The 50,001-nt window shown below is 45.1% G+C and carries 45 protein-coding genes and 3 pseudogenes; 31 read left to right on the top strand and 17 right to left on the bottom strand.

Annotation, left to right across the window (positions count from 1 at the left end; all coding sequences use genetic code 11):
* Positions 1–167 precede the first annotated feature (167 nt).
* Positions 168–917 carry a class I SAM-dependent methyltransferase gene (locus QUA43_RS03440; RefSeq protein WP_333371025.1) on the top strand — a complete coding sequence of 250 codons (750 nt, stop codon included), beginning with the start codon at positions 168–170 and terminating at the stop codon, positions 915–917.
* 159 nt (positions 918–1,076) lie between these two features.
* Positions 1,077–2,435, top strand: coding sequence for an FAD-binding oxidoreductase (locus QUA43_RS03435; RefSeq protein WP_333371023.1), 1,359 nt, complete (start codon positions 1,077–1,079; stop codon positions 2,433–2,435).
* 132 nt (positions 2,436–2,567) lie between these two features.
* On the opposite strand, the gene QUA43_RS03430 is transcribed toward QUA43_RS03435, so the two are convergent.
* Together QUA43_RS03430 and QUA43_RS03425 are read right to left on the bottom strand one after the other, a co-directional pair.
* On the bottom strand, positions 2,568–2,951 hold the full coding sequence (locus QUA43_RS03430) for a hypothetical protein (protein ID WP_333371022.1): 384 nt from the start codon (positions 2,949–2,951) through the stop codon (positions 2,568–2,570).
* A 357-nt stretch (positions 2,952–3,308) separates the two neighbouring features.
* Positions 3,309–4,199, bottom strand: a complete 891-nt coding sequence (locus QUA43_RS03425; protein ID WP_333371020.1) for an ABC transporter permease — start codon at positions 4,197–4,199, stop codon at positions 3,309–3,311.
* A gap of 117 nt (positions 4,200–4,316) precedes the next feature.
* On the opposite strand from QUA43_RS03425, the gene QUA43_RS03420 reads away from it, so the two are divergent.
* From QUA43_RS03420 to QUA43_RS03400, 5 genes are all read left to right on the top strand, one after another.
* Positions 4,317–4,574, top strand: a complete 258-nt coding sequence (locus tag QUA43_RS03420; RefSeq protein ID WP_333371018.1) for a hypothetical protein — start codon at positions 4,317–4,319, stop codon at positions 4,572–4,574.
* A 94-nt stretch (positions 4,575–4,668) separates the two neighbouring features.
* On the top strand, positions 4,669–4,875 hold the full coding sequence (locus QUA43_RS03415; RefSeq protein ID WP_333251862.1) for a type II toxin-antitoxin system HicB family antitoxin: 207 nt from the start codon (positions 4,669–4,671) through the stop codon (positions 4,873–4,875).
* Complete coding sequence (locus QUA43_RS03410) at positions 4,868–5,125, top strand: type II toxin-antitoxin system HicA family toxin (RefSeq protein ID WP_333025490.1); 258 nt, start codon at positions 4,868–4,870, stop codon at positions 5,123–5,125. Before QUA43_RS03415 ends, QUA43_RS03410 begins: the two co-directional genes overlap by 8 nt.
* 42 nt (positions 5,126–5,167) lie before the next feature.
* Positions 5,168–5,554, top strand: a complete 387-nt coding sequence (locus tag QUA43_RS03405; RefSeq protein WP_333371016.1) for a hypothetical protein — start codon at positions 5,168–5,170, stop codon at positions 5,552–5,554.
* Complete coding sequence (locus tag QUA43_RS03400) at positions 5,551–5,973, top strand: putative toxin-antitoxin system toxin component, PIN family (RefSeq protein ID WP_333371014.1); 423 nt, start codon at positions 5,551–5,553, stop codon at positions 5,971–5,973. Before QUA43_RS03405 ends, QUA43_RS03400 begins: the two co-directional genes overlap by 4 nt.
* Before the next feature lie 81 nt (positions 5,974–6,054).
* On the opposite strand, the gene QUA43_RS03395 is transcribed toward QUA43_RS03400, so the two are convergent.
* Together QUA43_RS03395 and QUA43_RS03390 are read right to left on the bottom strand one after the other, a co-directional pair.
* Positions 6,055–6,582, bottom strand: coding sequence for a hypothetical protein (locus tag QUA43_RS03395; protein WP_333371012.1), 528 nt, complete (start codon positions 6,580–6,582; stop codon positions 6,055–6,057).
* A gap of 33 nt (positions 6,583–6,615) precedes the next feature.
* Complete coding sequence (locus QUA43_RS03390) at positions 6,616–7,116, bottom strand: hypothetical protein (protein ID WP_333274767.1); 501 nt, start codon at positions 7,114–7,116, stop codon at positions 6,616–6,618.
* Positions 7,117–7,535: 419 nt separating this feature from the next.
* On the opposite strand from QUA43_RS03390, the gene QUA43_RS03385 reads away from it, so the two are divergent.
* Positions 7,536–8,948: an NB-ARC domain-containing protein gene (locus QUA43_RS03385; protein ID WP_333371010.1), complete on the top strand. Its 1,413-nt coding sequence runs from the start codon at positions 7,536–7,538 to the stop codon at positions 8,946–8,948.
* A 15-nt stretch (positions 8,949–8,963) separates the two neighbouring features.
* Here the strand turns inward: QUA43_RS03385 and QUA43_RS03380 are convergent, their stop codons facing one another.
* From QUA43_RS03380 to QUA43_RS03360, 5 genes are all read right to left on the bottom strand, one after another.
* Positions 8,964–9,314 (bottom strand): DUF5615 family PIN-like protein, encoded by a 351-nt coding sequence (locus QUA43_RS03380; RefSeq protein ID WP_333025501.1) that lies wholly within the window; start codon positions 9,312–9,314, stop codon positions 8,964–8,966.
* A gap of 9 nt (positions 9,315–9,323) precedes the next feature.
* Positions 9,324–9,653 carry a DUF433 domain-containing protein gene (locus QUA43_RS03375; protein WP_333371007.1) on the bottom strand — a complete coding sequence of 110 codons (330 nt, stop codon included), beginning with the start codon at positions 9,651–9,653 and terminating at the stop codon, positions 9,324–9,326.
* A gap of 233 nt (positions 9,654–9,886) precedes the next feature.
* A complete protein-coding gene (locus QUA43_RS03370) occupies positions 9,887–10,909 on the bottom strand; it encodes an ATP-binding cassette domain-containing protein (protein WP_333371041.1) in 1,023 nt (340 codons plus the stop codon).
* 605 nt (positions 10,910–11,514) lie between these two features.
* Positions 11,515–11,703 carry a hypothetical protein gene (locus QUA43_RS03365; RefSeq protein ID WP_015175516.1) on the bottom strand — a complete coding sequence of 63 codons (189 nt, stop codon included), beginning with the start codon at positions 11,701–11,703 and terminating at the stop codon, positions 11,515–11,517.
* Positions 11,704–12,016: 313 nt separating this feature from the next.
* Positions 12,017–12,940, bottom strand: a complete 924-nt coding sequence (locus tag QUA43_RS03360; protein WP_333371005.1) for a histone deacetylase — start codon at positions 12,938–12,940, stop codon at positions 12,017–12,019.
* Between the two features lie 396 nt (positions 12,941–13,336).
* On the opposite strand from QUA43_RS03360, the gene gyrA reads away from it, so the two are divergent.
* The gene (gene gyrA / locus QUA43_RS03355; protein ID WP_333371003.1) at positions 13,337–16,048 is read left to right on the top strand and encodes a DNA gyrase subunit A; all 2,712 of its coding nucleotides are present in this window, start codon (positions 13,337–13,339) and stop codon (positions 16,046–16,048) included.
* A 58-nt stretch (positions 16,049–16,106) separates the two neighbouring features.
* On the opposite strand, the gene QUA43_RS03350 is transcribed toward gyrA, so the two are convergent.
* Both QUA43_RS03350 and QUA43_RS03345 read right to left on the bottom strand, forming a co-directional pair.
* Positions 16,107–16,439 (bottom strand): type II toxin-antitoxin system PemK/MazF family toxin, encoded by a 333-nt coding sequence (locus QUA43_RS03350; RefSeq protein WP_333371001.1) that lies wholly within the window; start codon positions 16,437–16,439, stop codon positions 16,107–16,109.
* Positions 16,424–16,618, bottom strand: coding sequence for a hypothetical protein (locus tag QUA43_RS03345; RefSeq protein ID WP_333370999.1), 195 nt, complete (start codon positions 16,616–16,618; stop codon positions 16,424–16,426). Before QUA43_RS03345 ends, QUA43_RS03350 begins: the two co-directional genes overlap by 16 nt.
* A gap of 146 nt (positions 16,619–16,764) precedes the next feature.
* Between QUA43_RS03345 and QUA43_RS03340 the strand changes: the two genes are divergently transcribed.
* Together QUA43_RS03340 and QUA43_RS03335 are read left to right on the top strand one after the other, a co-directional pair.
* Complete coding sequence (locus QUA43_RS03340; RefSeq protein WP_333370997.1) at positions 16,765–17,421, top strand: Uma2 family endonuclease; 657 nt, start codon at positions 16,765–16,767, stop codon at positions 17,419–17,421.
* Positions 17,422–17,677: 256 nt separating this feature from the next.
* Positions 17,678–18,970, top strand: a complete 1,293-nt coding sequence (locus QUA43_RS03335) for a ribonuclease D (protein WP_333370995.1) — start codon at positions 17,678–17,680, stop codon at positions 18,968–18,970.
* 40 nt (positions 18,971–19,010) lie between these two features.
* On the opposite strand, the gene QUA43_RS03330 is transcribed toward QUA43_RS03335, so the two are convergent.
* From QUA43_RS03330 to QUA43_RS03320, 3 genes are all read right to left on the bottom strand, one after another.
* The gene (locus QUA43_RS03330; protein ID WP_333370993.1) at positions 19,011–19,148 is read right to left on the bottom strand and encodes a hypothetical protein; all 138 of its coding nucleotides are present in this window, start codon (positions 19,146–19,148) and stop codon (positions 19,011–19,013) included.
* A gap of 150 nt (positions 19,149–19,298) precedes the next feature.
* Entirely contained in the window at positions 19,299–19,859 is a 561-nt protein-coding gene (locus QUA43_RS03325; RefSeq protein WP_333370991.1) for a hypothetical protein, read from the bottom strand.
* Positions 19,860–20,169: 310 nt separating this feature from the next.
* Positions 20,170–22,701 carry a VWA domain-containing protein gene (locus QUA43_RS03320; protein WP_333370989.1) on the bottom strand — a complete coding sequence of 844 codons (2,532 nt, stop codon included), beginning with the start codon at positions 22,699–22,701 and terminating at the stop codon, positions 20,170–20,172.
* 212 nt (positions 22,702–22,913) lie between these two features.
* Between QUA43_RS03320 and QUA43_RS03315 the strand changes: the two genes are divergently transcribed.
* Together QUA43_RS03315 and QUA43_RS03310 are read left to right on the top strand one after the other, a co-directional pair.
* Complete coding sequence (locus QUA43_RS03315) at positions 22,914–23,900, top strand: AEC family transporter (RefSeq protein ID WP_333370987.1); 987 nt, start codon at positions 22,914–22,916, stop codon at positions 23,898–23,900.
* Positions 23,901–24,306: 406 nt separating this feature from the next.
* Complete coding sequence (locus QUA43_RS03310) at positions 24,307–25,980, top strand: calcium-binding protein (RefSeq protein ID WP_333370985.1); 1,674 nt, start codon at positions 24,307–24,309, stop codon at positions 25,978–25,980.
* A gap of 67 nt (positions 25,981–26,047) precedes the next feature.
* Here QUA43_RS03310 and QUA43_RS03305 read toward each other — a convergent pair whose 3' ends face one another.
* Entirely contained in the window at positions 26,048–26,410 is a 363-nt protein-coding gene (locus tag QUA43_RS03305; RefSeq protein ID WP_333081616.1) for a hypothetical protein, read from the bottom strand.
* Positions 26,411–26,814: 404 nt separating this feature from the next.
* Between QUA43_RS03305 and QUA43_RS03300 the strand changes: the two genes are divergently transcribed.
* Together QUA43_RS03300 and QUA43_RS03295 are read left to right on the top strand one after the other, a co-directional pair.
* On the top strand, positions 26,815–27,657 hold the full coding sequence (locus QUA43_RS03300) for a photosystem II manganese-stabilizing polypeptide (protein ID WP_333370983.1): 843 nt from the start codon (positions 26,815–26,817) through the stop codon (positions 27,655–27,657).
* A 462-nt stretch (positions 27,658–28,119) separates the two neighbouring features.
* Positions 28,120–28,893: an RNA polymerase sigma factor SigF gene (locus QUA43_RS03295; RefSeq protein WP_333370981.1), complete on the top strand. Its 774-nt coding sequence runs from the start codon at positions 28,120–28,122 to the stop codon at positions 28,891–28,893.
* Positions 28,894–29,055: 162 nt separating this feature from the next.
* Here the strand turns inward: QUA43_RS03295 and QUA43_RS03290 are convergent, their stop codons facing one another.
* A complete protein-coding gene (locus tag QUA43_RS03290) occupies positions 29,056–30,222 on the bottom strand; it encodes a pyridoxal phosphate-dependent aminotransferase (protein WP_333370979.1) in 1,167 nt (388 codons plus the stop codon).
* 237 nt (positions 30,223–30,459) lie between these two features.
* On the opposite strand from QUA43_RS03290, the gene QUA43_RS03285 reads away from it, so the two are divergent.
* From QUA43_RS03285 to nrdJ (QUA43_RS03240), 11 genes and pseudogenes are all read left to right on the top strand, one after another.
* Positions 30,460–30,972, top strand: coding sequence for an adenine phosphoribosyltransferase (locus QUA43_RS03285; protein ID WP_333370978.1), 513 nt, complete (start codon positions 30,460–30,462; stop codon positions 30,970–30,972).
* Positions 30,973–31,211: 239 nt separating this feature from the next.
* Positions 31,212–32,252: an ABC transporter permease gene (locus QUA43_RS03280; protein ID WP_333370976.1), complete on the top strand. Its 1,041-nt coding sequence runs from the start codon at positions 31,212–31,214 to the stop codon at positions 32,250–32,252.
* Between the two features lie 75 nt (positions 32,253–32,327).
* A pseudogene (locus QUA43_RS30780) lies at positions 32,328–33,680 on the top strand (leucine-rich repeat domain-containing protein); the annotation flags it as partial.
* A gap of 498 nt (positions 33,681–34,178) precedes the next feature.
* A pseudogene (locus tag QUA43_RS30775) lies at positions 34,179–34,751 on the top strand (DUF6745 domain-containing protein); the annotation flags it as partial.
* 72 nt (positions 34,752–34,823) lie between these two features.
* Positions 34,824–34,946 carry a hypothetical protein gene (locus QUA43_RS03270; RefSeq protein WP_333370972.1) on the top strand — a complete coding sequence of 41 codons (123 nt, stop codon included), beginning with the start codon at positions 34,824–34,826 and terminating at the stop codon, positions 34,944–34,946.
* 441 nt (positions 34,947–35,387) lie between these two features.
* Positions 35,388–36,341, top strand: a complete 954-nt coding sequence (locus QUA43_RS03265; RefSeq protein WP_333370970.1) for an ABC transporter ATP-binding protein — start codon at positions 35,388–35,390, stop codon at positions 36,339–36,341.
* 198 nt (positions 36,342–36,539) lie between these two features.
* Positions 36,540–38,201: a hypothetical protein gene (locus tag QUA43_RS03260; protein ID WP_333370968.1), complete on the top strand. Its 1,662-nt coding sequence runs from the start codon at positions 36,540–36,542 to the stop codon at positions 38,199–38,201.
* A gap of 573 nt (positions 38,202–38,774) precedes the next feature.
* Positions 38,775–40,937, top strand: coding sequence for a DUF4394 domain-containing protein (locus tag QUA43_RS03255; RefSeq protein WP_333370966.1), 2,163 nt, complete (start codon positions 38,775–38,777; stop codon positions 40,935–40,937).
* A gap of 157 nt (positions 40,938–41,094) precedes the next feature.
* Positions 41,095–41,382, top strand: a complete 288-nt coding sequence (locus QUA43_RS03250; protein WP_333370964.1) for a hypothetical protein — start codon at positions 41,095–41,097, stop codon at positions 41,380–41,382.
* A gap of 208 nt (positions 41,383–41,590) precedes the next feature.
* Positions 41,591–42,835, top strand: a complete 1,245-nt coding sequence (gene nrdJ, locus QUA43_RS03245) for a ribonucleoside-triphosphate reductase, adenosylcobalamin-dependent (RefSeq protein ID WP_333370963.1) — start codon at positions 41,591–41,593, stop codon at positions 42,833–42,835.
* 244 nt (positions 42,836–43,079) lie between these two features.
* Positions 43,080–44,153 carry a ribonucleoside-triphosphate reductase, adenosylcobalamin-dependent gene (gene nrdJ, locus QUA43_RS03240; RefSeq protein WP_333370961.1) on the top strand — a complete coding sequence of 358 codons (1,074 nt, stop codon included), beginning with the start codon at positions 43,080–43,082 and terminating at the stop codon, positions 44,151–44,153.
* A gap of 482 nt (positions 44,154–44,635) precedes the next feature.
* Here nrdJ (QUA43_RS03240) and QUA43_RS03235 read toward each other — a convergent pair whose 3' ends face one another.
* Entirely contained in the window at positions 44,636–46,114 is a 1,479-nt protein-coding gene (locus tag QUA43_RS03235) for a bifunctional orotidine-5'-phosphate decarboxylase/orotate phosphoribosyltransferase (protein WP_333370959.1), read from the bottom strand.
* 255 nt (positions 46,115–46,369) lie between these two features.
* Here QUA43_RS03235 and QUA43_RS30770 point away from each other — a divergent pair, with 255 nt between their 5' ends.
* The 5 genes and pseudogenes from QUA43_RS30770 (at position 46,370) to QUA43_RS03220 (ending at position 49,818) form a co-directional block, all read left to right on the top strand.
* Positions 46,370–46,492, top strand: coding sequence for a pentapeptide repeat-containing protein (locus QUA43_RS30770; protein WP_445301944.1), 123 nt, complete (start codon positions 46,370–46,372; stop codon positions 46,490–46,492).
* A 15-nt stretch (positions 46,493–46,507) separates the two neighbouring features.
* Positions 46,508–46,618, top strand: a pseudogene (locus QUA43_RS30765) (hypothetical protein); the annotation flags it as partial.
* Between the two features lie 47 nt (positions 46,619–46,665).
* Positions 46,666–47,376 (top strand): DUF547 domain-containing protein, encoded by a 711-nt coding sequence (locus QUA43_RS03230; protein ID WP_333370957.1) that lies wholly within the window; start codon positions 46,666–46,668, stop codon positions 47,374–47,376.
* Positions 47,377–47,571: 195 nt separating this feature from the next.
* Positions 47,572–49,071, top strand: coding sequence for a hypothetical protein (locus QUA43_RS03225; RefSeq protein WP_333370955.1), 1,500 nt, complete (start codon positions 47,572–47,574; stop codon positions 49,069–49,071).
* Positions 49,072–49,467: 396 nt separating this feature from the next.
* Entirely contained in the window at positions 49,468–49,818 is a 351-nt protein-coding gene (locus QUA43_RS03220; protein ID WP_333094186.1) for a hypothetical protein, read from the top strand.
* Positions 49,819–50,001: the final 183 nt, after the last annotated feature.

The raw sequence follows: 50,001 nt of genomic DNA, 5'->3' as shown, positions 1-50,001 counted from the left end.
CTGTGCAATCGTTTGGGAGTTTTGTGTTTCCGAATCTATCTTCCTTTCCTTCTGCTTGAATATCTGCGGAATGTGGGGAGTAAGGACACCGCAGTACCCTCTCCTACTTCATGCAATTTTTACTTTATCTCGGTTAGGATAGCAATTGTAGTCTATGGTTGGCGATCGTGAATTCTGACTCTACTGCCTCACCTGCGCGCAACGAAATTTATCCCGGAGAAGTTTTCGTCAATATTGCCAATTTTGATACCGGCATTCGGCGACTTTTACCTAAATATGACGAAATGCTAGATGTAGTAGCAGGCTGCATTGCTAACACAAACCACCGCATTTTAGAACTCGGCTGCGGTACGGGGGAACTCACTTTAAAAGTTCTCAAACGCTACCCGTCTGCCGAAATAGTGGCTGTCGATTACTCGCCACGAATGCTTGATTTTGCCCGCGCCAAAATAGAGTCTGCAGGATACACAACTCGGTGGACTGGCATAGAAATGGATTTTGGAGAATGGGCGAACAATCCAAATTTCTCAGGCTTGGGCGATAAATTCAATGCTTGCATTTCATCTCTGGCAATTCATCATCTTGAGGACGAGATGAAGTTGAAATTGTTTCAACGCATTCGCGAAAGTTTAAATTCTGGTGGCTGTTTTTGGAATGCCGATCCTCTTTTAGCAGAATCAGCAGCAATGAAAGATATTTATCAAGCGGCGCGAGAAGATTGGGCGCTAAATCAGGGGGAAACCTTAGCACAAATTCGCGCAAATGTGGGAACGAGTGTCTCTTACGGGTATTCTAATCCCGATCGCCTAGCTACACTTTCGGCACAGTTGGAAATGCTGGTAAAAGCTAGATTTGACACTGTTGCAGTGCCTTGGAAATACTACGGTATGGCAGTGTTTGGGGGATTTGTTAATTGAATTAATTGAAAAAAGCAGTCCTGGAGGCAATTGTCGCGATTCAATCGATTTGTAAGGTGCGTCAGGCACAGGATGTGCGCGCAATAATTAGGGTTGGCGTCTGACGCACCCTACTGGCTTTTATAAAATATATAATACTGTCAGGAGTTAGGAAACAAAATGACTGCAACTGCGATTCAAAGTATTGACTGGGAGGCTTTTTCTTCGGAACTATCGGGAATTGAAATAATTAGCGATCGCGCGCAAGTTGTCAAGCTATCTCAAGACTATTATCACTTCAGTCCAGTTTTGCAACCTCTCTTAAGTGATAAAACAGGAGATTTAGTAGTTCGTCCCGCCAGCGAAGCCGAAGTTTTGCGGATTGCTGCAGCCTGCGTCAAATCCAAAATTCCGCTAACTGTTAGAGGTGCAGGAACGGGCAATTACGGGCAGTGCATTCCCCTCAAGGGCGGCGTCATTTTAGATACCACCAAAATGAACAATATCCGCTGGATAAAACCGGGTTTAGCTTGCGTAGAACCAGGGGTGAAAATGTCGGTTTTCGACAAACAAGCGCGAGAAACTGGTTGGGAATTGCGGATGGTTCCCTCAACCTATCGCACCGCAACGATTGGGGGATTTATCGGCGGCGGTAGCGGGGGAATTGGTTCGATAACTTACGGCCAATTGCGCGATCGGGGAAATCTTCATGCCGTTCGAGTAGTTACAATGGAAGACGAGCCCCGCGTCATCGAATTGCGCGGCGATGAAGTGCAAAAAGTCAATCACGCTTACGGCACAAATGGGATTATTACTGAGTTAGAAATTCCCCTCGCCCCTGCTTATCCTTGGGCGGAAATCATCGTCGCTTTTGACGATTTTATGACCTCGGCAAACTTCGGTCAAGCTTTGGGCGATGCTGACGGAATTATCAAAAAACTAATTTGTGTTTGTGCTTGGCCGATTCCTGCTTATTTTGCTGCTTTCCGCGATGCAATTCCTGAAGGTAAGCACTGTGCTTTGTTAATGGTAGCTGAATCTTGTCTGGAACCGCTGCAAGATTTGGTGCGCGAATATGGTGGCACAATTTGCTATCAAAAAAACGCGCAAGCAGCGAGCAAAGGTGCAGCAATTGCTGAATTTACTTGGAATCATACAACTCTCCACGCTCGCAGCGTTGACCCGTCTGTGACTTATTTGCAGACGCTTTTTCCCCCAGATAAAGGTTTGAAATTGATTGAGGAACTGTACAATTATTATGGGGATGAGGTGATAATGCACTTGGAGTTTTTGCGGATGAATGGCAGGGCGATCGCCGCGGCTTTGCAAATAGTTCGCTACACTACGGAATCACGGCTAAATGAAATTATTCGCTATCACGAAGAGCAAGGCGCACTGATTGCTAATCCTCACACTTATATATTGGAAGATGGAGGGATGAAAAGTATTAATGTGGAACAGTTGCAGTTTAAAGAGTTGGTCGATCCTTACGGTTTGCTTAATCCGGGTAAAATGCGGGGGTGGTTGGAACGGGATTGAGGGCGAAATGATGTGATAACTCACGCAATTCGCAAATTGAAAAAAGGTTTGTAGTTGCGCTTTAGCGCCGGCCGGCGCCCAAGCGCAACTACGAACCTAAAAAAGTCCTTACTGCGAACAAAAATTGTAAATTTAAGGGACAGGGGCGGTAATTTCTGTAGGTGCGATCGCCCCCGGTGTAGGTACTGCTTGCTTTTCCAGTAGTAGGCGCTGTTTGTTCCGAAATTCTGCGGCCGCATCGTTCAAATTTTGGCGCTGTTCGCTATTAAATTCTTCCATGCTGCGGCCACCTCCCAATTTGGATCGGTGAATTAAATCAAATATTCCGCTGCCACTGCTGCGGCCGGAAAATGGGTCGGTATTGTCTTGAGTTTGAAAGTCTTGCAGCGGTTGGGCATTATTTAAACCGCTAGCTTGAGCGAAGCTTGCTTGAGGGGAGAAAAGAGCACAGGAGGCGATCGCGCTTGCAGCAATCCCAATCATCAATTTGCCGGATTTGGAAGTTTTGGTGTTCATAATTTATTAGTTGAACTTTCAAAAAAACAATTCTATCTAAACAATATTCTGACTTGCGAGTAAATATTATATTACTTCACTGGGGCTAAGGAGACGGCATTGCCCTTCCTCGTTTCCACAACCAGCCTGGAAGCATTGAAAAATCTCGCTTTGATCCGAGACCAGATCCCCCTAAATCCCCCTTAAGAAGGGGGACTTTGACCGCTTCTTGTCCCCCCCTTTTTAAGGGGGGTTAGGGGGGATCTGAGCTTAATCGCCAAACAGCAGTCTCTGAGTAGGTTTGAAGTTAAGTTGACACGATCCAGGGCTTTTGGAGTGTCCTAGAATTGACGGTGCAGGTTAAACGATCGCCCTTCCTCACGCAAAACGGCGTCTCAGCAGGGGTTGAATGCTCAGCAGCGCTACGACATCAAACGCCAGCAATACTAACAGCGCTCCTCCAAAGGTAACATTACCCCAAGGAGCGTGCATCACGACACTGGCTAGCGACCAATCGCTGTGCAGGTACAGGTAGCGGATGGGTTCGATCGCATAACTCAGAGGATTGAGAGTCACCACAACTTGCAACCACTCTGGCATAAATGACAGCGGCGCGAGGGCTGTGCTGGCAAATAACAGCGGCAAGTTAGTAACAAAAATTACCGCAATTAATTCTACGTGACCGGGAAGGGCGAAGGCTAAACCCAGACTCAAGCCGGTGACGCCCAAAACTAATAGTAGGACAATTAGGGCGATCGCCCCTAGTCCGGCAATTCCCGGCAATCCCGCGCCCAAAAACGCGCCAGCGGTTACAATTGCGCCGGTTTGGATGAAGCTGAGGGTGACGATAAAAATAGCGGAAGCGAGGACGATCGAAAATCTGGAAGCCAGCGGTGCGACTAACAAGCGGTTGAGAAAGCCGAATTCGCGATCGAACATAATCGGCAAACCAGCATTCAGCGCCCCGGCAAATGCAGTAAAAACGATAACGCCAGCGCCGAGAAATTGTCCGTAATTCTGGCTTTCGCCGAACAAGCCGGCGGGTGCATTTTCAAACAGAGCTCCGAACAAAACCAACCACATCAGCGGCTGAATAATTCCTGCAACTAGCGTCGAGGGGCGGCGCTGCAATTGAATAAACAGGCGCTTGGTTAAGGCGAGTGTTTCTTGGATGAAGTCGCCCAGCAGGGAACTGGAAGTGTCAGCGGATGCCGTGGAGAGTGGCCGCTGCTGGTTGAGGTTGTTGGGGGATGTAACAGTACCGCTCATAATTGCTTGCGCTGATTTTGATTAAATCTAACTCTCTTTACAGTAGCAAGTCTGGAGGTATTGGTGGTGTTGGGCGGGCGATCGCTTTTTGTGTGGAGTTTTGGTAAACTGAATATCATGTTATCGCACACACCAGACCTCGCCGAACAAATTAATGATTGGGAATTTATCGAATTGTGGGTAGATCCGATTGTTTTCCCCCCTCGAATTTTGATGTTAGTAAGTGGGAAAAATGGAGGTGTTTGTATTTATGACCCATCAGCAAACTATAAGTCTCTGTTTTTAAGTTCCAGCTATGATGACGCTCATTCATGGCTTTTGGAAGATGAGTATGAGCGCTGCGATGGTCGGCTTTTAGCGGAGGAAATTGTTTGAGTCTTTTAGAGGAAATATTGTGGTAAAATTAAGTATAAGCTCTCATTAACGCTACTGAATATGCTACATTGAGTATGAAGAATTTGGCAAAAAAATGTCTTGTACTTTCACGGCAATTGTTTATTGGGAAGAGGATGTTTATGTAGCCGAGTGTCCTGAAGTGGGAACGGCTAGCCAAGGAGAAACGATAGAAGAGGCGATCGCCAATCTCAAAGAAGCAACGGAACTTTATTTAGAAGAATTCCCTCTGCCTAAAACTTCCCCCCGTCTGCTAACTACATTTGAGGTATTGAGTGCCTAAACTACCGCGAGTTAGTAGTGCAGAAGCCATCCGGGCTTTGGAACGCTTAGGCTTTATTCAAGTACGGCAGCGAGGCAGCCATGCTATTTTGAAGAAACAACTACCGATCGATGATGAGTCTAATCCTCAAGGAGCGATCGAGGTTGGCTGTGTAGTACCAGTGCAGCGCAAAAACTTGGCAGTGGGAACTCTCAAAAGTATTCTAAATCAGGCAGGGATTTCTGTTGAAGATTTTTTGAGAAATCTTTAAATATATTGAAAGAGCGATTCCTGCGGATAGTTCGGATCAACAATGGAGGATAAAGCTATGTCATCAAGGGCGATCGCAACTTTGGTCAAAATCATGGAATCTTTGCCGGAAAGTCTGCAAGATAGAGTTGTTGAACACCTGCGAGAATACATTCTGAAATCCAATATTACTGTTCCTGTCAACCCCGACGGTAAGTTAGAAATTCCCGCTGAGATTGAGGCTCAACTGAAGCCTGGGGATCGATATGCAGTTACAGTGACAGGAGATAGTATTGTTTTTGAGAAGGTAGCAGGTTTTGACTGGGAGGAATGGGAACGGCGAATAGAAGCAGCGAGTCCCGATCCTGATGAGTTAACAATGGAAGAAATTTGCGAAGTTGTGCGGGAAGTGCGTCGGGAGAAACGTTCTGAAATAGAGTCGCACAAATGAAAATTGTAGTGGATACTAATATCTTTGTGTCAGGCTGGCTGTGGGGAGGTATCCCAGCTCGTTTATTCAGATTAGCTCGAACTCGTAAACTCATAATTTGTGCTTCTGAACCAATACTAGCAGAATTAGAGAATACTTTAAACAAACAAAAACTCCAGGCGAGATTACAGTCTTTGAGTTTTACCGTTAATGGTTTAATCAGCGGAACACGAGAGTTAGTGGAGATTTATCCGATTTCCACTATCAAGGTGCCTGAGTTACGAGATGCTAATGACAATATGATTTTAGGAACTGCGATCGCTGCTGATGCTGATGTAATTGTTACGGGCGATCTGGATTTGTTAGTTTTGCAACAATATGAGGGGATTCCTATTGTTACAGCTAGGGAACTTTTGGAGCGTTATTTTCCAGAAAATTAGGAGGCGATCGCACGCTTACTCAAGGAAGGGCGATCGCAGACTTACAACTTAGCATTCCCAGGTTACGCAGTCAGAAGGCAGTTATGGTTTAGCAGCTTTAACCACATCCTCAACCATTTTAATCGCCTCTTTGATTGCAATTTTACCGCTTTCTACGGCCCTAATTAAATCCTGAGCGTCTTTCGGGCTAATTAAATTGAGCCTGACGGGTTCTTTCAAGGAAACAATAAATTTATTTTTATCGCTGTCTTCCAGCTTAGAGGCTGTTTCTTTGGCTTTAATATCTTTTAGCTGTCCTTCTAAGTTTTTAAGTATTTCTGCTTTTTTTCCATCGTCAAAATTGCCATCAAATATTCGTTTTACCCCTACAAGAGCAGCAGCACCTAAAAGTGCACCGCCAACAACTAATCCTACGGGAGGTGCAACGGTTATTAACCCAAATAGAACTGGTACACCACCGAAAGCTGCCACCGCCGCACCAGCACCGGCAGCCCCCACCACACCAATGCCAATATCTGCTAAAATCCCTAATTTATCGTGTGGGTTTTTTTCCAGTTGCTCAATTGCCTTCAGAATTTGCTCTTTGGTTGGCGTTTTATTGGCCGACATATTAAACCTCAATCTTTTTGCTAATTTGGGCAGTTAAGCAGTGATGACGTTGCGGAAAATTGTATTGAAAACGTCTATCAGTAATTGAAAAAAATCTTTGGCAATCTCAATAATCTCTTGAACAATTCCAATAATTCCATCAGACACCTCTTTGCCTCGATCGAGTCGGTGGCCGGCTATTGCACCAATTGGGATACCCAGCGCTGTTGCCAAAGGTTCTAATAACGGGCCGACAAATGGTATCGAACTTGCCAAAATTCTTACAGCGACACCAACAGCAACCCCTATCGCTAAATGGGGATGCGCTTTGACAAATTCTATGATTTTAATGAGGAGAATTTTGCCGATAAGTAAAACTTTGTTAGCAGCTTTTTTCGTGTATGTGGCGAGTTCATGCAGCCGGATCGAGACTTCATGCGGCAAGCCGATATCATTTAACCACACATACAAGTCGCTGCTACTCATTGCATCAGCATCGACTTGCCAGAGAGCCATTTTTAAATTAGCTTGCGGTAGGGATAATGCACTAGACATGATTTCTTTCCTATGGTAACTTAGAAAATATTTACGAACATTTTACGAGGCGAAAAGCCCCTAGACATTGCTCACAGATCCAGCAACATTGCGAGCAACTTCTTTAACCGCTGGAGTAGCGGATGCAGCCACATTTTGAGCAACTTTTTTTAACCGTTAGGGATGGACGGTGCTATCTGGCATAGTTGCGCCAGTCAGATTTACATTGTTAAAATCTTTTAGGTTGCCTAAGATTGTTTTAAAGCCCGTGATTAAATTTTAATTTAATTTTTATGTATTGGAAAGTAGGAGAATGTCACAATTTGCCAGGAGTTAATAAAATTAGCTAGCCGTTAAAAGTCATATTTTGTCCTTCTTAGCCATAAAACGTCAGAAAAAGTCTGATACAATAGATAAAACCTCCTACATTTACCCAATAAATGGATGTTCAAGAACTCTTAAGGTTGGCCGATGGCTTGGTGTTCGCTAAGACCGGCAAACGATTGGACGATCTGCAACAGGCAGTAGTACGGGGAACGTGGCAAGGTAAAAGATACTCCGAAATTTCTAAAGAGGTTCATTGTACTGAACGCCATGTCAGAAATATTGCCTCAAAGTTATGGCAAACTCTTTCAGAAATATTAGATGAAGATGTAATGAAATCAAATTTGCGCTCCACGATGGAGAGGTATGAATTTTCTCAAGTTTCAAATTTTGGTGATTTTAATTTTGTACAAAACAAAGGTAACATCAACGTTTGCACAGAAACCTCACGCCCTCCAAAAGCTCCACAACACTCACCCCCTACACAAACCTCAACTGAAGACAACACCCAAGAGAAACTGCGACTCGATTTAAGAGATGCACCAGATATCAAAACCTTCTACAACTACCCCAACTCACCCCTCACCGCCCTCGAAAATGCGATCGCACACCAAAACTGCCGCCTCCTCACCATCACAGGCATGGCAGGCACCGGCAAAAGTGCGATCGCCCGTAACCTCATCCCCCAAATTCAAACTCAATTCGATCGCATCATCTGGCTCAGTCTCCGCACCTCCCCACCCCTCGAAACAACCCTCAAAAACCTGATTCAATTTCTATCCGATCGCACAGAAATTAACTTTTCCGCCAACATCGATGCTCAGTTGTCAATCCTAATCGAATATTTGCGCGAAAATCGCTGTCTAATCATCCTCGATGACGTGCAGCAAATTCTCAGCAGCGGGCAACTTGCAGGAAATTACAAACCCGGATATGAAAACTACGGAACTCTATTTAAACTCATCGGCGAAATTCCCCACAACAGTTGCTTAATTCTCAATAGCTGGGAACCACCCTCAGACATCCTCACATTCACCGACGATAATTCAGCAGTACGTTTATTGCACTTAACCGGTTTAGGTGAAGCAGCAACAGAAATTCTTAGACAAAAGGGTTTGTTGGATGAAGAAACCTGGCCAGAATTGATTAACCTTTATCAAGGCAATCCCCTGTGGTTAAAATTAGTCGCTCCAACCATTAAGAACTTATTTGGCGGTAGAGTCTCTCAATATTTAAGCTATCAACCAGTATTTTTAAGCGATGAATTGACACCGATATTGCAGCAGCACTATCAGCGGTTGTCGGAAATAGAAAAACAGGCGATTTCGCAACTTAGTAATGAAATCGAGCCTGTTTCATTTACCGAATGGATGGCAAAGTGTCAAGGGTCACAAGGCGAATTATGTAAAGCAATTCAATCTTTAGCCCGACGGGGAATGATCGAAAAATTGGGCGGTGAAGCTGAAATCGTTTTCACGATTCCACCTGTGTTAAAACAGTATGTTAAAATGGTTGCAGAAGAGTCTTAAATATCTAGCTAATTGTTACAATGGTAGATACAACACAACTCCTTTCCACTCCGATTGTTCGCTACAGTTAACCAGTACCAGAAGTTCATCAATAGCCTGTCTAACTGGCATTCGATCGTTAATTATAAATAAACCTGACATTTGTTCCTTATCCCTCAACTGTTCGTAAGCCAAATCTGGCATAGTTGCCCGGTCATGGCTTAACACAATGCGATCGTTCTGGGCCGCCCAGTTGAGAATTGTTGGATCGTCAGCTTCTCGCAAACCAACATCCTGAACGCGAAGCAAGTCAAGGTCTGGCTGACGCAGGAAAAGCCCTCGAACAATATCGCCATTAAAATTTTCATCGCTCAACAGCCGCAGCATAGTTAATCCTCAAGATTGTTTTTGGGCTAACAAGCGCGATCGCACAACGCTGAGATCCGGTTGAATACCTAACAAACGCTGACGGACGGAATCTGCTAATTGCTCGCGATAATTGAGATAAGTTTCCACTGCTTCTTGGTGTCGGAGATAATAGCCGATCGCACTATAGACATCCGACAACGACAGAGTTGAATAACGCTGCACAATAGATTCCGGCGACGCACCATCCTGAAAAGCTCGAATCACCAATTCCAGCAAAACTCTTGAGTTTCCCACCCGAATAGCACCTGTTGCATCTTCTCGGAAAGGAGGCGCTTCAACTTCCAAAACAAGATTCATCTATTAATATCCTCCCAAATTACGATCGTATTTTAGATTCTATAGGACTTACGCATGGGGGTTGAGAAACCGGGTTTTTTTACGAAAATACATCGTTGCAGCCCGCAGATTCGGTAAAAAACCCGGTTTCTTTAGTCGCGCGGAGTTATCCCAAAGAGCATCCCCCCAACTTTCCTCAATTAATCCGTGTATCCGTGTCAAAATCCGTGTCGTGCATTCCCTCTTCCCTCAAACTACGATCGCATCGCCTGTTTTTGCTCCGCCTTCAAATCGCGGTTGCTAGCAGCAGCCAACTCCGCATCCAACAGCGTCTTACCAGTCGCAGCCAAATACACATCATCCAAACTCGGCCGAGATTGAGCAATCCCAAAAGTAGGCAATCCCGCATTTTTTAAAGCTTGCTGAATAGTCACCAGCGCATCGCTTTGCGGTGTTACTACTAAATTGAGAGAATTTCCTTGAGCCGCGTTGACAATTACTTCCTGCACAAAAGGCAAAGATTGCATTAAAGTTTTAGCTTTTTCAGCTTCTTCGATCGGCGAAAACTCCCGAATCCGCAAAGTCACCCGATCGCCCCCAACCCGATTTTTCAACTCCTCCGGCGTGCCCTGTGCAATCACCGTACCCTTGTCAATAATCGCCACGCGATCGGCCAAAGCATCAACTTCTTCGAGATAGTGACTCGTAATCAAAACCGTCGTACCTTCCTCCCGCAAGCGCCGCAGGAAATCCCACACCACCACCCGACTTTCAATATCGAGCCCGACAGTCGGTTCGTCTAACACCAAAACATCCGGCTGGTGAAGCAACCCAGCAGCCAAATCCAAGCGCTTGCGGATACCGCCGGAATAAGTACCCGTCTTTTTATTTTCCCACTCCTCCAAACCGAGGAGTTTCACCATTTCGTCAATCCGCCCTTTAATCCTAGGGCGCGGCAAATGGTAAAGCGCTGCTTGCAGTTGCAGGAGTTCCCGCCCCGTCAGCACCTTATCCAGAGCAACTTCTTGGGCGACATAGCCTAGTCTTTGTCTGGCAATTCTCGGCTGACTGACAGCAGAAATGCCAGACACTTCAATGCGTCCGCTATCGGGCGCACTCAAAGTACAAAGTACCCGCAGGGTTGTGGTTTTGCCTGCACCGTTGGGGCCTAGCAAACCAAATATTTCCCCCGGTTCTACCTTGAAGGAAACATCTTTAACGGCTTCTACAGTGCCGTAGCGTTTCTGAAGATTTTCAATTAAAACGGCGGGAGCCATATATTTTGGGGATGAACTGGTTGTTAATATTTTGACACTTCTGAGCTCAAATTGCCGGAATGGTCGATCGACCAATGCGACTGGCTGTGTTGGTAACGATCGCACACTCCTCCTCAACCGGAAACTGCTTATAGTTTTGATTCTTAATGCCCGTTTAAAAAATATTAACTTTATAGCGGTTTTCAACCCTGATATTCATCAGTTTTCCCACTCTCTAATCTCCCATCTCAAATCCAAAAAATTATGAGTTTTGAGTTAATTATAACTTCTCAGTTAGTAACTCAAAACTCACAATTGTTCAACAAGTAGAGATGCACCCGAAACCTGTTATTTTATAATTATCTCTACCTATAGGCTGATGTGTAGCGAGATTTTGATAATTAACACTCTGGTCAAACACATCACACTTTCGAGCCAACTCTTAAGCACAAAAAACTTCCCGAAGTGGCAAGTTCTACTTTTAACCCGTTCCCCAAAAAATGTAACTGTAGGCCCGTGATCTCAACGCCGATAGTTATCAGTAATTACCAATTCTTTAATCGAAAATCGAAAATCGAAAATCGAAAATGGTATTAACTCCTCTAAAAGAAGTGGCTGCCACCTCTTTAATCGACAATTTTTACCCAACCGCGGCGAACGTTGTACAGCAGTCGGTTGATGATGGCATACTCATCTTCATTCAGTGTTCTTTCTAAAAGTGCAGATCTGAGCTGTCTCCGGTCGTGGCGAGTCACGACGCTGGAGAACATGACCTGACCAAATAACTCTTCGAGTGTCATTTGGGATACTGACATGATAAACCTCCTAGTTGATTGAGACAGATAAAATTTTAACAGGCTTGTTGTATTTGTATTATGCACTCTGGGAGCGACTTCAAAGGCGATCGAAAACATTGACACAGTGTGATTTTTTGGTTAAACATCTGTGACTAAGACTTTGATGCCCAGTGAGTTGGATCTCTTAAATTTGTGATGCTTGTCACGGAAGTCAGGAGGAAGAACTCAGAAGGAAGAGGGAAAAAGACCATCAGGTGCGATCGCCCTCAACAACTCTCCATCTCGTCCTCATGGCTTCTCAACCTCATTTTCCCCTATGCCAATTTTCCAGCTAATTGAGGCATCGGTCAATAGTCGCCACAACCGACTCGGCCAACTCTTTCAGCGCGTAACCCCCCTCCAATCCAAAGGAGATGCGACGGGTGATTTGCAGGCAGTATCCGGTGAAAGTACCGAAATCTGACGGCGCCAGAGTCATGCTCGCCAGTGGATCGGACGCAGTAGCGTCATAACCAGCGCTGACAATCAACAAATCCGGTTCAAATTTGGACAAAAAAGGCACGACAAGAGATTCAAAGGCGCTCAGGTATTCAGCTATGCCGCCGCCCGGATACAGGGGAATGTTCAGCACGTTGTCGTAGATGCCTCGCTCCTCGGCATCTCCAGTTCCCGGATAGCACGGAGATTGGTGCAGGGAACAGTAGGCAATTTGCCGGCAGTTTTCCACCAAAGATTGAGTGCCATTGCCGTGGTGCACGTCCCAGTCGAGGACAGCGACGCGGTTGATTCCCGGCTGTTCCAAGGCGTAGTGAGCGGCGATCGCAGCATTGGAAAACAAGCAAAAACCCATCGCGCGGGCGTTTTCGGCGTGGTGTCCCGGCGGCCTTGCCAGCACAAAAGCCGGTTCCCCCGCAACCACCACTCGATCGACCCCATCGAGCCAAGCACTCGCTGCTAGCAGCGCTACGTCGTAACTTTCAGCAGAAATCGGCGTATCACCGTCGAGGTAGCCGCCTCCCCGATGAGCCAAATGTTCGACTTCTTTGATGTATCTTTGCGAGTGAACTTTTTTGATAGCCGAGAACAGTGCTTGTTCGCGCTGCGCCACTGGGGTGGGCAGTTGCCACTCAATTTGATCCGCCCAGGGAGCAGCTTTCAGAGCGTTGACGATCGCCGTTAAACGTTCTGGTCGCTCTGGGTGAAGCATTCCAGTCTTGTGCAGCAAGAAATCTTCGGAGTAGATGACGGGTAGCATCGGCTGATTTTAGATTTTAGATTTTAGATTTTAGATTTTTAGTTTGCTTTAAGAAGGCCTTCGGTTTTGTGAAATTAAAATTGCGATCGGGCAACCATTTTATTTTTTTAGATAACCCTCAAAACAACTCACCAAAGCATGAAAGCCTTCCCCCTAAAAAACCCTTTCTAGCTTTTGCCAATTGATGACTAAATCACCAACTGCCAACTTGCGAATTTCCCTTGTTTCGTCCCTTAATTTTTCTGGCAACTTTCCCATAAATTCAAAGGCAAATTGTGATATAATTTCAAGAGTAATTTGCAATATTTGGCAGCTCTACTGAATCCAAACCGATTTTATCGCATTTTTGAGATTTATAGCGGTCAAATTTAAATTTTTAACGGAGTTTTTCAACCTATGAGCACCTCTGAGTCGCGGATAATCCCGACGGATCTGGGTAATGAGATGTCCCGATCGTACTTGGAATACGCCATGAGCGTAATTGTCGGTCGGGCGCTACCAGATGCCAGGGACGGTCTCAAGCCCGTTCACCGACGCATTCTCTACGCCATGAACGAATTGGGCTTGACTCCCGATCGACCTTTCCGCAAATGCGCCCGCGTCGTGGGGGAGGTGCTGGGCAAGTATCACCCGCACGGAGATACAGCGGTTTATGACGCCCTGGTGCGGATGGCTCAGGATTTTTCCATGCGGGAACGCCTGATCAACGGCCACGGCAACTTCGGCTCCGTTGACAACGACCCGCCCGCTGCCATGCGGTACACAGAATGTCGCCTCACAGCTTTGACTAGCGACTCCATGCTGCGCGACATCGACTCGGAAACAGTTGATTTCGGCGACAACTTCGACGGTTCCCAGCAAGAACCCCTCGTACTCCCGGCACGCATCCCCCAAATTTTGCTCAACGGTTCCTCCGGGATTGCTGTAGGGATGGCCACCAACATTCCGCCGCACAATTTAGGCGAAATAATTGACGGTTTATTAGCACTAATTCACAATCCAGGAATTACTGACCTGGAATTGATGCAGTACATCCCCGGCCCGGACTTTCCCACCGGAGGGCAAATTCTGGGTAGAGGCGGCATTCGCGATGCTTACACCACCGGTCGCGGTTCGATTACAATGCGCGGAGTCGCCGGCATTGAAACCATCGAACATCCCGGCCGCCCCGACAAAGAAGCAATTATTATCACCGAATTGCCTTACCAAACAAACAAGGCAGCCCTAATTGAGAAAATTGCCGAACTTGTCAACGACAAAAGATTAGATGGAATTTCCGACATTCGCGACGAAAGCGATAGAGACGGAATGCGGATCGTGATCGAACTCAAGCGCGACGCCTATCCCCGCGTCGTCCTCAACAACCTCTATAAACAAACACCCCTCCAAGCCAACTTTGGAGCCAATATGTTAGCGCTAGTAAACGGGGAACCCCAACTACTTACGCTCTCGCAATTCCTCAATGTCTTCCTAGACTTCCGCATTGAGACAATTACTCGCCGGACTCAATATGAGCTCCGCAAAGCAGAAGAACGCGACCACCTTCTGCAAGGCTTATTAATTGCCCTAGACAACTTAGATGCAATTATTCACCTAATTCGCGCCGCTGCCGACTCCGCCGCAGCGAAACAAGAATTGATGGATAATTACGGTCTTTCTGAACAGCAATCCGACGCAATTCTGCAAATGCAGCTCCGGCGTTTGACAGCATTAGAAGCGCAAAAAATTCAGCAAGAACACGAAGAACTGCGAGCGAAAATCGCAGATTTGGAAGATATCTTAGCGCGCCGGGAACGCATCTTAGAAATCGCCGAAGTTGAAGCAGTCGAAATCCAAACCAAAATCGCCACTCCTAGACGCAGCGTCATCGAACACGCCGAAGGAGAAATCGATGAAAGAGATTTAATTGCCAACGAACAAGCAATTATTCTGATTACAGAGCAAGGCTACATCAAGCGGATGCCTGTCAGCACTTTCGAGGCCCAAAGTCGCGCTACTCGCGGCAAAGCAGGCGCGAAAATGAAAGAAGACGATGGAGTAGAACATTTCCTTTCCTGCTGCGATCACGATAGCGTTTTGTTCTTCAGCGACAGGGGCGTAGTTTACTCTGTCAAAGCTTATCAAATTCCCGTCTGTTCCCGGACTGCCCGCGGCACTCCCGTGGTGCAACTGCTGCCGATTCCTATAGAAGAAAAAATCACTTCTATGGTGTCAGTGACAGAATTCACCAGCGAAGAATACTTGGTCATGCTGACTCGCGGTGGCTACATTAAGAAAACCGCACTTTCCGCTTTTGGCAACATCCGCACTAACGGATTAATCGCGATTTCTCTAGAAGAAGGCGACCAACTGCGCTGGGTACGGAGAGCAAAAGTTGGTGACAGCATCATCATCGGTACGCGCCAAGGCATGGCAATTCATTTCCGCACTAATCACGAACAGTTGCGCCCAGTCGGCCGCGCGACGCGGGGTGTAAAATCAATGAAATTGCGATCGGGCGATGAGTTGATCAGCATGGACATTTTGCCGAGTTCAATTGTTGCCGAAATTGCTGAATTGGAAACTGAAGAGTCGGAATTTGAGGGAGCTAATATTGCTCTATTAGAAACGGGCGAATCGGAATTTGAAGGGGCAGAAATTGCTGAATTGGAAACGGAAGATGCGGAATTGGAAGATGAAGAATTAGAACTGCAAGCCGAGGAAATTGAAGGCGAAGAGGCTGAAGAAATTTCGACAATTAGCAGCGAAGTTCCTTCGGTGTTGGTAATCACCACCAACGGCTATGGCAAGCGGGTTCCCGTTTCTCAATTCCGCCTACAAAGACGCGCTGGCAAAGGATTGACGGCTACTAAATTCAAGTCGAAAAAGGGTAAGGATCAGGTAGCTGCCCTGCGAATAGTCAACGAAGATGACGAATTGATGATCATTACCAACCGAGGTATTATTATCCGTCAGGCTGTGAGTGCAATTTCTACTCAATCGCGCACAGCAACGGGTGTGCGGGTGCAGCGGTTAGATGAGGATGATTCGATCGTAGCTGTGGCTTTAGTGCCGCCTGCTGGTGAAGAATCGGCGGAAGAATCGGAATCTGAGGAAGTGGCAGAATAGTCATAGGTTAATAGTTTGTAAGGTGCGCCCTGCGTACCTTACTGCTGAATGTACAGAATTACCGCTGAAGTATCTCGACTATCTTAGCGATCGCCTCATTCAACTTCTCAAGTTTAACCTGACCCGCTTTATAGAGTATGATGCCTCGGTCTGTTGTAAACAAGCGATTAGGTCTAATGTTGCTGTTTTGGTTGAGTCCCCCCTCACTAAAGTCGCTACTTTGAAGGGCAATAGCATAAAGATCGCTAATAATCTGGCTAGTAATCTGACAAAGAATTAGATCCTTTCCCTCTAAAGTGGCTAGAATTAAAGCTGGTCTGCGCTTGGCTTGCGTTAAATCTGAAAATGGGAAGGGAACCACAACCACATCACCTTTTACAAATGCTGCCATGCTTCATCCTCCTCCGCTCTCAACCAGTCTTTTTGCAGGGAATATTCACTTAGGAGGCTATTTTCTAGCTGGTCTTTTTGATATTTGTTTTTGAGAAATAGCAGAAAATCCCAAACCTCTTCTAATATGAATTCTGGAATATTTTCCATTTCTTGGAGTAATAATTCTTTAGCACTCATTGTATTTACCTCTTATAAAAATAAGACAGGAATCTATTGAAAATAATCTTCCCTCCTCTACAATCATACATAGTGACAAGTGAAAAATCAACCATCTCTCGTCAAAAGTCTTCAGTCAAAACTCAAATAAATTTTCCGGTGAGGTAATGATGAGTCAACTCCAAACCAAACTACTAACTGATACCTGGGTTACAGCGACTTGGGAGGAATATATAGAAATTATTAAACAGCCGGAGTACGATCGAGCAAAATGCTACTACTACAATGGACAGTTGAGGATTGAAATGGCAGCAGTCGGGGCTGATCATGCTGATGACAACGGAATTATCGTCATCTTAATCAATTTATTTGGCATTGCTAAAGGTATAAAAATGAGACTGCTGGTCAACTGTAGCTACGCCAAAACAGGTGTCAGAGGCGCTCAACCTGATGCTTCTTACTACATCGGAGACCGGGTACAAACGGCACCTCGCGGCAGTTCGGTAGTGAATTTAGATAGCCTAGTTTCCCCAGATTTAGCAATTGAAATTGCCGACAGTTCTCTCGTTGACGATTTGGGGACAAAAAGAATGATTTATGAAGAATTAGGAGTGTCTGAATACTGGGTAGTAGACGTACAAAAAGCGCAAGTTATTGCTTTCAAAATAATTGCTAACCGGGGAAGCGAACGGCTGACGGAATCTCAAGTTTTGCCGGGGCTAAAAGTTGCTTTATTAGAGGAAGGTTTGCGCCGCAGTCGCCAGACGGACAATACAGAAGTAGGCAACTGGTTTTTAGAGGAAGTTCGTGAGAATTGTCAATAGTGCGATCGACTGCATTCTTTTTTTAACTGAAGGCTAGAAACCCGGTTGCGCTTGTGACCAGGAAAATTGGAGGCAGAGCCTCCTGATATGCGTCCCCAGGCAGAGCCTGGGTACGAGTAAAACATTTAATACTAATTGTGAAAAAATATCTGTAGGGACACGGCATTGCCGTGTCCTTAATGCGATCGTTGACAATCGAGCCGATAATTGCTATAGCATAATATAATCAAAAAGTTAATAGCCAAAGTCTCTAAAAATGCCTTATTTAACAGCCACAAACGACATCAAAGCACTCATCGCTAAATTTTCCCAAGCTAAAATCCTGTGGGTTGACACAGAAATAGCAGACTATAAATCCAACCCCAGATTATCTCTGATTCAGGTGTTAGCTGACTCCACAGATTTGACGGGAGATGCCACTTTTCTACTAGATGTCTTGGATAAACCAGAATTGGCAAAAGATTTCATCAACCAAATCATGGTCAATCCCGATATTGAAAAAGTCTTGCACAACTCCAGCTATGACATCCGATTTCTAGGCAATGACGACGCTCAAAATGTCACTTGCACATTAAAAATGGCGAGAAAGATTCCAGATTACATTCTGCCCTTACCTAATCGACAACTCAAAACTTTAATAGAAACACTTTGCGGCATTGCTTATGTAGATAAAACAGAACAAAGCGGCGATTGGGCAAAGCGTCCCCTCACCCAGAAGCAGCTAGAATATGCCAAGATGGACGCGGTTTATTTAGCTGGAGTGCATCGCCGCCTGCTAGAAATCCTTGCCCAATGTTACCCCGAACCCGCAACGGAAAACTTGACAGCATTGGGCGAAAAATATCAGGAAATAGAATCTCGGTGGAAGCCGCTAGATTCAGAAATCGCTGAAGTTAAAGAACGATTCAAAGCAGGGATGCTGGCCCAAAAGCTCAAAGACAGTTCTTATTTTGAGCTGTCCAGTTCGATAACGATGAAAGTTGATTTTATGACGCTGGCCAGATTGACGCAAACTGAGGGAATTGAGTTAAATTTTCCGGTAACGCTGACGAAAGAAATTCAAAAACAGTTAGGCCAACTCATCGCTCATCCATCTTTGGAAGTTGAGGAGATTGCGAGTTGGCGGTTAAATTCTAATGTACAGCAACGGCGGAAATATACTAAGAAAATTGCACCGGAACCGGAGAGTGAGGATTTAACAGCGTTGGGGGAAAGGTACAAAGAAATTTTGCCTGAATGGAAGTTACTGGATTCAGAAGTTGAGCATCTGAAAGAACGAATTAAAAAAGCAATGTTGGTGCAAAATCAGGAAAATACTCCCCATTTTAAGTTATCCAGTTCCTCAATTTTGAAGGTAGATTTTGCTAAATTGGCAAAACTTGCGCTATCTGTGGGAGTTGAGTTAGATTTTATGGTGACGCTGACTCAATACATCCAAAAGCGGTTAGGGGAAGCGATTAACAAAATTGATGTGAAAATTGAGTATATTACGAGTTGGCGGATGACGGCTAAGATTGTGGAAGATGAAGATGAGGAAATCCCGTTTTAACTACTAAAATATCACCTTTCCGCTCATTTTTCTGTGTTCTCTAAGGGTAAAGCCGAGATACGTGCAAAATAGGACACAATGTAAAGTTTGTAACGTGCGACTCGCTCAATGCGATCGCTGTGTTTGTGGCGTGGCGATCGCCATGCCGCAGTTTGTCAAATTTGTCTAGTAATACCACTTCCAAAAAATTATGCTACAAGAGAATCTCTAAGTGGATTAGATTAGATCATCCCTAGCCTATGTTGCATGACTTTTAAGAAGTGGTATAAAAAATTGGGGCTTTGGAGTTTCTACCTTGGTGAGAAAGTGAGAAAAATCAGTCTTTTGATTATTCCTCGCTTAAAGGCTTATTGAGTCTTTCTAAAGTCTCTTCAATTTTTATTATAGTGTTGGCGCAGTAGCCCAATGAAACTTCCGCATCTTTCTTATCAAAATTAAGTTTTCCACTACCGAAAAGGCCTGATTTTCGATTAATTCCTATGCCCTGGTAGAAATATCCTGCCATTTTTCTATAGCGGACATATTGCTCTATATTAATACCTAAGCAATAGCACATAGTTGTTTCATCTAATTCTTGTATTCTGTCCACTGAATGCTGTACACCATCTTTTAAAGCTTTTATCCCTTTGGTTAATTTCGATGATACTTCTTTATTTGAAGACTTTTCAACGTAAATACCCTTGATAAGATCAACCTCATTCAAATAATTATGAGGGTCAAAGCCAAAATAAAATTGTTTTTTATTAGAAAAGAAATTATCAGCTATCTCAAACATTATTTCTAAGCCAGCCGTAGCATAAAAGATTGCTTCTAGATATTTTTCTTCATTCATTAAATCCTCAGCTTTGAGCAATAACTCTTTTGCTTGTTCGTTCTTTATTGCACTCATTTTTTTTATGAAGTTAAGGAGAAAATTTGTAAGCTCATCAACACTAGCATTTTGCTTAGAAAGTCAACAACTGTAAATCAGTGCGGATATCCGAACCGATCAGCATAGGAACCGCCGACTATTCACCTCAAACCAGCGTTTGGAAAGGCAACACCAAAGGAAAGTTACAAACCCAAAGGATTCCGCTCTTTCGTCTTGGCAACCTAACACTTGTCCCATCTACCTATTTCCTAGTCGCCACCGCTGCGCCTTTGCGGTTTATTTCAATCACCCATATTTAACCAAGGTGGGCAAAAGCCCACCATAATTCCTACTTCCCTACCGTGAAATACTCATTCTTAGCATACACGCTAATAATGCAGTCGCCGACTTCAAAAAACATCCCCTCTTGCTCATCTTTAGAAAATTGCAAGTTGCCGTATTTAGAATTAATTTCCTCAGCAGTCGCCGCTTTTGCCTCCATTTCATCCGGGATAAGTCCGGTAGAACCGATATAGAAAACCAGCGGTGAAACTTTTTCCCTGTACACTTTTTCGGCATAAGCTTCCAGTCGCTCATTCGCATTAGCTAAAGCAGCGACAAACTCGTCTCGCTTGATATCTTCTTCCTGCCATTTCGCTTGCAAAAGGCGTAGCAAACTATCTGCACCCACTTTGGCTAAAGTAGCGCTCACAATTCCGTTATCCTCCAACCCCAAAAACTCATCGAAAATCAGTTTCATCAAGTCGTCAACTTTGGTGATTTTTGTTCGGGATGACAGCGTTTTGTGTGCGAAGACAACAGGCTCATCTAAGGTGATGTCAAATGTCGGTTTTGCTAGCTTTTCGCCCGTGTTTTTGTGGTAAACTTCATAAAGGCGATCGAGAAATTTGTTGGCCGAGTGCAATTTGCCGAAGTTGAGGATGTTCTTGCTGCCGATGTCGATTTTGTAGCTGACTCGCGAATCTACTGAACCGTTGGCGATCGCACTTTTTAAATCTGTGTATTCCGTCGTCGTGGGAAAGTTGATGTAAAGGCTTTTTGACAGATAATGCTGTTTCAATTCTTCCAATTGTTCCGCAGTGTAAGCCTCGGAGTCCTCCTTCAAATGAGCCGAGAGAATGCTAGAGAGAATTTTGATTTCTGCGAGTTCCTCAAACACTCCGTCAAGGCTGCCGTAACGCCCGTCAAAAGGCACCAGGGGCAAAGTCTCTAACTTAATATCGTACTCTGAACGAAAGTCAAATTCTTGCACGGGCGAACCGTCTTTTTCAAGGACACCGCATTTTTTGAGCAAATCAAACACTGGTTTACTGCTGATTTTGGTTCGCAGCGACTTGATATTAACTTCGCCGTCGCTGACAATGGTATAATTGTTGAAAGTATTGAGATCTGTAACTAGAATTCCCGCCACTTCTGCGATTAAAGTTTCATCCTCAACTTTTACCAGCTTAACTTTTCTGGTAATCAGCATATTGATGGTAGCGGTATTTTGATTGATGGCAAATGAACCCATTCGCACGTATTCGCCACCATCTAAGAATTCTGTTTTCAGCCAAGGCTTGACAAGGTTGCCGTTTTCGTCTCGCTTTCCTTCAATTCGCTTCAAACCTTTTCGCTGATAGTTTTCTTGCAAGTGTTTTAAGTTGATAATAATGCTGTTGCTGTTTTCCTCCAATATCTTGACTAACTCTAGCAGAGAAATTTTGTCGCTGACTTTTACCCGATCGCCAATTTCATGATTTTTCAACACATCAGGCGCAAAAACAGCCTGTTCCAAATCTTCCGTAAACTCCGCTATTTGGGCATTTGTCAAAGCTTTCGCGTGTTTTTCCGTCAAAGTAGCGTCGAAGGTGCTCGCCAGCGCATACTTAGCCGTATTTAAATTGCCGTCAGCGAGGTTAGCTTTCGCAAAAGCCAACACCGACTCATCAGTTTGAGCAACGGGAACATCTACTTTGTCATACTCATCTTTGGCGACTTTCTGATATTTGTAAAACAGTCCGCGATCGTCTGCTTTCAGCCCGCAGATTTTCAGCGTGCTCGATGAACCGTTAATTTTTTTCCCACTTTTGGAAACAAAAACTTGATAATCGTATTCCTTGATTAACGGTTCTTCCAACGGCGGTGCAACGGAACTGCCTAACAGTTTTGTGCTGTCGTAAAGAGCATCATAAACCATTTTGACTTCGCCAGCGCGGATGCAATTCCCCGATAATGTGTTGGCGATTTTGGAGAGAAGTTTGAAGTCAGCAGAGGCATAGGATATCGTGTTGGCAAACACATCCATGTCTTTGAGTTCTTCGCAAATTTCCCCTAGTTTTGCAGCTTCCGAATTCGCACTGGGGTCATTTGCATAGCCGTCTGTGTGCAAATTGATCGCTGTCATTTCTCCCGCTTTAACCAGAGATTTAGCGAGTTGCATCGACTGCGATATGCAGGTACAGCCAGCCGTGTGGATTTTTTGAATTTCTTTGATGTATTGAGAGTCAAACTTCAGCACTTCTTGAATGGGAATTCGCTGGAAGTGACAAATTACGTCCCCCTTGTCAGCATAGGAAATCAGGCTGACAATTAGCTGGTAATTGTTGTATTCGTCTAAGGTCAAAAGCTTAATTAGGGTTTCTTTCAGCGGTTCTAAGTCATAATACATTGAGCCGGAACGGTCGATGATGATGATGCTGTGAGCGACGGATTTTTCTGGGATATCGCCTGGTGTTCTTTCTAAATTAATGCGATCGACTAGATAGAAGGCCTTTGCGTTTCCGGCAAAATTGTAGAGGGTAAATTTGGTGCGAGTATTGGAGGCTGCTTGGCTGCTGGAACTTTTAACTTGAGATGATTGTTTTGCTTGCCGTGCCATAGTTATCACCTATGTTGATTTATTCCTCAACTTTATGATTACACGCGCTTCTGTGGATGTCAAGGCCTGTCTGAAAAATTATCTGGGAGGGTGAATAACTATTTATATTTAGCGCCGCGGTGCCAGGGAAAACTGCGGCGGTAGGGTAAAGGTGGGTAGTTTTGGCAAAAGTAGTGGATCTGCGTAAATATTTAGTAAAGATTTAGCCAATCATGCTTTATTTAGAAAATCCGCTGCTCAAACTTTATCTAAATCTGATCGGATGGGTGGCGTTCGGATTTTTTCTCGGCCACCTGTTACCGAGAAGCTATTCTACATATTTAGCCAAGTTTCTTTTCTTCTTTGGCACCCCATTGAGCATTGTTGCTTTTATCCGTCGCGCCAATTTGTCTGGCGCTATTTTGATTGCGCCGCTGACAGCTTGGGCGGCAATTCTAGCAGGTGGAGGACTCGCTTGGATTTTGATAACTTTTGTTGTCGGCGAGGAACGTTTTAAGACTCTTAATCGGAGCCCCCAAAATAGCCCGGAGTACACCAGCGCTTGGAGTTTGCCCACTCAAGGCAGCTTCTTATTGGCAACGATGGTGGGTAATACGGGTTTTTTAGGCATTCCCGTCACCTTGTCCTTATTAGGCTCGGAACACTTTGCCTGGGCGTTGTTTTATGACTTGCTAGGCACTACCATGGGAATGAATATACTGGGAGTTGCTATTGCTTCTCACTGCGGTAAAAGTGTGCAAAGTCAGAGTTGGTTAGCTCCCCTGCGGGCAATTTTTCAGAATCCGGCACTGTGGGCTTTTGGTTTAGGATTTGTCTCGCGCAGCTTGCCGCTGTCGCCACAAATCGCAGAATTGTTAACAACAGGCGCTTGGACTGTAATTACTTTATCTTTAATTACGATCGGGATGCAGTTGAGCAAGTTGAATTCCTTGCACAACCTCAAACAAGTTTTGGCTTGTCTCGTGATTAAAATGTTGTTAATTCCCTTGGTAATTGGCATGGGATTAACATTTTTTGGGATCGCGGGTGCCCCGCGACTTGTGCTAGTGCTGCAAATGGCAATGCCTCCTGCTTTTGGTACTACGTTGTTGGCCGAAGCTTTCAATCTCGATCGCGAATTAGCAGTAACTGCGATCGGGATGGGCTGCGTTAGTTTATTGTTTACTATTCCAATATGGATGCGGTTATTTGGTTTTTAAGCTGCTGTGCATCTAATTTGAGAGTCAATTTTTCTACAATTATTGTGGGACGGGCATCCTGCCCGTCTCGGTATTCAATTTAGATGCGTAGCAGCTTAATCAAAATATTAATTTTAGTAGACGATCGGCGATGGATGTTTGTAGTAGAAATTTGGCAAAAAGATAGTCAAGAACAGGCAGGATGCCTGTTCCACAACAATTATGGGAGATGTCTAGTGAGGACTTGCATTCGTCACTACAAACCAATTTGACGGCAACTCCCGACACTGGCAAAACTTGCCGCGCCACGGGAGCCAGATTGCCAAAATCTCAATTATGCTAACCTAGGCAAGCAGCAATCCCTTGTCACGAAGGCGATTAACATAATTTCAAACTATTTATTTTATTGAGGAGCGGTGTATCCCGTATGGCAAACCTGATCGGCACAGACAGCAACGACTTTATTCTAGGAACTCCGCTGAGCGATCGAATTCGCGCCTTAGATGGCGATGATTCGCTCCTGGGTGCGGGAGGAGATGACACCCTAGAGGGCGACGGCGGCAACGACCAGCTTCTGGGAGGTGACGGAGCAGATTCGCTGATTGGCGGTGAAGGAAATGACGAACTTATTGGCAACCAAGGCCGCGATTTTGCTTCCGGCGGGAACGGCGACGACTCGATTCGCGGCGGTTTGGGCAACGACATTCTCGAAGGCAACGACGGGATAGACAGCGTTTTGGGAGACGCCGGGGACGACTTAGTTATTGGCAACGCAGGCTTTGATGTGATTGCTGGCGGTACTGGCAACGACACCCTCACAGGGAATGACGGCGACGATTCCGTGTTCGGCAATGCTGATGATGACTTTCTCTACGGGAATGCGGGGAACGATTCTCTCAACGGCGGTAGCGGCAGGGATCAAATGTTGGGCGGAGACGGCAACGATTATTTGACCGCCGGCGACGGCGACGACACTTTGTACGGCAATGCCGACAACGATTCGCTCTTCGGAGACGCTGGTAATGACCAGATATTCGGTGGCAAGGCTGACGATACAGTTTTTGGCGGCAGCGGTTCCGATACCCTTCGCGGCGATGAAGGCGACGACTCGGTACTGGGAGATGAAGGCAATGACTTCCTGTTTGGTGGCAAAGGCAATGATGGTATCGACGGCGGTTTTGGCGATGACTCCTTGGCTGGAGGTATCGGCGACGATACCATTTTGGGCGGTTTCGGCAATGACAATTTATTTGGGGCAGAGGGTAATGATTCTTTAATCGGAGGCGAGGGTTCGGATACTCTGACTGGCGGCAGCGGCAGCGATGTTTTTGGATTGGGAGCCGGGCCTGGCAGTTTGGTTTTAATTACTGATTACAATGAGGCAGAGGATTTCTTTGGACTGCCGAGCAATTTATCTTTCGGTCAACTTGTAGTTAGCCAAGGCAACGGTGCAAATCTCAGGGATACAGTAATTACGCTCGACGGCAAGCTTTTAGCAATTTTGACAGACACTCCGGCGGCGCTGATCGATGCCAATGATTTTATCGCTGTGACTGGGACGGTTACTCCCAGGCCAACAACAACTACTACTACAACTACAACTACAACAACAACAACAATTACAGATCCAACTCTAACTCCAACTCCAACTCCAACTCCGACTCCGACTCCGACTCCGACTCCGACTCCGACTCCGACTCCGACTCCGACTCCGACTCCGACTCCAACTCCCACGGAAGAAGCGACGCCGACTCTCACGGAACCCGCGACGCCGACTCCGACGCCGACTCCGACTGCAGCACCGACGCCGACTCCGACTGCAGCACCGACGCCGACTCCGACTGCAGCACCGACTCCGACTCCGACTGCAGCACCGACTCCGACTCCGACTGCAGCACCGACTCCGACTCCGACTGCTTCGAGGATTCCAACTCCGCCGACAGTTAGTGTGCCTGATTCGCCTCTGCTATCAATTAGTTCGATCCCCCCGGCGCCGACCCCCGGACTATTGCCAATGCCCGGCCAGACGCCGATATTCCCGACGGCGGTGCCGAACCTGATACCTTTTCCTACACCTGTTCCTACACCTTTCGGGTTCTAGGTGCGATCGCGCAGCTCAGTGATGAGTGATGAGTTAATGTAAAACTCACTAAACTCATCACTCATCACTATTTAACGTCCTGGGGAGTTTCGGCCGAGTCTTCTGGCGACTCGGCTGGAGAATCTTCTAGGGGAGATAATTGTTGGCTGTACCCCAAGAGCGATCGAAGTTTCATGCGGTGGATGTAAGGCCAGCCGCCATTGGCTTCAATATTCCTGAGCAGTTTGTAAAGTGCTTGGCGGTTGTCGGGAAAAGACGCTTGAAACAAACCGTCCCGAATTTCCCGGTGCGAAGCTTCCAGCCTCCGCAGCAGGGCCAAAAGCAGCAGACTGTCTCCCTGACAACTTTCGGCTAAAGTCCGAATCGCCTCTGTCACTGATTGCATTTGAGACTGCAACTTTTCTGACTCTAAATCTTTGCCGTTGTCCATACCGCTGCTTCCTTTGAAATCTACAAGGCCTTTGTCCCCAGCCTTTTGGTCAACCGACTAATCGAGCTAGTCGCGATCGCCATTCGGGGTCATCATAAGCAAAGTAACTTAAGTAGGTTGACTTAAGCAATATTAATTTGCAGTCCAAGTCAGGAAAAGAGCACAACCCGTCGTACCATGTGTATTGGGCTGCGATCCGAACATGATTGAGAAATCATAAGTTCATGCTTATTTTCACGGCGCACTAGCTTGATTTTTTGAGTCAATGCCGGTGTCGGTGAAGCGAGGGATCAGGATCTAAATGCTACCCTAAGCGCTGGCCTAGCCTGCCGGCGGGCAATTATATTTTGCTCGAACTAGGGCTTTTTCTTAATATAATCCGATGTTGGATATTGAGGTTTGCAATGAAATATCGTGCTTTAATTGTTGCACTTTTAGCATTTTGCATGAGTGCGCTGGTTGCTTGTTCTTCTGCTTCTGACACGACGGTGGCGACTACCGAGTTGCTCACCTACGACGAGATTAGAGGTACTGGCTTGGCTAATAACTGCCCTAGCTTGGCAGAAACTTCTCGGGGATCGATCCCCATCGAAGCGGGCGCCACCTATAAACTGACTGGTTTATGTTTGCAGCCCACAACTTATTTTGTCAAGGAAGAACCAGCAAACAAACGCCAAGAAGCGGAATTTGTGCCTGGTAAATTGCTGACACGGTTCACGTCGAGCATTGACCAAGTTCAAGGTACGCTCAAGGTCGGTACTGACGGAACTCTGACTTTCACAGAAGAAGACGGCTTGGATTTTCAAGCTATTACGATTCAGTTACCGGGCGGAGAGCAAGTACCTTTCTTGTTTACCATTAAACAGCTAGTGGCAAGTTCCGAACCGGGAGTGGTTGCTATCAATACTTCCACCGATTTGCGAGGGGAGTTTAACGTTCCTTCTTACCGCAGCGCAGGCTTTTTAGACCCTAAAGCTCGCGGGGTATCGACTGGCTACGACAATGCTGTAGCGCTTCCGGCTACTGACAATTCCAAACGTGTGCGGGCTAATGTTAAGGTAGCTGACACTCGCACCAAGGCGGGCAAAATTTCTCTCCAAGTTGCTAAAGTCAACAGCGCCACTGGCGAAGTTGGCGGGATTTTTGAGAGCACGCAGCCTTCTGATACTGATTTGGGAGCTAGACCGGCTCTGGACGTGAAAATTCGGGGTTTGTTTTACGCTCGCATTGAGCCTTCTGTCTCATAAAATTGGCTTTCAGGATCGATCGAACTTGAGCAGTTTCTGGCCGTAAAGCTCCTGCTCGCCCTTCATTAGCCAACAGTCTTGAGCAACATAACTTAGGACTGTTGACTAATGACTAAATTTATGATTAAATTGTGGTCATTCGCAAGTTATAAAGTTGGGATTTTTTATTAATTAAAGTTTTGTATTCACAGCGCTTTCAGCTTATAATATAAATTTCAAAAATCCTGGTTTAATTCGGGATTCGGTCGAAGACCTTCTACCTGGTAAAAGTCTGCCTGATGCCGAAAAACTTCGGAGCATCCCTCTAAATCCGTTTACGTACCGAAAACTCAACTGGTGTGTCCGCTATCACACCTATTAAGTGCTAGGATTACACTACCTAAAAGTGAATTTTTTTAGACTAGATTAGAAGCTAGATCTAAAGCAACCTCAGTCCTCTGCTCTACCAACCCTTATGTCACCATGTCTACCACAGTGCCGAACGACCTAAAAAGCGAAAATTTGCAATTGTTGCGCGAGTACCAACTTTCTGGATCGAATAAAACCCGCAATCAGTTAGTTAAACTGAATATTGGGCTGGTGAGAAAAGAAGTTTACCACTGGATCAACCAGTGCGGTGAAAGCTACGACGATTTGCTGCAAGTCGGGTGTATTGGGTTGATCAGGGCGATCGAGCGGTTTGATATCGCGAAGGGGCACGCTTTTAGTTCCTTTGCAATTCCCTACATTCGGGGCGAAATTCAACACTACTTGCGGGACAAAAGCCCTTCTGTGCGATTTCCCCGCCACTGGCAATCCCTGGAACGCAAATCAGTAGCAGCGATCAAGGATTTGCAGGTGCAGTTAAACCGCAAACCTACGGATGCTGAAGTAGCAGCAGTCCTTGAGGTTTCTGTACAAGAATGGCAAGAAATTAAGTTGGCCCATCTCAACAGATCGCCTCTGAGTTTGGACGCGCCGATGCAAGATGAAGATGAGGGGGCGACTTGTCTGGGAGAATTGGTCCCCGATAGCAAGTATCGGAGTTTTCAGTTGGCGCAAGAGGATCAAATTCGCGTACAGCAAGCTTTGGCTATGTTGGAACAACGGACTCGCGAGATATTAGAGTTTGTTTTTCTCTACGATTTGACGCAGAAGGAAACGGCTGAACGCTTGGGTATCAGTGCGGTGACTGTTTCTCGGCGAGTTAAGAAGGGGCTGGATTTGCTCAAAGAGATTATGACTAAACAACTTTAGTTATTAGTCAGTTGTTGGTTGTCAGTTGTCAGTTGTTGGTTGTCAGTTGTCAGTTGTCAGTTGTTGGTTGTGAACAGTTAACAGTTAACAGTCAACCGTTAACAGTTAACAGTGAACCGTTAACAGTCAACAGTCAACAGTCAACAGACTACTAACTAATTTTTAGATGCTGCGGACAAATTTATCGAGCCTTTCTACGGCTTTTTTAATTGTGCCTAAATCGGTGGCGTAAGACAAGCGAATGTGGTCGTCTGCACCAAACGCAATCCCCGGAATAACTGCTACTTGCTGCTGTTCTAAGAAAGCGTCGCAAAATTCCAAAGAATTCATTCCAGTCTTGCTGATGTTGACAAACATATAAAAAGCACCGTCTGGTTTAATACAGCTAATTCCAGGGACAGCATCGAGTAATTCAAATATTACCTGACGCCTTTCGGCAAAAGCTAGACGCATTGTTTCGACAGACTCTTGACTGCTTTCCAAAGCTGCGATCGCACCGTACTGTGCAAAGGTACACACGTTTGAGGTACTGTGACCTTGAATGGTGCTGGTGGCTTTGATTAATTCGATCGGCCCGGCCAAATAACCGATTCGCCAGCCTGTCATCGAGTAAGCTTTGGCAAAACCGCTGCTGATCAGGGTGCGATCGAAGATTTCTTTGCCCAGGGAACCGATGCTGACGTGTTGGGCGTCGTCATATATAATTTTTTCGTAAATCTCGTCAGCAACGACTAAAATATCTCGATCGACTATCACCTCGGCCAAGGCTTTGATTTCGGCCCGAGTATACACCATTCCCGTCGGGTTAGAAGGCGAATTCAGTACAAATAACTTGGTTTTGGGAGTAATCGCTTCACTCAGTTGTTCCGGTGTAATTTTATATCCTGTAGAAGCATCAGTCCGTACAATTACTGGCTTGCCACTAGCGAGTTTCACCATTTCAGGGTAGCTTAGCCAGTAGGGAGCCGGAATAATTACTTCCTCTCCAGGCTCGATCAGAGCCATCATCAGATTGTAGAGGGAATGCTTGCCGCCGTTGGTGACAATAATATTTTCCGGTTGATAGTTGAGATTGTTGTCGGATTGGAGTTTGCGGGCGATCGCAGCTTTTAACTGCGGTTCCCCAGTCACAGGGCCGTACTTAGTCTTCCCCGCGTCTAGAGCTTGTTTTGCCGCTGCTTTAATGTGTTCGGGGGTATCAAAGTCCGGTTCTCCCGTACTCAAACTACAGACATCAATCCCTTCGGCCTTCATGGCTTTAGCCTTAGCGGCGATCGCCAAGGTTATGGAAGGAGAAACCTCGCCCACTCGTGCTGCCAACTTAATCATTGGATTTTAGATATTAGATTTTTGACTTTAGATCATAGGGTGACAAATCGTGATATTCAACCCTGTTGTTAGGGAATTATGACATTTGTTTACATAGTACGTAAAGGATTAAGCAATTAAAGAATAAAAATTAAAGAAGCTCTTAGTTTTAATTTTTAATTTTTATTTTTTATTTTTTGACGTTATTATTGTACCATTTTTGATGCCTCGTTACCCTCAATGCCGATCTGCAAGCTTATGGATCTCAAATCTCTAATTCGCGACATTCCTGATTTCCCCAAGCCGGGAATTATGTTTCGAGACATTACAACTTTGCTGCGCGACCCGCAAGGGCTGAGCTACACCATTGACAGCTTAGCGGAAAAATGCTCTGCAGTGTCTGCTGACTATGTGGTGGGCATGGAATCGCGGGGCTTCATCTTTGGCGCGCCTTTGGCTTATAAAATGGGGATAGGCTTTATTCCTGTCCGCAAACCAGGGAAACTACCAGGTACGGTTCATTTTGCTGAGTACGAATTGGAATACGGTGTCGATCGACTGGAGATGCACCAAGATGCGATGACATCCGGCAGCCGGGTGCTGATTGTGGACGATTTAATCGCCACTGGCGGAACGGCGGCGGCGACGGCTAAATTGTTGGAGCAAGCTGGCTGCGAGCTTGTGGGTTTTGCTTTTATCATTGAATTGCAGGCTTTGGGCGGCAGGCAGAAATTGCCGGATGTGCCGATCGTCACGCTAGTTGAATATTAGTTAGTTAACTGTTGGCAGTTGACAGTTGGCAGTTGACTGTTGACTGTTGACTGTTGACTGTTGACTGCTGACAAATAATATTCTTGAGCTTTGCATCGGAATTATTCATCTCTCTCTTCTCTTTCTCTGCGATCTCTGCGTTCTCTGTGGTTACATCATTCCGATGCAACCGGCATTAATATCATTCACAATTCTTCCAATCTAAAATCTAAAATCTAAAATCTAAAATCTAAAACAGTATGACTTCTATTAAATCTAATCGAAATTGGCAATTATTGAGTTCTCTGTTTGCTGGGGAAACATTTACTTATGTTTTCAAGCGACTGTTGCAGGCACTTTTAACCCTATTTTTGGCATCAATGCTTTGTTTTGCAATTATTGAGCTAGCACCGGGAAATTACTTGGATACTTTGAGCCAAAATCCCAAGATTTCGCCGGAGACACTCAAGCAACTCGAACAGCAGTTCGGCTTAGATAAACCAGCTATTGTGCAGTATTGGCTGTGGCTGCAACAAATTGTGACGCGGGGGAATTTTGGCACGAGTTTTGTGTATCAGCGATCCGTAGCTTCGCTGCTGTGGGAACGGGTACCGGCGACGTTATTAATGGCGATCGCATCTTTGATTGTAACTTGGGCGATCGCGATTCCTTTGGGAATTGTCGCCGCCGTCAATCAAAACCGCACAGTCGATCGAGTTTTGCAAGTAGTCAGCTACACCGGACAAGGATTTCCCAGCTTTATCACAGCGTTGCTGCTGCTATTTTTTGCTCAGAATACTTCGCCTCTGTTTCCCGTCGGAGGAATGACAAGTATCGACCACGCAGACTTACCTTGGTGGGGTCAAATCCTCGATTACGGCTGGCATTTAATTTTGCCAACAGTCGCCCTCAGCCTTACTGGTTTTGCTGGTTTGCAAAGATTGATGCGCGGGCAATTGTTGGACGTGCTGCGTCAAGATTATATCCGAACAGCACGGGCGAAAGGTTTGCCGGACGATCGAGTAATTTACATTCATGCTTTGCGGAATGCAGTTAATCCGTTGATTACGCTATTGGGTTTTGAGTTTGCTAGTTTGTTGAGCGGTGCGTTTATTGCCGAATATTTCTTTAATTGGCCGGGTTTGGGAAAGCTGACTCTGGATGCGGTGAACAATCAAGATTTGTATTTAGTAATGGCTAGTTTGATGATGGGTGCGACCATGTTGATTGTGGGGAATTTGTTGGCAGATTTGCTCCTGAAAGCTGTCGATCCTCGGATTAAGCTGGAAGATTTGAAATAGAAGACTTAATTCAGTAACAGAAGGTACGCAAGGGCGATTTGTAATAGTCAACAGTCAACAGTATTCCCATTATCCATGCCCCATGCCCCATTACCTATCTCGGAGTGTTTTATGTCAGAACAACAACCCAACAAGCCAATGAGTTTTAGCCGCTTTGCGGACTGGTGCAGGCATATTGACAGTCTTTCAGAAGGAGCAAGGCACACAGTTAAAGTGTTGTTAAAAAAGGCTGGCACTGATGACGCACAAGCAGCGGAGCAGATACTTTCAAGCATGACAGAACTGGATCTCAGCAGCAATCAAATTAGCGACATCAGCTTTCTCGGCTCGCTCACCAATCTGACAACACTGAATCTCGGCGGCAATCGAATTACCGACATCAGCTTCCTCGCCTCGCTCACCAATCTGACAACACTCAATCTCTACCACAATCAAATTAGCGACATCAGCTCTCTCGGCTCGCTCACCAATCTGACAACACTGAATCTCGAAAGCACTGGAATTAGCGACATCAGCTCTCTCGGCTTGCTCACCAATCTGACAACACTCAATCTCTACCACAATCAAATTAGCGACATCAGCTCTCTCAGCTCGCTCACCAATCTGACAACACTAAATCTCAGCCTCAATCAAATTAGCGACATCAGCTTCCTCGGCTCGCTCACGAATCTGACAACACTGCGTCTCTGGGACAATCAAATTAGCGACATCAGCTTCCTCGGCTCGCTCACCAATCTGACAACACTGCGTCTCTATTGCAATGAAATTACCGACATCAGCTTCCTCGGCTCGCTCACCAATCTGACAACACTCCATATCTGGGACACTCAAATTACCGACATCAGCTTCCTCGGCTCGCTCACCAATCTGACAACACTGGATCTCTACGACAATCAAATTACCGACATCAGATCCCTCGGCTCGCTCACCAATTTGACAACACTGAATCTCCAAAGCAATCAAATTAGCGACATCAGCTTTCTCGGCTCGCTCACCAATCTGACAGAACTGGATCTCAGCTACAATCAAATTAGCGACCTCAGCGCCTTGCGATCGCTCACCAATCTGACAGCACTGAATCTCGAAAACAATCATCAAATTACCGACCTCAGCGCCTTGCGATCGCTCACCAATCTGATAGCACTGAATCTCAGCGAGAATCAAATTACCGACATCAGCGCCTTGCGATCGCTCACCAATCTGACAGCACTGAATCTCGAAAACAATCAAATTACCGACATCAGTGCCTTGCGATCGCTCACCAATCTGACAACACTGGAGCTCGAAAACAATCAAATTACCGACATCAGCGCCTTGCGATCGCTCACCAATCTGACAACACTGGAGCTCGAAAACAATCAAATTACCGACATCAGCGCCTTGCGATCGCTCACCAATCTGACAACACTGGAGCTCTGGTACAATCAAATTACCGCTCTGTGCGTGTTAGGCGAACTCGCAGAGAAACGTCTTACTCTCTCGACTAAGCCAATTGATGCTCAAAAAGCTACAGAAGCCATCAAAGTTGCCTATGCCGCTATTGGGCTAGAACAACCCTCCGTTATTATTTGCAGCAGTCCCCGCGACGCTTATCTCCAAATCTTCAACTTGCCCAAACGCGACCATTCACCAAACTGGTCAAACGAATGGGACAGGAATAGATTGGGGAAAAAGCTAGAGTGGGAATGGATCTCCCCATCGATTATTGTGAGAGAATTTACAAGTCCGGGCCTGTGGGAGTCTGAGCTCGCTCACATGACGATCGAGTCCGAAGCAGACAGCACAATGAGGTGGCTGATGTACGAATTGGTTGGCAGCTATGCGCGATCGGAAAAAACGAAGGGGAATGTTTTTCCCGATTATTTGTTCGGCCTCCAATCCCCTGAAACCCCCACGACTTTGGTTAAAAAAATCTATTTGACTGAATGGTATATCTCTTCATTAAGCGTCAATCTCTCCCAAAAGGCACAAGAAATACTTCGCTCCCAAAAACTGCTTTTCGAGCATTGCGGTTTTATATTTCCCTTTGAAAAGATTTGCGCGGTGTGCGATCGCCCCCGCCATCTTCGCTTTGACAGTCAAAACCGCTTGCACGCGGAAGGAGAACCTGCCATTGAGTTTGCGGATGGATGGAATTTTTACTATTATCACGGCGTCAGATTGCCTGAAGAATACGGCAAAGTCCACCCAAATCAATGGCAATCACAATGGCTTTTAACAGAAGAGAATGCCGAACTTCGGCGAGTGTTAATTGAAGGAATTGGTTACGATCGCATTTGTCAAGAGTTGTCAGCAGAACAAATAGATAGTTGGCAGGAATATGCACTATTAAAAATAGATAATGCCGATGTCGAGCCGATTTGTTTGTTAAAAATGACTTGTCCGAGTACGGGATTCATTCACGCTTTGAGAGTGCCGCCTAACCTGACATCTGCTAGGGAGGCAATTCGCTGGGCAAATTGGGATATCGATCCAGAGGAATTTTCCGTGCAGACTTGATATAGCAGAAGGAAGAAGGAAGGCACTACACGGATTAACACGGATACACGGATTAAAGGGTGCGCGTATCAGATGTCATACCGAATCAGCGATCGGGAAGAAGGAAGACTTAATACTAGCAAGAATTTCAGCGATCGAGAATGTCCTTGTTTTAATTTCAGCAACGAGATGACAATTCCTGCAAGAACGAGCTAGGCTAGCTGTAGGCATCTATTTCGATCGGGATTTACGCACGGGTGGCCAGAAACCGGGTTTTTTGTGAGAAGACGCGTTATAGCCCGTAAAAATGACAAAAACCCGGTTTCTTTGGTGTTGATTCGTAATATCCTGTCCGGTAGATTAGCGATTTGTCGTCGGGCGGGGGCAGGTTTATGAGATTGTCGGTTTTCGGCAATTATTGTCGGTGAACCTGCCCCTACAAGACATGGCGTTTGTAATAACGGATCGGATCTATCTGAGATATTGCAGCATTCTTTATTAGCTGTAGGGGCGGGTTCGCCAGTAGGCTTAAAGTTTGCAGACAGGTTAAATAAACCCGCCCTCCCCCACGAATAATCCCCTCAAATCAATCGGACTCGATCTAACTTCTATTATTCCTAGAAATGCACCGCATCAAATTTCTCTCACCCTCCAAACATGGCAAAACAACTAGCAATAGAAACTCGCGGGCTGACGAAACAATTCGATCGCCATATAGCAGTCAATGACATCGATTTGCAAGTAGCAGCAGGCGAAGTATGTGGACTGATCGGCCCCAACGGTGCCGGCAAAACTACTTTGCTGCGGATGTTGGCGGCGGCTGAGGAACCGACTACAGGGGAAATTTACATCAACGGCGATAGGTTATTGTGCGATCGATCGCACCCGATTCTCAAACAGCGCATCGGCTTTCTTCCCGACGACTTTCCCCTCTACGACGACTTGACTGTTTGGGATTATTTAGACTATTTTGCCCGACTCTACAACCTCCAGCAACCGCGCCGCCGAGAGCGAATCAACTTTGTTTTAGAACTCGTACAACTAACCAACAAACGCAACAGCTTAATTTCCACCCTTTCGCGGGGGATGAAACAGCGCCTGAGTTTGGCGAGAACTATTATCCACGAACCGCTGTTGCTGTTGTTAGACGAACCAGTTTCTGGCTTAGATCCGATCGCCCGAATGCAGTTTCGCGAAATTATCAAAGCTTTGCAAGAAGCCGGGATGACCGTAGTCATATCATCTCACGTCCTCAGCGACTTAGCCGAACTTTGTAGCTGGGTGGGTATCATGGAACTCGGATATCTGGTCGAAAGCGCACCGTTACAAGAACTTTACAAACGCCTCAGCCGCCAGCAAATTTTCATGTCGGTTTTAGGAAATAAATTAGAAGCGCTAACATCCGCATTAAAAAACTTTCCTTGGGTGGAAAATTGGGCAATAATCCCGGAAACTCAACAGGTATGCGTTGATTTTTCAGGAAGCCCGGAAGATGCGGCAAATTTATTACGCGAACTCGTCGCGGCCAACATTCCCCTAACAGAATTCCACTGCACTCAAGAAGATTTAGAAACCATTTTTCTGAAGATGGGACACCAGCAAGCATCCTAATTTAGTCGTTTCCAGAATCAAATTAATTCTTTGTGGAACGGGCATCTTGCCCGTTATTGAAAATAATTCAACAGTGAGTTATAACTGAGTTATATTTTTTACGGTGGGATCGGAATTATTTCACCGCAGAGAACACAGAGGACACAGAGGAAGAAAAAAGAGAGAATTACCAATCAAATCACCAATAATTAATCAACCATGACACTCCACTTACTAGACAAAATAGGCAACTGGAATCCCCAGTTATTTCGAGAAATCAAAGGCCGCTTGAATACTGGCAATATGGCGATCGCCTCGGCTTTTTCCCTAAGCGGTCAACTGCTGCTATTCATGTATTACAGCGCCCAGATACCCGTTACCCCTCCTAATTGGAATCATACTGACCCCATCTATTACGAATTTTGTCATAGCTATCACTCAAAGTGCGTCACAGATGCCTTGGGCAACTTAGTCATTAACTGGCCGAAGTGGTGGGGAGAGATATTCATTTGGCTGAGCATATTTAGCGTGTTAGCCCTCTTACTCGCAGGGACTTATATGCTTGTCAGCGACTTATACAAGGAAGAACGCCGCGGCACGCTCAACTTTATTCGCCTCAGTCCCCAGTCTGCCAAAACAATTTTTATGGGCAAAATTCTGGGCGTCCCAATTCTCCTTTATGTAGCAGCAATTCTGGCAGTACCGCTGCACTTGTACGCTGGATTAGCTGCTCACATACCCCTGGATGGAATTTTATGTTTCTATGCAGCGGTTGCAGCTAGTTGTGCTTTATTTTACAGCGCTGCGATGCTATTTGGATTGACAACGAGTTGGTTGGGAGGATTGCAACCTGCGTTAGCTACCATTCCGGTTTTTGTTTTGTTGTGGATTTCTGCGATACTCCCGTTCACGCACACTGCTTGGGATTTGCTAACATTTTTGTCTCCCATTGCTCTCCTGAAATATCTGATTTTTGGAGTTCTTCCTGAATATTATCATTTCCCTTTTGTCGCTGTAAATTTAGATAATTTGCAATGGTTTTACTGGCCAGTCGATACAAATATTGCCAGTGGCCTTGCTTTGTCTCTCTTGGTTTGTGGTACAGGAACCTACTGGATGTGGCAGGGATGGCAGCGCCGTTTTCCAAATCCCAGTGCTACAGTGTTGAGCAAGCGGCAAAGTTATTTGCTAGTTATCTGCTGTCAGGTAATATTTTTAGGGTTTGCACTCCAATCAGACGCCCCAGAAAACGCTAATCTCATCTGTTTACTTATCTTGAATTTGCTGATGTTCTTAGCTTTAATTGCAGCTTTAACATCTGACAGACAATCATTGTACGATTGGGCGAGGTATCGTCAACAAATCGTTCCCAGCAGTCAAAAGTTGTGGCGGCGCTACCCATTACTCGATTTAATTTGGAGCGATAAAAGTCCGGCTGTAGTTGCGATCGCCATCAATTTGCTGATTTCAGTCATAATTTTAACACCTTGGACGCTGTTGGAAAAATTTGAGACAAACGGATTTTGGGGCGTAATTCTCTGCATGAATCTCATCCTAATTTATGCAGCTATCGCCCAACTATTCCTATTTACCAAAACCAGAAATCAGGAAATTTGGGCCGCCCGCACAGTGGGTGGCGCTATCTTGTTGCCACCTGTGATCTTATCTATGCTCTTGCTTACCCCAGAAAAAGCTCCTTTTTTGTGGTTGTCTTCAACCTTTGGCATTTGGTTTTCGCCGTTTCTGACAGCCACGTCAGGAAATACCATTTTGCTATCCATACTCAGTCAGTGGACTGTATTGGTGTTGTTGAATCTCAAATTGCGATCGCAACTGAGACTCGCTGGGCAATCAGCTTCTAAAGCACTGCTGAAAGCTTGAAAAAGCAGGGGAAGATCTCAAACGTGAAACTCCGATTCAGGCAGGGATTTAAACCCCTGCCTGAAAGCTTAAGTCGTCTGAAAACGACTGTTCAACTAACTTATTATGCAAATTCCGCATTTATAATCCACTTTCTACCGCTCGATAGTTGTCGCCGCTACACACAAAGCTCACCTTCGCAGGCTTTAAGATTAAAGTTGAAAAATAATTTCTAACTGTACAGATCCAAAATTATAGAGTCAGCGTATATTACTAATGAACGCAGTACAAAATTTCATAGGTTCGCACCGCTAAAAACTTCAGCTTGCCTGTTTGCAGTTGAGCTGCGATCGCCCTTGGCTACACAGCCAACTATAAAATACGGCTAACTGATCTGTCTTTAGGAGTGGATTGATTTGAATCGGGAGGCGGGTTTATGTATCATTTGACCTGCCTGTAATACTTTTATTGCAACCGACCCCTACAGCCGAAAATCAGAAAAACTATCCTAAAAGTGCGAATTTGTGATATTTTGACTGAGAATACCACCGCCGTTAGGCAACAGAAGTATCAAATTTAGAGGGTGATTAGAGGATGGCAGAAATTAGAGGCACCGCCCAAGCAGACTTGCTCGCAGGAACTCCAGAAAATGACCTGATTTTTGGTTTGATGGGCAATGACACCATTGCCGGAAACTCTGGTAATGACAGCATTTATGGAGGTAAGCAAAGCGATTTAATAGAGGGCAATTCTGGTCAAGATTCGCTTTTTGGAGATTTAGATAACGACATTATTAACGGCGGCGAAGGTAACGACTTTTTAGTGGGCGGAAAAGGCAGCGATTCCATATCGGGAAACTCCGGCAATGATGTTTTGTCGGGCGATCGAGATACTGATGTCCTGATAGGCGGAGACGGGGCAGACCTCTTTGTTTTGAGGCGCTACGCTGAGGCAGATCCGGGTCGTACCAGCGGCGGTGTTAGTTTGGCAAATGCCGACGCGATCGCCGATTTTGCACCCGGTACAGATTTAATCGGTTTGGCGGGAGGTCTTAGTTTTAGCGACTTGAATATTCAGGAAGCTGGAAACGATACTGTTATTCAAGACCGAGTGACTGGAGAATTTCTCGCTACTCTCAGAGGGGTGAGACAAAGTGCGATTAACCAGGCAAGTTTCACTAATAATATTAGCAGCGTTGTTCCAAACCCCCCGCCTCCAGCGCGGACAACGGCTTATGCTTTAACTCCTGCTAATCGGATTGTCGGTTTTAGTCTTTCCAATCCGGGAAGTGTGATCTCAGATTTGCCCGTAACTGGATTGCAAGCGGGAGAAAGTTTGCTGGGAATTGATTATCGGCCGGCTAACGGTGTGCTATACGGTGTGGGTTCTAGCAATCGCTTGTATACTGTCAATCCGATGACTGGGGAAGCAAGTCCAGTCGGTAACGGGGAGTTTGCTGTTCCTCTAACTCCGGGGGCTGCGGGTTTTGATTTCAATCCGACAGTCGATCGAATTCGGTTTGTCAATGAAGCCGATCAAAACGCCCGCCTCAACCCGGATAACGGGGCAATTGTCGATTTTGACACGGTGGCGGGGGGAATTCAACTCGACGGGAGTTTAGCTTACCGGGCGGGCGATCGCAATTTTGGGTCAAATCCAGCGGCTGCGGCTGCTGCGTACACGAATAACTTTGCGGGCGCAACTTCGACAACGCTGTTTGTAATTGACAGCAATTCAGACGTTTTGGTGCGACAAGATCCGCCGAATAATGGAGTGTTGAATACGATCGGATCTTTGGGAGTTGATGCTACTAGCATTCTCGGCTTTGATGTCAGGAGTATTGGCGGCCGCGAGGTGGCAGTGGCGGCGCTGGAAGTTGGTGGCATTTCCGGCTTGTACAATATCAATTTAAGTAGCGGTCAAGCTTCCTTTGTCGGTCAAATTGCCGACGGGAGACAGATTAACGGTTTGGCTTTGCCTTTGCCTACAGCTTACGCCTTAACTGTCAGAAATGGCGCTGAAACAATTGTCGGTTTTAACGAGGCGGCACCGCGGGCGATTCTCAGTGACGCAGCAGTTACAGGGTTGCAGCCGGGAGAAAGTTTGCTGGGAATTGATTTTCGCCCCGCTAACGGTGTGTTATACGGTGTGGGTTCTAGCAATCGCTTGTACGCGATTAATCCCGTTACTGGGCAAGCAAGTGCAGTCGGTAGCGGGCAGTTTGCTGTTCCTCTAACTCCGGGGGCTGCGGGTTTTGATTTCAATCCGACGGTCGATCGAATTCGGTTTGTCAATCAAGCCGGTCAAAACGCCCGCCTCAACCCGGATACGGGGGCACTTGTCGATGTTGACACGTTGACGGGGGGAGTTCAACTCGACGGGAATTTGGCTTATGCTGCGGGCGATCGCAATTTTGGCAATCCCGGCGCGGCTGCGGCGGCTGCGTATGTGAATAACTTTGCAGGGGCAGCTTCGACGACACTGTTTGCAATTGACACCAATTTAGACGTTTTGGTGCGACAAGATCCGCCGAATAATGGCGTGTTGAATACGATCGGATCTTTGGGAATTGATGCTGGTACTGTTCTCGGCTTTGATGTCAGGAGTGTTGGCGGTAACGAGACGGCTTTGGCTGCGATCGAAGTTGGCGGAGTTTCCAGTCTATACAATATCAATTTGACGACCGGTCAAGCTTCGATTGTTGGTCAAATTGGTGACGGGCGAGGGATTAAAGGTTTAGCGCTAACTTTGATTTAAATAGGGGAAGGAAGAAGGAAGAAGGAAGAAGGAAGAAGGAAGAAGGAAGAAAAATAATTAAACTTTTTTAATTTACCAATGCCCAATTCCCGATTCCCGATTCCCGATTCCCAATGCCCAATTTGAGTTAATCTATTATTTTGACAACCAAGATAAGATGTTATCTCAAGTTTTTTACTTGCTACGTTCTCGTGCTGACGGCAAATATATCAGCGCTTGTCCCAATCCAGATTCGGCGGTGAGTTACCTGCTGATGTTTCGCGAAGACTATGACGCTTTGAGTTATCTCAACGCCCACGCTGCTGAGGTTGCCGATCGATTCGGAGTAGAATCGATTTCCGGTTCTCAGGTTAAAAAGCTGCTTGAACGTTGGGGCTTTAACGGTGTAGGGGTTGTTCAAGACCCGCTGTTACCCAATATTGAGTTTTTATTGACAAAGGATTGACAATTGACAAGATTTGCTATTCACCCGGTTTCAGGAAGAAATCGGGTTTTTTTGTCAAGTTTTGAGCCGATCGCCCGATCGAGCTTGTACAGTTCTGTGCCCCATATCTAGTGCAAATTGTCAAATATATTAACCTTTTACCCTAAATCTGAATCCTGTTGTATATTCGTAGTCTGTTGATTTATTCCGACACGTCAGTACACAACCTATGGTTCGAGAATTAGAGCGATCGAGTGCTAGCGACAAACGCAACCTGTCCGATTTCCCCGAAACAGCACCCGCAGCCAATCCAGTATTTTTTAGGACTTACAGCCGCCGTACCGAGACGGGAAGGGAGACTTGGGCCGAAGTGTGCGATCGAACAGTCAAGGGGCTGCAAAAGCTGGGAAACCTCACCCCCGAAGAAACACAACTGCTGCACCGGATGCAAAACCAGCTCAAAACCCTCGCTTCAGGCCGCTGGCTGTGGGTAGGTGGCAGCAAATGGATCGAGCAACCAGAGAATTTTTCCGGCGCATATAATTGCTCCTCAACAAATATTCTCGACTGGCGTTCCTTTGGTTTGTTAATGGATTTGGCAATGATGGGCTGCGGCACCGGGGCAGTCTTGGAACCACAATATATCAACCAACTGCCGCCGATCCGCAACCGTTTAACCCTAACCATGCAAGGCGAAATCGGCTTTACACCCGCCCAGTCGCGCCGTCAAGAAACAGAAGTAAAAATAGCAGAAAAAACCGCAACTATTTATGTCGGAGATTCTCGCCAAGGTTGGGTAAACTCCTATCAAAGTTTGCTGGAATTATCCACAGATGAAAGATTTGCAGGAGAAGTTCAAGTTTTTATCGATTTGAGCGACGTTCGCCCGGTGGGAGAACCTTTAAAAGGTTTTGGCGGAGTAGCAAATCCGGTGAAATTGCCCGACCTTTATCAGCGCTGCGCCGCAATTTTGAATAAAGCTTTAGGGCGGCAGTTAAATTCAGTTGAATGCTGCGTGTTGATTGATGAAGCGGCGGTCACGATCGTCGCCGGCAACATTAGGCGCAGCGCGGGAATTCGTCAGTTTTCTTTCGATGACGAACTAGGGGCAAATGCTAAAAATAATTTGTGGCAGCAAGATGATAACGGCAACTGGAGAATAGATCCAGAACGCGATGCCCTTCGGATGGCAAACCATACGCGAGTTTTCCATACCAAACCTACACTAGAAGAATGTATTGATGCTGTCCGCAAACAGTATTATAGCGGCGAAGGTGCGATTCAATGGGCCGGGGAAGCTGTAGCTCGATCTAACGTTGATTTACTTTCAACACCGAGTCTTAAACTTGAGTTTTTGAAAGCTTACGACGAAGGAAAAGCTAAAGATTGGTTGCAGGAACGCTATCCTAATATGACTGCGGAAGAATTAGAGCATCGGTTAGTCCGTATGGGCTTAAACCCGTGTGGTAAGTAATTTTGCCTCACGTAAAAAACCTCGCAAAATCGGAGAAGACTGAGATGTTAACTCCGAGGTAAGTAGGGGAATTAAAAATCCTTTACCACCGTAGAGCGTACCGGGTGAACCTTCTTAATTGAAGAATATAATCCTGGCAAGAGTGCGGGGCATTTACAACTACAGTAAATGAAAAAGTACGCCGAGCTACAGGTAAAATGGAATCTGTAGAACTAAAGGATAAAAAGCCTTTAGGGTAACAAAAATGGAAATCATCGGCTCTAACTTCCACTGCAATCTTTCTGAGGTTCACCTTAATCAAATTGACCCTTACAACTTCAAAGAACAGGAGGAAGCTTTCAGGGCTGCGGCTCTATCTGTGGCGGTACTTCTCAATCACAAATTTCTTGAACCCCGCTATCAATACAGCCGCGAACTAGACCCGATTGTCGGCGTATCTTTCACGGGATTGTTCGATTTCTTCGTTCACGCTTTTGGCGTTGAGTGGCTGCGCTGGTGGGTGGAAGGCCGCCCGCAAACTCCGCAAGGAATCGCTTTTAAACAGCGGGAAGAAGAGTATTTGAGTGGTTGGCGGGAGATTGTGAATCGGGTAGTATGGGATTATTGCGATCGCCATTCCTTAAAACGCCCAAATCGCTGCACAACCGTTCAACCATCCGGTACTAAATCTCTGCTGACAGGTGCTTCACCCGGCTGGCATCCGCCGAAAGCCCAGCGTTTTATTCGCCGAATCACTTTCGGCAAAAACGACCCCGTAGCCCTCGCCTGCATCGACTACGGATACAACGTGATTCCGTCTCAATCTGACAAAGATGAAAACGGCAATTTGCTGAACAATCCCTTCGATGAACGCTGTACAGAATGGCTGGTAGAAATACCTGTTGCGGTAAGTTGGGCTGATTTACCCGGTGCTGATGAAATTGACATTAACAAATTCTCAGCGGCGGCACAAATGGACTTTTATATGCAGGTGCAAAAGTTCTATGTCAGACATAACACTTCGGCCACGATTGAACTGCGCGAAAACGAAGTTGAAAGTTTGGGTACTCGGATTTACGAAGCGATTCGCGATGATGAAGGCTACATTTCCGCAGCGCTTTTGGCTCGGTTTGATGCTCTTGAAACTTTCCCCCGTCTGCCCTTTGAACCGGTGAGCAAGGAAATTTACACCAAGATGGTGGCAGAGACTTTAGCGCGCCGCGAAATTGATGTTTTTCACGAGGCTTTGAGTCGCTATGACTTGGGTGAAATGATGGATTCGGGGCCGGCGGGCTGCGATTCTGATAAGTGTCTGATGCCGGAGACTAAGGCTTTGTAATAGCCTTGAAGGAAATCCCCCGTTTGGGGGATTTTTTTTATGTTTAATTGCAGATAAACATAAAATCGTAGATACTGTCTTGACCTGTCAAGGGGTAGCGTTCAAATAATTGGGGTCGAAAAACTTTTGGGATTTTAAAATCCCAAAAGCCAAATGCAGCAACTTCCGATATCATTGCACCAATCACCTGTATTTTGACCTTTCCATGACCCAATAATCGCACAGCGAGTCGCTTTGAGATACAACGCCTTTTTTCGTCGAGGGAAAAAACGTACATTGAGTGGGGGCGGGTTGATCGGAGGGAGCATCTCACTTTTGTAACCAAGCTAGAAATTGGAGTTTTGAGGCTCTCTTGCTGCGGGGAAAGAGTCAGAAGGAAGGAGCCAGAAGAAGTGTTTTTACAAATATGAGATACTCCCTGATCAGATTATTAATTTTTGGCGATTATGGTTGGTAAAACCCGGCCCTACAGGAATTGGGGTTTAATGTTCCGCTGTCAAAAGATGGAATTGCTCGGTATCAATGCGATTTGCTCGATACAAAATTTCAGCTATTTCCGAAAGCGCCAACACAGAATGGGCGCGATAACCGTTGGCCTGCATCTTATCTTTGACTCCCTGTTCGTGGTCGATTAATACCACGATATCTTCCACATTCAAGCCAGCCGATTTTAGCTTAGCCGCGCCTTCCATCACGCTTTTGCCACTAATCAAAATATCATCGACTACGACAATCGTTTCTCCTGCCTGAAAATGCCCCTCAATTAACTTGCCGGCACCGTAAGTTTTGACTTCCTTGCGCGGGAAAATCATCGGGCGTTCCATCCGCAATGCTAAACCCGTTGCTGTGGGTAAAGAACCGTAGGGAATTCCGGCAATGCGATCGAATTTTAAATCCTTGAGAATGTCTGCATAAGCGCTGACAATTTGATGGAAAATCTGCGGAATTGAGATAATTTTCCGCAAGTCGATGTAATATGGAAATACGGCTCCCGATGCTTGTACGTGGTCGCCAAAAACTACGCAGCCGATGTCATAAAGTTGCAAGATTAAATCGCGGTGAGGTTCCGGTTGCAAAAAGCAAACATCGGGCAGCCACAGTTCGCAAGTGGGACTACCTTCGATCGCGCGCAGCCTCTGTTTATTAATACTATCCCGCAATTTCTCAATTTCTCGGCGCGGCTCTTTACCCGCTAATAAACTTGGGGGGACTGGCAGCAATAAATCTTCACCATTCTTGCTTAAACCAGCCGCCAGCAGTTGTGCGAGGTCGTTTTCTTCTGTGAGGTCATTTTCTTCGGCGATGTCTCCTTCAACTAAAATTAGGCGTTCAGGAGCTTCTTTGCGGATACGCGCTAACATATCCGGCATTACTCCTACTTCTAAACCTAGTTTTTCGGGAGTTCCCCAAGTTTGAGAGAGTCGGACTAATTGCAAGTAAAAAGGGTTGTTTGGCGTCGGGTATTCTTGCACAGCCGCCGCTGACGGGTTGGCGGTGGCACAGAGTACAAAAACAGTTTTTCCGGCGTATAACAAAAAAGGCGCTACTTGGTCGAATCCGGCATAGGGACTTAAAGTAATAGCGTCAACTCGCCAGTCTTGAAATACAATTTTGGCAAAGACTGTGCTGGTATTTAAATCGCAGTGTTTGGCATCTAAAATTACTGGCAGGTGAGGGGGAATAATTGTTAAAATTTCTTGCAGCAATGCCCAACCGGGAATACCGAGAGATTGGTAAAAACCGAGGGTGATTTTGCAGGCACAAATTAAATCTGCTGTTTGGTCGATCGCACTTTTTAGCTTTGACAACAAATCAGTTACAAAAGTTTGAGTCTCTTCCCCAGTCATCGAAACCAGGGCGGGCAAGGTTTCCGAGTCGGGGTCGAGGGCTAAATACAGCAAACTTTGATTGCTTTCAACAGCCGCTAACAGTTTATCGAAAAAGTTGGTTCGATCCGTCATAGTGTGTTATGGAGGTAAGGGGAATTTAAAAAAATGCAGCTCAAAGTGGGAGGGGTGTTGTGCCGGAAGAAACCGATCCCCGTTGAAATTGAAATTAAGAATCTTTTAAGATTGTAGAATGTAAAGAGCAGGAAATCTGTAACTTTGGGAGCAGTTTCATGGGGAATGATTTTCGAGTTGGCTACACCAGTGATTGCACCTAACCCGCAGCAAATCAATTAGTTGCGGTAAACTAACCAGTGTCCGGGCGGCGATTTGATCGGCATTCGCCTGCGGTACGCGAGTTTAGCAAATGCGAATTTGCAAGGGGGAGATTTGAGAGAAGCAAATTTTAGGGAAGCTAATTTATCCGGGGCAAATTTGAGCGGGGCTTCTTGACGGCAAGCTAATTTACAAGGCGCTAATTTTACTCAAGCTAATTTAATCCAGAGCCCGTTTGAGGGGGTTAATCTAAAAAATCCTACCGTTGGAGGTATTATTTTGGTTGACGGTAGTATTAAATAGAAGCAGAATCTAAAGCAATGCCCGCCTTATATTAGGGATAGTAATAAATGATCGGTACGATCGACTTTACGATTTGGGACGAGTTGCTGCAACGCTACGTTGACGATTTCGGCCGCGTCAATTATCGGCGCTGGAAAGCTGAGGGGGCGGATGTTTTGAGGGCGTGGCTGGAAAGTTTGGCTGATGTGGATTTGGCCTATGGTACTGATGCGGATTCGCGGCTGGCGTTGTGGCTGAATGCGTACAATGCGATCGCAATTTCTCAAGTTCTCGAAGTATATCCGATCGCGTCCATCCGTCCCAAAGTTTTGGGAATTCCCAACTGGCTGAGTTTTTTGGATTTTTTCACTCGTTCAAATACGATTATTGGCGGCAAAAAGTACAGTCTCAATCAAATCGAACACGCAATTTTGCGGCCGGAATTTGCGGAACCGCGCATCCATTTTGCATTAGTTTGCGCTTCAGTCGGGTGCCCGCTGCTGCGCCGGGGGGCTTATTTCCCGGAGTCGGTACGGACTCAACTAGAAGCAGATGCCAGCCGTTTTATTCACAATCCTGATAAGGTGCGATATGATGCCGAGAAAAAGACGCTTTATTTGAGCAAGATTTTTAAGTGGTACGGCGAGGATTTTGTGAAGGCGGCGGGTTCGGTGGCTGAGTATGTGGGCGGTTATTTGGGGCCGGAGGCGGCTGTGGGTGATAAATGGGCGATCGTTTTTTTGCCTTACGACTGGAATTTGAATCGGGTTGATGGATAAAATTTGCGCCTAGGGGTAGGTGTTTTTTTGAGGGAGTAATTTTTTTCGGCTGTCGTTACCCCTTCAAATTGCCAGATTCAACAGGGCGATCGGATCACGTAAATAGTTGACGTGTACTATAGAGAGGTTATTATAATGGTTTGAAGCTCAAAACTTGTAAACGCTGATATTTTCAGTATTTAATAAATATAAAATATGCCTCAAAGAATTAGTGATGTGTTTCAGGTAGATTCAATAATATTAAGGGAACATAATGTATTTAATGGATTTATTGATAATGATTCAAAACTATATATAGACCCAAGACTCTTATCAAAAACATCTGTGATAGAGCTAAAAAATGCTGATGAAAAAGTTATGAATTATTTTGAAAACAGAATAAAAGAAATACAAGTTATTATTGAAGTAAAAAAAGAACTTAAGGAATTAAAAGCTAAGGAAAGTTCAGAGAATTTCTTTTATAGACCTTCACCTAAATATTTGAGACTTCAAGAAGAGTATAAAGAAATAAGAGTTGAAGTTCGTGATAAATTAATATTTTCTGAAACTCCTCTAGCTGGTTTAGGATACTCAAACAAAGGTAGTGGAGGTAAAGGTATTGGATGGAGTATAGCATGGGATTTATTAGATAATATTACAAGTTTTGTAGAAGTGGGGCTGGTAGATCCTATTATTTTTCAATTAGCAGCAGTTTTTCAAAAAAATATAGGTGCTGATAGAATTAGTGATATGATTATTTCTATAATTTTACCAGAATTAGCTCAATTTTCAAGTCGTATTGCAGAACAATTAAATTTACCAAAAGCTGATTCAACTGATATTAATGGTAATAGATATTGTAATTTACCTTGTTACTTAGATAAAGGAATTCTTTTAGTACCCGAAAATATATTAACTTTTCTTCCAATTAGTTATTTGTGGAGTGAAAAAGATGCTATAAAACATCATAATTTAGAACTTAGAAATTATATGAATGATAGAATGCGAACTTTATTTGCCGATGGTTTAACATGGAATGATATTGTTAAAGATAAGAATAGTTTACAAGAATTACTTGTAGAGCATCCTGATATGATGACAAAATTAATTGATACATATAAATCAACAAAACCTATCCCCTATGATTTTATTAAAGATCCTGAAAATTTATTTAGTTGGCATGATGTTGCAAGATTTTATTCTGAAAAATATCCTTTAAATATTGAAAATATTAGTGATATATATTTTATTAATAGTGAAGAATTGTTAGAAACAATACGTGTATATTTTTCACAAATTGTAAGTTGGGGACTGTGTAAAGAATTTTATAATGTAATAAATTTTCCTCAAATAAAACGTGTTCCTAAAGAAGAAACAATAGCATTATTTATACTATCAGAATTGTTAGATTATCATCTAAAAGATAGTTGTTTAACTGTGGAATGCGTCCCTCAAGAAAACGTTATAAAATTTTCTAATCATGATAGAATCATATTGAAATTCACTTCTAGCCGTGGGATAATTAAAAAATGTCATAAATTAATAATAGAAAATAATCATCCCAATTCTACTAATTCAACTACTATTTTGTTTCTTATAATTGTTAATGGTGGTAAGTCAGAGAACGAGATTAGATCATCATTTAATGTAAATGGAAAAAACATATATATAGAAAGTGAGTTTTTTAAAATATTTTTTATTAATGCCAGATGGTAAAAATAACTATACGTTAAGGTCGGATGGTTTCATAGTCCTATCATATTTATGGTTCTATAGGCGCACGATGCTCGGACGCCTGTATAGTCTTACCATAGGTACGGGTTGTATTCTAAGCACGTTTTACACATCTGACACGTCTGGCACGGCTCGCTCATACGTTTAGCGGATGGTCGGAGCGATCGTCTTGCTTGCACGGTCAGACGGTCTAGCGGCTTGCACGGTCTAGCCGTCGTAGCGGTGGCAAGGTCTAGCAAGAAAGCGTCACGGGTGCAATAATCAGCCCTAAGTATAATTTATAGGTCTTTATGTAAATCACCCATAAGTATAATGTCGAGGTCTTTATGTAAAGGGTATATTTTTAATAACCATTTGTAAATGTAAGGAATAAAATTAGTGGCTACACTCAAATTTGATTTAAGAGAACTGAATTTAGTACCTTGTGAGGGTGGAAATTCATTTATAGAAACTCCAGAATATTCAGATTTTTATGTTTTTTTAGATACATCCGTAGTTAAGTATTTGACTGACTGTAAACATATAATTGCTCTTAATAATATGTTTCTAATTATTGAAACTGAAAATGATGAACATTGGAGAATTTCACACCGTAATGAAGAAGGTGGTTTTTGGGGTTGTGTTGTTGGTGGAAAAATAATAAAAAAAGTAGAGGAGAAAATAAAAATATTGTGTTCTGAAGCTGATATTAAATTTAGCACATCTAGGGTTTCTGGAATAGATAACTGACGTATTGGTTAGGGTTACAAGCTTTAGGCGCGGAAAGTTGAGTTTCCCCGCCTATATTTATTTAGCAAAGTAAGGTTGGTGATATTCTCACGTCACTATCTAAAAATGGTGTGACTGTTAGCGAAACTTACAGGTTGCAATCAAACTAAACCCCTATTAGGGATGGAAACATAGCCTTAATCA

Origin of the sequence: Microcoleus sp. N9_B4 (genome assembly GCF_036701635.1) — a bacterium.
Lineage (GTDB): Bacteria > Cyanobacteriota > Cyanobacteriia > Cyanobacteriales > Microcoleaceae > Microcoleus.
Note: the sequence above shows the minus strand (reverse complement) of the source record. Positions and strands in the feature narration are given on the sequence as shown.

What these genes read in the sequence shown, in the direction of transcription:
- QUA43_RS03400 (WP_333371014.1), top strand. Translation starts at nt 5,551, where the DNA reads ATGAAAATTGTAGTGGATACTAATATCTTTGTGTCAGGCTGGCTGTGG.
- QUA43_RS03270 (WP_333370972.1), top strand. Translation starts at nt 34,824, where the DNA reads ATGTCATACCGAATCAGCGATCGGGAAGAAGGAAGACTTAATACTAGC.
- QUA43_RS03380 (WP_333025501.1), bottom strand. Translation starts at nt 9,314, where the DNA reads ATGCTGCGGCTGTTGAGCGATGAAAATTTTAATGGCGATATTGTTCGA.
- QUA43_RS03310 (WP_333370985.1), top strand. Translation starts at nt 24,307, where the DNA reads ATGGCAAACCTGATCGGCACAGACAGCAACGACTTTATTCTAGGAACT.
- QUA43_RS03345 (WP_333370999.1), bottom strand. Translation starts at nt 16,618, where the DNA reads ATGAGTGCTAAAGAATTATTACTCCAAGAAATGGAAAATATTCCAGAA.
- QUA43_RS03315 (WP_333370987.1), top strand. Translation starts at nt 22,914, where the DNA reads ATGCTTTATTTAGAAAATCCGCTGCTCAAACTTTATCTAAATCTGATC.
- QUA43_RS03350 (WP_333371001.1), bottom strand. Translation starts at nt 16,439, where the DNA reads ATGGCAGCATTTGTAAAAGGTGATGTGGTTGTGGTTCCCTTCCCATTT.
- QUA43_RS03415 (WP_333251862.1), top strand. Translation starts at nt 4,669, where the DNA reads ATGTCTTGTACTTTCACGGCAATTGTTTATTGGGAAGAGGATGTTTAT.
- QUA43_RS03435 (WP_333371023.1), top strand. Translation starts at nt 1,077, where the DNA reads ATGACTGCAACTGCGATTCAAAGTATTGACTGGGAGGCTTTTTCTTCG.
- QUA43_RS03290 (WP_333370979.1), bottom strand. Translation starts at nt 30,222, where the DNA reads ATGATTAAGTTGGCAGCACGAGTGGGCGAGGTTTCTCCTTCCATAACC.
- QUA43_RS03320 (WP_333370989.1), bottom strand. Translation starts at nt 22,701, where the DNA reads ATGGCACGGCAAGCAAAACAATCATCTCAAGTTAAAAGTTCCAGCAGC.
- QUA43_RS03335 (WP_333370995.1), top strand. Translation starts at nt 17,678, where the DNA reads ATGCCTTATTTAACAGCCACAAACGACATCAAAGCACTCATCGCTAAA.
- QUA43_RS03420 (WP_333371018.1), top strand. Translation starts at nt 4,317, where the DNA reads ATGTTATCGCACACACCAGACCTCGCCGAACAAATTAATGATTGGGAA.
- QUA43_RS03235 (WP_333370959.1), bottom strand. Translation starts at nt 46,114, where the DNA reads ATGACGGATCGAACCAACTTTTTCGATAAACTGTTAGCGGCTGTTGAA.
- nrdJ (WP_333370963.1), top strand. Translation starts at nt 41,591, where the DNA reads ATGGTTCGAGAATTAGAGCGATCGAGTGCTAGCGACAAACGCAACCTG.
- QUA43_RS03255 (WP_333370966.1), top strand. Translation starts at nt 38,775, where the DNA reads ATGGCAGAAATTAGAGGCACCGCCCAAGCAGACTTGCTCGCAGGAACT.
- QUA43_RS03365 (WP_015175516.1), bottom strand. Translation starts at nt 11,703, where the DNA reads ATGTCAGTATCCCAAATGACACTCGAAGAGTTATTTGGTCAGGTCATG.
- QUA43_RS03260 (WP_333370968.1), top strand. Translation starts at nt 36,540, where the DNA reads ATGACACTCCACTTACTAGACAAAATAGGCAACTGGAATCCCCAGTTA.
- QUA43_RS03370 (WP_333371041.1), bottom strand. Translation starts at nt 10,909, where the DNA reads ATGGCTCCCGCCGTTTTAATTGAAAATCTTCAGAAACGCTACGGCACT.
- QUA43_RS03425 (WP_333371020.1), bottom strand. Translation starts at nt 4,199, where the DNA reads ATGAGCGGTACTGTTACATCCCCCAACAACCTCAACCAGCAGCGGCCA.
- QUA43_RS03395 (WP_333371012.1), bottom strand. Translation starts at nt 6,582, where the DNA reads ATGTCGGCCAATAAAACGCCAACCAAAGAGCAAATTCTGAAGGCAATT.
- QUA43_RS03360 (WP_333371005.1), bottom strand. Translation starts at nt 12,940, where the DNA reads ATGCTACCCGTCATCTACTCCGAAGATTTCTTGCTGCACAAGACTGGA.
- QUA43_RS03265 (WP_333370970.1), top strand. Translation starts at nt 35,388, where the DNA reads ATGGCAAAACAACTAGCAATAGAAACTCGCGGGCTGACGAAACAATTC.
- QUA43_RS03430 (WP_333371022.1), bottom strand. Translation starts at nt 2,951, where the DNA reads ATGAACACCAAAACTTCCAAATCCGGCAAATTGATGATTGGGATTGCT.
- QUA43_RS03325 (WP_333370991.1), bottom strand. Translation starts at nt 19,859, where the DNA reads ATGAGTGCAATAAAGAACGAACAAGCAAAAGAGTTATTGCTCAAAGCT.
- QUA43_RS03390 (WP_333274767.1), bottom strand. Translation starts at nt 7,116, where the DNA reads ATGTCTAGTGCATTATCCCTACCGCAAGCTAATTTAAAAATGGCTCTC.
- QUA43_RS03385 (WP_333371010.1), top strand. Translation starts at nt 7,536, where the DNA reads ATGGATGTTCAAGAACTCTTAAGGTTGGCCGATGGCTTGGTGTTCGCT.
- QUA43_RS03295 (WP_333370981.1), top strand. Translation starts at nt 28,120, where the DNA reads ATGTCTACCACAGTGCCGAACGACCTAAAAAGCGAAAATTTGCAATTG.
- QUA43_RS03250 (WP_333370964.1), top strand. Translation starts at nt 41,095, where the DNA reads ATGTTATCTCAAGTTTTTTACTTGCTACGTTCTCGTGCTGACGGCAAA.
- nrdJ (WP_333370961.1), top strand. Translation starts at nt 43,080, where the DNA reads ATGGAAATCATCGGCTCTAACTTCCACTGCAATCTTTCTGAGGTTCAC.
- gyrA (WP_333371003.1), top strand. Translation starts at nt 13,337, where the DNA reads ATGAGCACCTCTGAGTCGCGGATAATCCCGACGGATCTGGGTAATGAG.
- QUA43_RS03405 (WP_333371016.1), top strand. Translation starts at nt 5,168, where the DNA reads ATGGAGGATAAAGCTATGTCATCAAGGGCGATCGCAACTTTGGTCAAA.
- QUA43_RS03305 (WP_333081616.1), bottom strand. Translation starts at nt 26,410, where the DNA reads ATGGACAACGGCAAAGATTTAGAGTCAGAAAAGTTGCAGTCTCAAATG.
- QUA43_RS03280 (WP_333370976.1), top strand. Translation starts at nt 31,212, where the DNA reads ATGACTTCTATTAAATCTAATCGAAATTGGCAATTATTGAGTTCTCTG.
- QUA43_RS03375 (WP_333371007.1), bottom strand. Translation starts at nt 9,653, where the DNA reads ATGAATCTTGTTTTGGAAGTTGAAGCGCCTCCTTTCCGAGAAGATGCA.
- QUA43_RS03340 (WP_333370997.1), top strand. Translation starts at nt 16,765, where the DNA reads ATGATGAGTCAACTCCAAACCAAACTACTAACTGATACCTGGGTTACA.
- QUA43_RS03300 (WP_333370983.1), top strand. Translation starts at nt 26,815, where the DNA reads ATGAAATATCGTGCTTTAATTGTTGCACTTTTAGCATTTTGCATGAGT.
- QUA43_RS03230 (WP_333370957.1), top strand. Translation starts at nt 46,666, where the DNA reads ATGATCGGTACGATCGACTTTACGATTTGGGACGAGTTGCTGCAACGC.
- QUA43_RS03225 (WP_333370955.1), top strand. Translation starts at nt 47,572, where the DNA reads ATGCCTCAAAGAATTAGTGATGTGTTTCAGGTAGATTCAATAATATTA.
- QUA43_RS03285 (WP_333370978.1), top strand. Translation starts at nt 30,460, where the DNA reads ATGGATCTCAAATCTCTAATTCGCGACATTCCTGATTTCCCCAAGCCG.